This window comes from Shewanella sp. ENK2 (genome assembly GCF_043568515.1).
Lineage (GTDB): Bacteria > Pseudomonadota > Gammaproteobacteria > Enterobacterales > Shewanellaceae > Shewanella > Shewanella japonica.
The window spans coordinates 4,605,970-4,663,640 of the sequence record NZ_CP171406.1; the positions used below are offsets into that span (position 1 = coordinate 4,605,970).

At 39.4% G+C, this 57,671-nt stretch carries 51 protein-coding genes and 4 pseudogenes (1 of these 55 running past the window's edge); 34 read left to right on the forward strand and 21 right to left on the reverse strand.

Features of this window, described 5'->3' with window-relative positions:
• The 4 genes from ACGEDC_RS20085 to ACGEDC_RS20100 all read left to right on the forward strand — a co-directional run.
• Nucleotides 1-1,048, forward strand: the 3' portion of a protein-coding gene (locus tag ACGEDC_RS20085) for an iron-containing alcohol dehydrogenase (protein WP_394495353.1). It extends 110 nt beyond the left edge of the window; 1,048 of the gene's 1,158 nt are visible here — the last part of the coding sequence; its start codon lies beyond the left edge, outside the window; it ends in the stop codon at nucleotides 1,046-1,048.
• Nucleotides 1,049-1,329: 281 nt separating this feature from the next.
• A complete protein-coding gene (locus tag ACGEDC_RS20090; RefSeq protein ID WP_394495355.1) occupies nucleotides 1,330-1,956 on the forward strand; it encodes a TetR family transcriptional regulator in 627 nt (208 codons plus the stop codon).
• Nucleotides 1,953-3,293 carry an efflux RND transporter periplasmic adaptor subunit gene (locus ACGEDC_RS20095; protein ID WP_394495358.1) on the forward strand — a complete coding sequence of 447 codons (1,341 nt, stop codon included), beginning with the start codon at nucleotides 1,953-1,955 and terminating at the stop codon, nucleotides 3,291-3,293. The genes ACGEDC_RS20090 and ACGEDC_RS20095 overlap by 4 nt, the downstream gene beginning before the upstream one ends.
• Complete coding sequence (locus ACGEDC_RS20100; protein ID WP_394495360.1) at nucleotides 3,290-6,397, forward strand: efflux RND transporter permease subunit; 3,108 nt, start codon at nucleotides 3,290-3,292, stop codon at nucleotides 6,395-6,397. Before ACGEDC_RS20095 ends, ACGEDC_RS20100 begins: the two co-directional genes overlap by 4 nt.
• Nucleotides 6,398-6,519: 122 nt before the next feature.
• On the opposite strand, the gene ACGEDC_RS20105 is transcribed toward ACGEDC_RS20100, so the two are convergent.
• From ACGEDC_RS20105 to ACGEDC_RS20130, 6 genes and pseudogenes are all read right to left on the reverse strand, one after another.
• Nucleotides 6,520-6,930 (reverse strand): MarR family winged helix-turn-helix transcriptional regulator, encoded by a 411-nt coding sequence (locus ACGEDC_RS20105; RefSeq protein WP_055023233.1) that lies wholly within the window; start codon nucleotides 6,928-6,930, stop codon nucleotides 6,520-6,522.
• A gap of 154 nt (nucleotides 6,931-7,084) precedes the next feature.
• On the reverse strand, nucleotides 7,085-7,543 hold the full coding sequence (locus ACGEDC_RS20110) for a DUF1285 domain-containing protein (protein ID WP_394495363.1): 459 nt from the start codon (nucleotides 7,541-7,543) through the stop codon (nucleotides 7,085-7,087).
• Entirely contained in the window at nucleotides 7,536-10,613 is a 3,078-nt protein-coding gene (gene ydiJ, locus ACGEDC_RS20115; protein ID WP_394495365.1) for a D-2-hydroxyglutarate dehydrogenase YdiJ, read from the reverse strand. Before ydiJ ends, ACGEDC_RS20110 begins: the two co-directional genes overlap by 8 nt.
• 347 nt (nucleotides 10,614-10,960) lie before the next feature.
• Nucleotides 10,961-11,440, reverse strand: coding sequence for a cupin domain-containing protein (locus ACGEDC_RS20120; protein WP_394495367.1), 480 nt, complete (start codon nucleotides 11,438-11,440; stop codon nucleotides 10,961-10,963).
• Between the two features lie 397 nt (nucleotides 11,441-11,837).
• The gene (gene galK, locus ACGEDC_RS20125; RefSeq protein WP_372036816.1) at nucleotides 11,838-12,995 is read right to left on the reverse strand and encodes a galactokinase; all 1,158 of its coding nucleotides are present in this window, start codon (nucleotides 12,993-12,995) and stop codon (nucleotides 11,838-11,840) included.
• 100 nt (nucleotides 12,996-13,095) lie between these two features.
• A pseudogene (locus ACGEDC_RS20130) lies at nucleotides 13,096-14,141 on the reverse strand (UDP-glucose--hexose-1-phosphate uridylyltransferase).
• Between the two features lie 188 nt (nucleotides 14,142-14,329).
• Here ACGEDC_RS20130 and ACGEDC_RS20135 point away from each other — a divergent pair.
• From ACGEDC_RS20135 to ACGEDC_RS20165, 7 genes are all read left to right on the forward strand, one after another.
• On the forward strand, nucleotides 14,330-15,328 hold the full coding sequence (locus tag ACGEDC_RS20135; RefSeq protein ID WP_394495370.1) for a LacI family DNA-binding transcriptional regulator: 999 nt from the start codon (nucleotides 14,330-14,332) through the stop codon (nucleotides 15,326-15,328).
• Between the two features lie 112 nt (nucleotides 15,329-15,440).
• Nucleotides 15,441-16,106 (forward strand): tRNA (adenine(22)-N(1))-methyltransferase, encoded by a 666-nt coding sequence (locus ACGEDC_RS20140; RefSeq protein WP_055023239.1) that lies wholly within the window; start codon nucleotides 15,441-15,443, stop codon nucleotides 16,104-16,106.
• A 168-nt stretch (nucleotides 16,107-16,274) separates the two neighbouring features.
• Entirely contained in the window at nucleotides 16,275-16,811 is a 537-nt protein-coding gene (locus tag ACGEDC_RS20145; RefSeq protein ID WP_055023240.1) for a GNAT family N-acetyltransferase, read from the forward strand.
• Nucleotides 16,812-17,275: 464 nt separating this feature from the next.
• A complete protein-coding gene (locus ACGEDC_RS20150; protein WP_055023241.1) occupies nucleotides 17,276-17,653 on the forward strand; it encodes a hypothetical protein in 378 nt (125 codons plus the stop codon).
• Between the two features lie 375 nt (nucleotides 17,654-18,028).
• A complete protein-coding gene (locus ACGEDC_RS20155; protein ID WP_065107933.1) occupies nucleotides 18,029-18,325 on the forward strand; it encodes a hypothetical protein in 297 nt (98 codons plus the stop codon).
• A 10-nt stretch (nucleotides 18,326-18,335) separates the two neighbouring features.
• On the forward strand, nucleotides 18,336-19,961 hold the full coding sequence (locus ACGEDC_RS20160; RefSeq protein ID WP_394495374.1) for a PepSY-associated TM helix domain-containing protein: 1,626 nt from the start codon (nucleotides 18,336-18,338) through the stop codon (nucleotides 19,959-19,961).
• Between the two features lies 1 nt (nucleotide 19,962).
• Nucleotides 19,963-20,214 (forward strand): hypothetical protein, encoded by a 252-nt coding sequence (locus ACGEDC_RS20165; RefSeq protein WP_394495376.1) that lies wholly within the window; start codon nucleotides 19,963-19,965, stop codon nucleotides 20,212-20,214.
• An 84-nt stretch (nucleotides 20,215-20,298) separates the two neighbouring features.
• On the opposite strand, the gene ACGEDC_RS20170 is transcribed toward ACGEDC_RS20165, so the two are convergent.
• Nucleotides 20,299-20,994: an aspartate/glutamate racemase family protein gene (locus tag ACGEDC_RS20170; RefSeq protein ID WP_394495379.1), complete on the reverse strand. Its 696-nt coding sequence runs from the start codon at nucleotides 20,992-20,994 to the stop codon at nucleotides 20,299-20,301.
• A 220-nt stretch (nucleotides 20,995-21,214) separates the two neighbouring features.
• Between ACGEDC_RS20170 and ACGEDC_RS20175 the strand changes: the two genes are divergently transcribed.
• Nucleotides 21,215-22,141, forward strand: coding sequence for a LysR family transcriptional regulator (locus ACGEDC_RS20175; RefSeq protein WP_394495381.1), 927 nt, complete (start codon nucleotides 21,215-21,217; stop codon nucleotides 22,139-22,141).
• Between the two features lie 41 nt (nucleotides 22,142-22,182).
• Here ACGEDC_RS20175 and ACGEDC_RS20180 read toward each other — a convergent pair whose 3' ends face one another.
• The 4 genes from ACGEDC_RS20180 to ppsA all read right to left on the reverse strand — a co-directional run bounded on the left by ACGEDC_RS20180 (nucleotide 22,183) and on the right by ppsA (nucleotide 26,797).
• Nucleotides 22,183-22,923, reverse strand: a complete 741-nt coding sequence (locus ACGEDC_RS20180; RefSeq protein ID WP_394495383.1) for a sulfite exporter TauE/SafE family protein — start codon at nucleotides 22,921-22,923, stop codon at nucleotides 22,183-22,185.
• Nucleotides 22,924-22,967: 44 nt separating this feature from the next.
• Complete coding sequence (locus tag ACGEDC_RS20185; RefSeq protein ID WP_065107928.1) at nucleotides 22,968-23,258, reverse strand: putative quinol monooxygenase; 291 nt, start codon at nucleotides 23,256-23,258, stop codon at nucleotides 22,968-22,970.
• 168 nt (nucleotides 23,259-23,426) lie between these two features.
• Complete coding sequence (locus ACGEDC_RS20190; protein ID WP_394495386.1) at nucleotides 23,427-24,242, reverse strand: RecX family transcriptional regulator; 816 nt, start codon at nucleotides 24,240-24,242, stop codon at nucleotides 23,427-23,429.
• A gap of 185 nt (nucleotides 24,243-24,427) precedes the next feature.
• Nucleotides 24,428-26,797, reverse strand: coding sequence for a phosphoenolpyruvate synthase (ppsA, locus tag ACGEDC_RS20195; RefSeq protein WP_055023250.1), 2,370 nt, complete (start codon nucleotides 26,795-26,797; stop codon nucleotides 24,428-24,430).
• A gap of 124 nt (nucleotides 26,798-26,921) precedes the next feature.
• Here ppsA and ppsR point away from each other — a divergent pair, with 124 nt between their 5' ends.
• The gene (gene ppsR / locus ACGEDC_RS20200; protein WP_055023251.1) at nucleotides 26,922-27,734 is read left to right on the forward strand and encodes a posphoenolpyruvate synthetase regulatory kinase/phosphorylase PpsR; all 813 of its coding nucleotides are present in this window, start codon (nucleotides 26,922-26,924) and stop codon (nucleotides 27,732-27,734) included.
• Nucleotides 27,735-27,947: 213 nt separating this feature from the next.
• Nucleotides 27,948-29,012, forward strand: a complete 1,065-nt coding sequence (locus ACGEDC_RS20205; RefSeq protein WP_394495389.1) for a 3-deoxy-7-phosphoheptulonate synthase — start codon at nucleotides 27,948-27,950, stop codon at nucleotides 29,010-29,012.
• Between the two features lie 160 nt (nucleotides 29,013-29,172).
• On the opposite strand, the gene ACGEDC_RS20210 is transcribed toward ACGEDC_RS20205, so the two are convergent.
• Both ACGEDC_RS20210 and ACGEDC_RS20215 read right to left on the reverse strand, forming a co-directional pair.
• Entirely contained in the window at nucleotides 29,173-29,760 is a 588-nt protein-coding gene (locus tag ACGEDC_RS20210; protein ID WP_394498428.1) for an HD-GYP domain-containing protein, read from the reverse strand.
• 165 nt (nucleotides 29,761-29,925) lie between these two features.
• Nucleotides 29,926-30,523: pseudogene (locus ACGEDC_RS20215) on the reverse strand (hypothetical protein); the annotation flags it as partial.
• 108 nt (nucleotides 30,524-30,631) lie between these two features.
• On the opposite strand from ACGEDC_RS20215, the gene ACGEDC_RS20220 reads away from it, so the two are divergent.
• The 11 genes from ACGEDC_RS20220 to ACGEDC_RS20270 all read left to right on the forward strand — a co-directional run bounded on the left by ACGEDC_RS20220 (nucleotide 30,632) and on the right by ACGEDC_RS20270 (nucleotide 41,469).
• Nucleotides 30,632-31,711, forward strand: coding sequence for a TonB family protein (locus ACGEDC_RS20220; RefSeq protein WP_394495391.1), 1,080 nt, complete (start codon nucleotides 30,632-30,634; stop codon nucleotides 31,709-31,711).
• Nucleotides 31,712-32,021: 310 nt separating this feature from the next.
• Nucleotides 32,022-32,738, forward strand: coding sequence for an SIMPL domain-containing protein (locus ACGEDC_RS20225; protein ID WP_394498430.1), 717 nt, complete (start codon nucleotides 32,022-32,024; stop codon nucleotides 32,736-32,738).
• A gap of 25 nt (nucleotides 32,739-32,763) precedes the next feature.
• On the forward strand, nucleotides 32,764-33,342 hold the full coding sequence (locus ACGEDC_RS20230) for a SixA phosphatase family protein (RefSeq protein ID WP_394495393.1): 579 nt from the start codon (nucleotides 32,764-32,766) through the stop codon (nucleotides 33,340-33,342).
• Nucleotides 33,343-33,485: 143 nt separating this feature from the next.
• On the forward strand, nucleotides 33,486-33,935 hold the full coding sequence (locus tag ACGEDC_RS20235; protein ID WP_065107921.1) for an acyl-CoA thioesterase: 450 nt from the start codon (nucleotides 33,486-33,488) through the stop codon (nucleotides 33,933-33,935).
• A gap of 285 nt (nucleotides 33,936-34,220) precedes the next feature.
• A complete protein-coding gene (locus tag ACGEDC_RS20240) occupies nucleotides 34,221-34,883 on the forward strand; it encodes a response regulator (RefSeq protein ID WP_394495396.1) in 663 nt (220 codons plus the stop codon).
• Nucleotides 34,880-35,491, forward strand: a complete 612-nt coding sequence (locus tag ACGEDC_RS20245) for a DUF938 domain-containing protein (protein WP_394498432.1) — start codon at nucleotides 34,880-34,882, stop codon at nucleotides 35,489-35,491. The genes ACGEDC_RS20240 and ACGEDC_RS20245 overlap by 4 nt, the downstream gene beginning before the upstream one ends.
• Before the next feature lie 182 nt (nucleotides 35,492-35,673).
• Nucleotides 35,674-36,519, forward strand: coding sequence for a D-hexose-6-phosphate mutarotase (locus ACGEDC_RS20250; protein WP_394495398.1), 846 nt, complete (start codon nucleotides 35,674-35,676; stop codon nucleotides 36,517-36,519).
• 277 nt (nucleotides 36,520-36,796) lie between these two features.
• Entirely contained in the window at nucleotides 36,797-39,889 is a 3,093-nt protein-coding gene (locus ACGEDC_RS20255) for a YdbH domain-containing protein (RefSeq protein WP_394495400.1), read from the forward strand.
• Between the two features lie 36 nt (nucleotides 39,890-39,925).
• The gene (locus ACGEDC_RS20260) at nucleotides 39,926-40,099 is read left to right on the forward strand and encodes a YnbE family lipoprotein (protein ID WP_225442272.1); all 174 of its coding nucleotides are present in this window, start codon (nucleotides 39,926-39,928) and stop codon (nucleotides 40,097-40,099) included.
• A gap of 18 nt (nucleotides 40,100-40,117) precedes the next feature.
• Complete coding sequence (locus tag ACGEDC_RS20265; protein WP_055023263.1) at nucleotides 40,118-40,438, forward strand: YdbL family protein; 321 nt, start codon at nucleotides 40,118-40,120, stop codon at nucleotides 40,436-40,438.
• Between the two features lie 260 nt (nucleotides 40,439-40,698).
• Entirely contained in the window at nucleotides 40,699-41,469 is a 771-nt protein-coding gene (locus tag ACGEDC_RS20270) for a substrate-binding periplasmic protein (protein WP_394495402.1), read from the forward strand.
• Nucleotides 41,470-41,551: 82 nt separating this feature from the next.
• On the opposite strand, the gene ACGEDC_RS20275 is transcribed toward ACGEDC_RS20270, so the two are convergent.
• The 3 genes from ACGEDC_RS20275 to ACGEDC_RS20285 form a co-directional block, all read right to left on the reverse strand.
• Nucleotides 41,552-41,956, reverse strand: a complete 405-nt coding sequence (locus ACGEDC_RS20275) for a hypothetical protein (RefSeq protein ID WP_055023265.1) — start codon at nucleotides 41,954-41,956, stop codon at nucleotides 41,552-41,554.
• Nucleotides 41,957-42,041: 85 nt separating this feature from the next.
• Entirely contained in the window at nucleotides 42,042-42,680 is a 639-nt protein-coding gene (locus ACGEDC_RS20280) for a GNAT family N-acetyltransferase (RefSeq protein ID WP_080915900.1), read from the reverse strand.
• A 255-nt stretch (nucleotides 42,681-42,935) separates the two neighbouring features.
• Nucleotides 42,936-44,834 carry a choice-of-anchor I family protein gene (locus tag ACGEDC_RS20285; RefSeq protein WP_394495405.1) on the reverse strand — a complete coding sequence of 633 codons (1,899 nt, stop codon included), beginning with the start codon at nucleotides 44,832-44,834 and terminating at the stop codon, nucleotides 42,936-42,938.
• 299 nt (nucleotides 44,835-45,133) lie between these two features.
• Between ACGEDC_RS20285 and ACGEDC_RS20290 the strand changes: the two are divergent.
• A pseudogene (locus tag ACGEDC_RS20290) lies at nucleotides 45,134-46,293 on the forward strand (multidrug effflux MFS transporter).
• A 435-nt stretch (nucleotides 46,294-46,728) separates the two neighbouring features.
• Here ACGEDC_RS20290 and ACGEDC_RS20295 read toward each other — a convergent pair.
• On the reverse strand, nucleotides 46,729-46,866 hold the full coding sequence (locus ACGEDC_RS20295) for a hypothetical protein (RefSeq protein WP_156669076.1): 138 nt from the start codon (nucleotides 46,864-46,866) through the stop codon (nucleotides 46,729-46,731).
• Nucleotides 46,867-46,891: 25 nt separating this feature from the next.
• On the opposite strand from ACGEDC_RS20295, the gene ACGEDC_RS20300 reads away from it, so the two are divergent.
• From ACGEDC_RS20300 to ACGEDC_RS20330, 7 genes are all read left to right on the forward strand, one after another.
• Entirely contained in the window at nucleotides 46,892-47,869 is a 978-nt protein-coding gene (locus tag ACGEDC_RS20300; protein WP_394495408.1) for a cytochrome-c peroxidase, read from the forward strand.
• Nucleotides 47,860-48,432 carry a hypothetical protein gene (locus tag ACGEDC_RS20305; protein WP_394495410.1) on the forward strand — a complete coding sequence of 191 codons (573 nt, stop codon included), beginning with the start codon at nucleotides 47,860-47,862 and terminating at the stop codon, nucleotides 48,430-48,432. The genes ACGEDC_RS20300 and ACGEDC_RS20305 overlap by 10 nt, the downstream gene beginning before the upstream one ends.
• An 83-nt stretch (nucleotides 48,433-48,515) precedes the next feature.
• Nucleotides 48,516-49,115 carry a cytochrome P460 family protein gene (locus tag ACGEDC_RS20310; protein ID WP_394495412.1) on the forward strand — a complete coding sequence of 200 codons (600 nt, stop codon included), beginning with the start codon at nucleotides 48,516-48,518 and terminating at the stop codon, nucleotides 49,113-49,115.
• Between the two features lie 3 nt (nucleotides 49,116-49,118).
• Complete coding sequence (locus tag ACGEDC_RS20315; protein WP_394495414.1) at nucleotides 49,119-50,756, forward strand: diguanylate cyclase domain-containing protein; 1,638 nt, start codon at nucleotides 49,119-49,121, stop codon at nucleotides 50,754-50,756.
• A 409-nt stretch (nucleotides 50,757-51,165) separates the two neighbouring features.
• Entirely contained in the window at nucleotides 51,166-52,884 is a 1,719-nt protein-coding gene (locus ACGEDC_RS20320) for an acetolactate synthase 3 large subunit (RefSeq protein ID WP_394495416.1), read from the forward strand.
• Nucleotides 52,884-53,378, forward strand: coding sequence for an acetolactate synthase small subunit (gene ilvN, locus ACGEDC_RS20325; protein ID WP_055023273.1), 495 nt, complete (start codon nucleotides 52,884-52,886; stop codon nucleotides 53,376-53,378). The genes ACGEDC_RS20320 and ilvN overlap by 1 nt, the downstream gene beginning before the upstream one ends.
• A 187-nt stretch (nucleotides 53,379-53,565) precedes the next feature.
• Nucleotides 53,566-55,005, forward strand: coding sequence for a DEAD/DEAH box helicase (locus tag ACGEDC_RS20330; RefSeq protein ID WP_394495419.1), 1,440 nt, complete (start codon nucleotides 53,566-53,568; stop codon nucleotides 55,003-55,005).
• Nucleotides 55,006-55,095: 90 nt separating this feature from the next.
• Here ACGEDC_RS20330 and ACGEDC_RS20335 read toward each other — a convergent pair whose 3' ends face one another.
• From ACGEDC_RS20335 to ACGEDC_RS20345, 3 genes are all read right to left on the reverse strand, one after another.
• A complete protein-coding gene (locus ACGEDC_RS20335; RefSeq protein ID WP_394495421.1) occupies nucleotides 55,096-55,491 on the reverse strand; it encodes a VOC family protein in 396 nt (131 codons plus the stop codon).
• 20 nt (nucleotides 55,492-55,511) lie between these two features.
• Nucleotides 55,512-55,925, reverse strand: coding sequence for a VOC family protein (locus ACGEDC_RS20340; RefSeq protein ID WP_394495423.1), 414 nt, complete (start codon nucleotides 55,923-55,925; stop codon nucleotides 55,512-55,514).
• A gap of 66 nt (nucleotides 55,926-55,991) precedes the next feature.
• Nucleotides 55,992-56,183, reverse strand: coding sequence for a hypothetical protein (locus tag ACGEDC_RS20345; protein ID WP_055023277.1), 192 nt, complete (start codon nucleotides 56,181-56,183; stop codon nucleotides 55,992-55,994).
• 210 nt (nucleotides 56,184-56,393) lie between these two features.
• On the opposite strand from ACGEDC_RS20345, the pseudogene soxR reads away from it, so the two are divergent.
• A pseudogene (gene soxR, locus ACGEDC_RS20350) lies at nucleotides 56,394-56,848 on the forward strand (redox-sensitive transcriptional activator SoxR).
• 140 nt (nucleotides 56,849-56,988) lie between these two features.
• On the opposite strand, the gene ACGEDC_RS20355 reads toward soxR, so the two are convergent.
• Nucleotides 56,989-57,447 carry an Hsp20 family protein gene (locus ACGEDC_RS20355; RefSeq protein WP_055023279.1) on the reverse strand — a complete coding sequence of 153 codons (459 nt, stop codon included), beginning with the start codon at nucleotides 57,445-57,447 and terminating at the stop codon, nucleotides 56,989-56,991.
• Between the last annotated feature and the right edge of the window lie 224 nt (nucleotides 57,448-57,671).

Below are 57,671 nucleotides of genomic sequence, written 5' to 3' on the forward strand. Positions count from 1 at the left end.
CGGCGGGTCGATTAAGTCAAATGGCGTATACCAACAAGTCACCGAAGCACTTAAAGACCATACTTGGTTTGAGTTCTCTGGTGTTGAGCCTAACCCGCAATACGATACGTTAATGAAAGCGCAAGCCATCATTGAAGCGGAAAATATTGATTACCTCCTAGCAGTAGGCGGTGGTTCAGTCGTTGATGGCGTTAAATTTATAGCCGCTGCTGCAAAATTTGAAGGCCAAGATCCTTGGGATATCGTTGCAAAAGGTGCAAGTGTTAAACAAGCACTGCCAATCGGTGCAGTCTTAACACTGCCAGCGACAGGTTCAGAGTCTAATGGCGGCTCCGTTATTACTCGTGATGGTAATAAATTGCCATTTGGTAGCCCATTAGTCAGACCATTATTTGCTGTACTCGATCCTTCTGTGACGCTATCACTGTCAGATCGACAAATTAGTAATGGGGTTATTGATGCTTACATTCATATTATGGAGCAATACTTAACTTACAGCGTCAACGGTAAAGTACAAGACAGATTCAGTGAAGGTTTACTGCAAACCTTAATTGAAGAAGGCCCTAAAGCTCTCGCTGCCGATACAAAACAAGATCTAGAAGTCAGAGCTAATATCATGTGGTCAGCCACCATGGCACTTAATGGCTTAATTGGTGCCGGCGTACCACAAGATTGGTCGACTCACATGATTGGTCATGAATTAACAGCCAGCCACGGTATTGATCATGCACGAACTTTATCAATCGTGTTACCTGCAGTAATGAAAGTGCGCCGAGTACAAAAACATGACAAGCTAGTTCAATATGCTGAACGTGTATTTGGCATCACTACAGGCACTGATGAGCAAAAAATTGATCAAGCGATTCTTGCAACAGAAGCGTTCTTTAAACGAATGCAAGTGCCAATTCGTTTAGGAGATATTGATTTAGGTACAGAACAAGTCGATGTAATGGTTAATGCCCTTGAAAAACACGGTATGACAAAACTAGGTGAACATGGTGATATTGATTTAACTGTCAGCCGAGAAATACTAACGACAGCGTTATAAATGATTTAACTTAATTGAACACAGATTTTTACTCTGTTGTGACTAAAAGCTAGCATCTTGCTAGCTTTTGTTTTTTATACTGTTTTAATATTTAAATCGCCACTGAAAGAAGTGTGATCTAGTGTTGAAATTTTCAATTAATTCATCAAATGTGGAATATTGATGAATTTAAATAGTAAACGAAAGACTCAGGTTGGCTTACTATATTCTACACTTGAAGAATTATTCATACATTAGTGCTTACCGATGCCCATTCTTAAAAAACTGCTGGTAGACCGTTAATGCAGGTCGATAATCGCAATGCATTAATCGAAGCTGCTCGCGTACTCTTTGTTGAAAGCGATTACGACAAAGTATCTGTACGTGCGATTGCACAGCAAGCGAATGTTGACGCCAGTCTGATCCGTTATTATTTTCAATCCAAATTGGGCTTATTCAGTGAAATGCTAAAAGAAACATTAGCACCACTGACGCAAAAAATATCTCAAACTAACAAAGCAATGATCCACAACTCACCAGAAGAAATACTTAGCACTTATTACAGTATGATGAGTCAAAACCCAGATTTTCCGAAGCTCATTTATCGCACTGCAAGTTTGCCTGACTCACCGCAAAATCGTGAACTACAAGCAAGGCTATTAACCTTAATGCCATCACCTAAATTCGCCATCATAGACAAAATTAAAGATGCCAATATTTTAAAAGCGGATGTTGATGTAATGTGCGCCAAAATGAGTTTTATTAGCTTACTGATTTTCCCTTTTTTGATGCCTGAGCTATTTAAAAAAGCCGTAGGCATTGAAACCTCACCTGAATTTATGCAAAAGCTTGCGAAGCACAATGCATCACTTTTACGTCATGGGCTTTTTGCCGATGACAACCAACCAAGCCAGGACTGCAAAAAATGACCAGCTTAAAAAGACGTTATGTTTTCCCGGGGATTGCTGCCGGATTTATTATTTTATTTATCGCAATTGCAATGCGCTCATCGCCTGAACTGGAAGCAGGTCATGATAAATCTCGTTTAGTTGAAGTCATTAATCTCGACAAACAACAAAGTATGCCAGTGATTAAAGCGTATGGCAGAGTCGCGCCAAAGCACAGTTGGCAAGGTATTGCTGAGGTTGGTGGTAAGATTATTTATCGTCACCCAGAACTTGAAACTGGCCGATTAATTAAAGCTGGCACCTTAGTATTAGCTATTGATCCACTCGAATACGAACTTAAATTAGCGCAAGCTGAAGCTAATGTGAATGCCGCAGAGGCGCAGTTAATTCAATTAAACCAAAAAGAAGTTAACCTTGAAACCAGTTTGCAAATTGAAAAGCAAAAACTCACGTTAGTGGATCAAGAGTACCAGCGTAAACAAGCGCTTAATGTTAAAAATCTTATATCTAAATCAGAACTCGAAACCCAAAAGCAAGCATTACTTGCCCAGCGTAACCTAGTTCAAGACTTAAACAGCAGCTTGAGTTTACTGCCCGATGATAGAAAAGTGACCCAAGCTCAAGTCAAAGTTAATCAAGCCTTACTGAATGATGCACAGCGACAACTCAACAATACCCGCTTTACCCTGCCCTTTGACGCCCGTATTGCTGAGGTGAACATAGAGCGAGCTCAAGCGGTGACGAATGGTTCGGTGTTGTTTGAAGCCCACCAGCTCGGCGCTGTAGAAATCAAAGCCGAGCTCTCGTTGCAAGATGCTGAAACACTGATTAGCAGCATCTCTGGGATCCCACGTGACACAGCATCATTGCCATCAATCGAAAAAGTCAACTTTGATGCTTATGTTGAAATCAACATGGGACAAAAACATCACCAGTGGCAAGCAAAACTCACTCGAATAGCCGATACCATTAATCCGGATCAAGCAACCATAGGCTTTTACCTTGAAGTTGAACAAGACTTTAATGATATGGATCTGGTAAAACGCCCACCATTAACCAATGGCATGTTTGTTACAGCTTATATCCATGGCTACCCGTCAGAGCAATTTGTTATCCCTGAAAAAGCCCTCCATGGCGACCAAATCTATGTCATGGATCTTGAAGGAAAACTACAGATTATTGAGGTTAAAGTGGTATATCGCACTGATAAGGGCGTCGCAATCGAAAGCCAGTCAACAACTGCACCATTAACTCAAAACATGCAAATCGTTACTAACGATCTTATTCCTGCCATTGCAGGCATGAGTTTAAAAGTGGCACAACAAAACAGTCAAAGTGATGAGGAGTTAAACCAGTGATTAACTTTTTCACTCGACATCCAACCATCGCAAACTTAATGATGCTGGCGTTTTTTGTTGTCGGCCTAAGTAGTATTGGCAAAATTAAGCGAGAAACATTCCCAGAGTTTAGCCCGCCTTACATTATTGCCAGTGTCGTTTATCCTGGCGCCTCTCCTGCAGAGGTTGAAGAAAGCTTATGTTTGAGAATGGAAGATGCCATTGATGGCCTAAGCGACATTGAAGAAACTAAATGTGATGCACAAGAAGGCTTTGCCTCTCTTACCGTTAAGCTCACAGGTGATGCCGATATGGGCCGCAGTTTAGTCGATATTCAGACTGAAATTAACGCCATTAAAGACTTCCCATCACAAATTGACCCACCGACCGTCAAAGAGCTTGATTGGGCAGAACCTGTCGTCGATATTGCTATTGCAGCCGATGCCAGTTTGCCTCACTTAAAGTCTTACGCTGAAGATTTAAAACGACGGTTAAAGATTGATGCAGGGGTAAATTTAGTCACGGTATCAGGCTTTTCAGATCATCAAATCCGAGTCGAGCTAAACGAGGCTGACATAAGACGTTTAGGGCTTACCGTGGCAGAAGTCGCCGATAAAGTTGGCCGTCAGAACGTTCAAATGCCAGCAGGCAGCGTAGAGTTATCAGATAAAAACTTATTGATCCGTTTTGATGAGCGGCAAATTACCCCTGAAAATTTGGGTAAAATAATCATATCGTCAAACCCTGAAGGCGGTGTGGTTCGCTTACGTGATATCGCTAAAATTGAAGACTTATTTGAACTAGAAGAAGAGCACACCATATTTAATGGTAAAGCTGCAGCGGTATTAAAAGTTCAAAAAAATAAAGCTGATGATGCTTTGCGCATTAAAGAGCGAGTCACCGAGTTTGTTGCCCAAGAGCAACTCGTCGCCCCTGATGGCGTTACGCTCACGCTCACAAATGATATGTCATCATTGCTACAAGACAGATTATCCATGCTGCTTAAAAATGGCTGGCAAGGGATCATCTTAGTGTTCTTTTCAATGTGGCTGTTTTTCTCGTTACGTTATTCTTTTTGGGTGTCCGCAGGTCTGCCAGTCGCCTTCATGGGCGGGTTATTTTTAATGTGGGTGTTTGGCGTATCCATTAACATCATGAGCCTAGTCGGTTTGTTAATGGCCATTGGTATCATGATGGATGATGCCATTGTGATCGCAGAGTCAGTTGCTGCCCATGTAGAAAAAGGCTTACCCATTAATGATGCTGTCACTCAAGGAGTTAAAAAGGTCGCACCTGGGGTATTCTCATCCTTTTTAACGACAGTGTTTATTTTTGGCAGTTTGTTGTGGCTCGACGGCCAAATGGGCGATGTACTATCCGTTGTACCACTCGTCTTAATTATGGTGCTCAGCGTCAGTTTGATTGAAGCTTTTTTGATTTTACCGAACCATTTAAGCCACTCATTAAAATCAAATAAACAAGAAAAACCACCGCTTAAATTTAAGCGTGTCTTTTTAGAAAAATTTGAGCATTTCCGTAATAACAATTTAGTTGAAGCTGTCACCTTTGTGGTTAAGTGGCGTTATGCAAGCCTTGGGGCAACCTTAGGTTTACTCTTTGTCTCTATTGCCCTAGTTGCCGGCGGCGCTGTGAAATTTGTTGGCTTCCCTGAACTTGATGGTGATATCGCTGAAGCGCGCATTATATTGCCGCCAGGATCAACACTGGATCAAACCAAACAAGTGGTCGAAAAGTTAGTCGCAAGCGCGAATAAAGTGGGTGACCGTTATACCAAAGAGAATCAAGAAGACTCAAATTTGATTCGCTATATCACCGAACAATACAACATGAACGCCGATGCCGGTGAATCAGGTCCCCACGTTGCAACAGTCAGGTTAGATTTATTGTCAGCGGAGACTCGTGAAAGCTTAATCGATGACTTTATTCGAGATTGGCGTCTAGAAAGTGGAGACATTGCTGAGCCATTATCGCTCGTCTTTAAGCAACCAAGTATGGGGCCAGCTGGGCGTGATGTGGAAGTCAGACTTCAACATGATGACTTAGAATTACTCAAAATGGCCTCAGTCGATCTGCAATCTTATTTAAGCCAGTTCTCAGGCGTAAATGGTATTTTGGATGACATGCGCCCTGGTAAAGAAGAAGTGCTCGTTAAACTGCGTGACGGCGCAGAAAATTTCGGTGTCGATGGCGAGATGATCGCATCACAACTGCGCGCAGCTTATTTTGGGCAAACTGCCGATGACGTGCAAGCAGGACCCGAAAACATTGAAATTCAAGTACGCCTAAATAAGCAACAAGCAGGGAATTTACAGGCATTAGCCAACTTCCCTATTATGCTTAGTGATGGGAGTCAGCTACCACTTAATGCTGTCGCTACATTGAATTATGAGCGCTCTTACGTACGTATACAGCGAATTGAAAGTCAGCGTACCGTAACCGTAATGGCTGATATTGATAATGCTAAAGCTAATGGTAGTGAGATTGTCAGCAAAGTACGTAATGAATATGCCAATGAATTACGGGAAAAATACCCAGGTTTACGAGTGGACTATGAAGGTGCGGCTAAAGAAACCGCTAAAACCGGTGCCTCGTTCATGCAAGGTTTCATCATTGGCTTATTTGGCTTGTTCGCCATTTTAAGTTTTCAATTCAGAAGTTACTTAGAACCATTTGTGGTGATGTTAGCCATCCCACTTGCCTTAATTGGGGTATTCTGGGGACACTTATTAACAGGTCACAGCCTATCAATGCCATCAATTTTAGGCTTTGTTTCATTAGCTGGTATTGTCGTCAACGACTCCATCTTATTGGTGCAATACATAAGGCACCACGTTGATATAGGTGATGACATTCAAGAAGCAGTAGTCAAAGCGAGCCGAGATAGATTTAGAGCGGTATTTTTAACATCGCTTACTACAGCTGCTGGGTTACTGCCATTACTGATGGAAACCTCATTACAGGCACAAGTCGTAAAACCGATTGTAATCTCTATTGTGTTCGGTATTTTCACCTCTACCTTATTGGTATTATTTATTATACCAAGTGCATATGCCGTATTAGCTGACTTTAACCTCGTGCATAAGCATGAAGAATTGTCAGCCTAAACAAACCATAAGCTCAAACTGACAAGAAACAAAAGGCCGTTAATGACAACATTAACGGCCTTTTAATTGGTAGTTCAATATAACTGAAACTGTAAATAGACTCCCTCTTGCTCATGTTCAGGCTATTTATTTATTTTATTCAACAATTGCAATAAAGTTTGCTGTTCTTGCTCATCGAGAGCTTCCAGACACTTCTCATTGACCCACTGCGCTTCATGGATCAAGTCTTGCTCTAGCGCTTTGCCCGCGTCAGTTAAGAAAATTTGGAATGCACGGCGATTGTCTGACTCTTGGTGGCGAGTGATATAGCCTTGTACTTGTAATTGGTCTAGCAGACGCGTCATGGTGTAGTTAGCCACATCACATAGCTTTGATAGTTCAGTTTGGCTTATGCCCTCTTCTTGCCATAAAGAAAACAGCACTGGCCAAAGCTTAACGTCTAATTCATAACGTTTTAAGCGTTCATCAAGCTCATTTTGTAGCGTGATGTTGAGGTGAGAGATTTGATAATAAAGACTTTCGTACCGCTTCATAAAACCCTCCTACATGCTCAGCAATCCTTAGCTACTAGGTAAATTAACGAATCAAGCCAAGAATGCAGATTTCTGAGTTGTATTTTAGATTACCATCATATACTCAGGTTAACACCTTAAGCTAGGTAAGATACGTATAAGACCGCTATTTTAGTCAGTCTGTTACAAATTGATTAATATAGCGGTAGTAACAAGCACGCCCTAACCCTGCAATGACGCCTCTTTCTACTGGAAATTCAATAGCATCTTCTAACAATCTCACCAATGAAGGGTTGTTGATTATATGCTCAGTACCAATACTGCTAATTAGGGATAAGCTGTTATCATCATTTTCAATATAATCAACAATCACGAAAGCGTGACGTTCAACTGTCACCTGCACCTTTTCCACTGGCGTAATCAATAAATACTTCCCATCAATACCATTGAGTACACTAGCAAATAACTTAGCAAACTTTTTCGGCAGTGGACTGCCCAAATACGTCCACTCGCCTTGCATATTAATATTAAATAGTGGTTCATCACTGCATAACGGTGTAGACGATTGTTGGCTTTCGTCATTATTGGGGCTTAATTGCCCCAATTGTTCGGCAATGTTAATGGGTTCAGCCATTATCTTGTTTCGCTTGAACTAACAATTGCAATAAGGCTTCAATTGGATGTTTTGGTTTGAAGCCTGCAAAACGTTTAACTTGGCTTCGACATGAATAGCCTGACACTAAAATTTGCGTTTTATCGTCAATCTTATCTAAGGTCGGCTGCCAAGACATAGCAAACAATTTAGTGGAACGACCTAAATTATCTTGTTCGTGACCGTAGGTGCCAGCCATACCGCAGCAACCAACGTTTATCACATCGAATTCAGCCCCAAAGTGACTAAATATGGTTTTCCATTCTACTGGCGTGGCAGGTTTTGCCGTTGATTCAGTACAATGGCTGAACCAGCTAAATTTTTGCTGCGTTTTATTCAGTTTTGGTATTGAATTGATGGCATCCGTTAGCCATTCATTTGCTAATAACACTTCAAAGTTACCACGCCTATTGCCTAATACTTGCTGATATTCATCTCGGTAACATAAGACTAAGGCTGGGTCTAACCCCACCATTGGCATATTAAGCGCATACACTTGATTCAAAAAGTCAGCACTGGATTGCGCTGTTTTTGCAAACTTATCTAAAAAACCTTTTATGTGGGTAGGCTTACCATTAGGTTTAAATGGCAATAATACCGGCTTTATGCCCATTTCTTTTATTAGCTGAATAAAGCGATACACCAGCTCCGCATCATAAAAGCTGTTAAAAGGATCTTGAACCACTAACACATATTGAGCACGCTCTGATTCAGGAATACCCTGTAGCGCTTCTAAATCATAGCCACGACTTTCATGTCCATCTAAGCGTTGTTTGAGTGTCGGCACCGATAATGCTGGCGCATCGACATAACCAATCGATTTTTTAATCACCCATTGGCTGAGTTTATTTTGCGATGCAAAGTTAGTCACCTTTGGCATTGCAGCCATCATAGGTAACATATCTTCAATACCTGCGACCAAATAGTCTTTTGCTGGGCGCATATAACGCTTGTAATAGATATTAAAAAATTGCGCTCTGAATTTAGGCACATCTACTTTAACTGGGCATTGTCCAGAGCATGCTTTACAGGCTAAACATCCTTTCAAAGACTCCATCACTTCATGGGAGTAATCGTAGTCACGCTCTGCGTTATAGCTATTCTGAGCACGTTGTAAAAAACTTAATGGTTTTGACTTAGCTAGGGCATCAACATCAACACCTTCAGCTTCTAGTAAACGGAGCCATTCTCTCATTAAGCCACTGCGTCCTTTTGGCGAATGGATACGGTCGCCCGTTGCTTTAAATGACGGACACATAAAAGAATAACTGCTGTAATTAAAGCAAAGGCCATTACCATTGCAGTTCATCACATCAGGAAACGCATCACGTACTTGGATTGGGATTTGACGGTCGAATGTGCCACGTTTAACACTGTCGACGTTAAATATCATAGGGCCACTGTCTTTTGGAGCAACCAATTTACCTGGGTTTAAACGGTTTTGCGGATCGAATAAACCTTTAATTTCTTCGAGCTCACCATACAGTTCATCGCCAAATACCGCTGGACCGTATTCTCCGCGAACACCTTTACCATGTTCACCCCACATCAAGCCGCCATATTTAAGCGTTAACTCTGCCACTTGATCTGAAATGGTTTTCAATAACTTTTCATCTGCTTCATCACACATATCTAGTGCAGGACGAACATGTAACACACCAGCATCAACATGACCAAACATGCCATATTGCAGCTTATGCCCGTCTAATAAATGACGAAACTCCATAATAAAGTCAGCTAAGTTTTCAGGCGGCACTGCGGTGTCTTCGGCAAATGCGAGTGGCTTACGGCGACCTTTTGTTGCCCCAAGTAATCCCACAGCTTTTTTACGCATCGCATAAATTTTATTGATACTTGGTTTATCTGAAGTGATTTGATAACCCACAACACCAGCTTCTTCATTGGCAAGTTGGCTTGCCAACACAGATTCCAGTTTGCTAATACGTGCTTTGACATCCTCTTCATCACCCGCAAACTCAACCATGTTAAGCCCCTCGATGACTTTATCAGGTACAGCTTCAATCAGGTGTGAAACTGAATGCCAGATGATATCTTCGCGGGCAAGGTTAAGCACTTTTGAATCGATCGTTTCAACCACTGTGGCACTCGCTGCAACCAAAGAAGGTGCATGCCGTAATGCTGACTCAAACGAATCATATTTGATATTAAGCATCATTCGCGTGTTAGGAAGCGGTGTAATATTAAGTTTAGCTTCGGTTAAGACCGCTAGCGTGCCTTCAGAGCCTGCTAATATCCGCGATAAATCAAATTGAGTCAGATCATCATTCCAGACATGGCGTAAATCATACCCCGTTAAAAAACGATTTAACGCAGGGAATTGCTTAACAATCAAGTCTCGCTTTTCATGACAACGACTCGCAATATGACTGACAATATGTTGAGCAAAGGAATTTTGATTAACTTGTTGGTGTAAATCACCTTGTTTACCCAGTGCAATATCACCTTGCATTGGTGAAGTTGCAAGTACACTGCCATCAACCAGCACGCTGGTTAGTCCTAATACATGATCTGAGGTTTTACCATAGACAAGAGAGCCCGCACCTGAAGCATCAGTATTAATCATCCCGCCAACAGTGGCACGGTTAGAGGTTGATAAGTCAGGACTAAAAAAGTATCCATGTGGCCGCAGTGCATCGTTCAATGCATCTTTAACGACACCGGCTTGTACTCTGACCCAACCTTCTTCAGCGTTGACTTCAAGCACTTGATTCATATGCCTTGAAACATCAAGAATAAAGCCATGAGTTAAAGACTGACCGTTAGTACCTGTACCACCGCCACGGGCACTAAAAGTGACTTGCTTATATTGAGGATCTGAAGCCAGTGTTAACACCAGTTCAACATCAGTTTGATTTAGCGGATAAATTACAGCTTGAGGTAAAAACTGGTAAACAGAATTATCGGTCGCTTGGATTAGCCTTGCGCTGTAACGTTTATCTATTTCACCTGCAAACGAAGAGGCTTCAAGCGCTTCTAAAAAGCGTAAATAGATAGGTTCTAATGTTTGATGATGGGATAGCAGCGGCAGCATAGTCGACTTCTGTTATAGTAATTTTGTCATCATTATAAACAAAAAAATAACAGCTAAGTAGTTGAGTTAGTAAAATTCATTAAATTTTGATATCGATTGAATATTCTACAAAATCATGGCCGCATATTTCATCAATTGATAAATATCTGTCTCATCCTAATGAATATGATGACTTATCATTGAGCATCATTGGCACAATTGTAATGTCTGTAATTAATTGGTAGACAATAATTGGCAAAAATTAATTGGCAAAATTGATAACCGAGCCTAACAATAAACGACCTGTTAATACCTACAGAGTAAGTTCATATCGGTTATAGAGTAATGTTCAAAATTTAAATAGCGCTTTATTTCTGCTTGATTGTTAACGGTTTACCTTCTATTCCTGCATAAAAAACAATTATCTCGACTGGTTCTACTCCTGAGTTAGTACCGTAATGCCACTTATCAACGACTTCAGCTATTGCATCACCCGCTTTCATAACGAGTTGTTTACCGGCTTTTGTCGTTACAGTTAAATGTCCTTTCGTTAATATGCCAGCATTAATGACCGGATGCTGGTGATATGGCAAGGTCGCACCGGGGGCAATGGTTATTTTTAAAATAGTGACTTCTGGTTGACCTTTTGGATAACTAGGTAGTGTACGACCATCCCAACTTTTGGTTGTTTTAAGGAGTTGCTCAACTGCAATATCATCGGTTGGCTCTATGGCGACAGCTGTACTCAAAAAACGAGAAACGAAAGTCAGGCTTAGACCTAAAAACATGACTGAACGTAAAGCGCTTGCTAGGCACGGTATCTTCTTAGCTGTGAAGTGGTAAATCATGTTATTTCCTTATAGTCGATGATTTTAAATCAGAGATGAATATTAAAGCAGAGTCAAAATCCGTTTTATACAAATCTATCTGGAGCACTAATTTGAGATGCTAAATCCGAAGTTTTTAATCAGAAGTTCTTAATCCAAAGTACTTAATCAGAAGCGCTAACTAGCAATAGCTGGATTGCTCTCTGTTTTAATCAGATTCTTATTATATACAGCTTATACCAAGCTTATGAAAAACCAGTGAAAGGATATCAATAAAAAACACCTATCGAGTCATCATGCAAACTAGATAGGTGATAAAGTGTGTTGATCAGAATACTAAATTACATGTGTCGTGTAACACAATAGACGGTATTACAGACGATATGGCTTATTAAGAAAAAATAACAATAAATAACACTTACTCATCTACCGCAGTCGCTCCCTCTTCCGCACTGCATATGAAGATACTTGGAGCCAGGCCTGTTTGCTGCTCGTATTGTGCATTAACCGCTTTAATCACTTGCTCAACCATTTCATCAGGTACGAGTGAAACCACACAACCTCCAAAGCCTCCACCGGTCATTCTTACTCCACCAGCCTCTCCTATCTCAGCTTTAATGATCTCCACTAAAATATCGATTTCCGATACCGTTATTTCAAAATCATCTCGCATAGATGCATGCGATTCTGCCATAAGTCGTTGTAATGTTTTGATGTCATTATTTCTCATTGCCTCAGCAGCATCTATAGTACGTTGATTTTCGGTGATAATATGCCTTGCTCGCTTGGCGATAACTGATGAAAGTTCACTTTGTTGATCATTAAATCTTGCGATATCAACATCACGCAGTGCCTGAACATTAAAATAAGCTGCTGCATCTTCACATTGCTGCCTGCGAGTATTGTACTCACTGTCGACTAAACCACGTTTTTTATTGGAGTTTACAATTAATACGCTGAAACCATCAGGCAGTTTTACTGGCTGAGTTTTTAATGAGCGGCAATCAATTAATAACGCATGGCCTTTTTTGGCCTGCGCCGAAATAAGCTGATCCATAATGCCGCAATTACACCCAACAAACTTATTCTCAGCTTCTTGGCCATTTAGGGCAATTTCTTGTTGCGATATAGCTAAGTCATATAAGGTTTTAAAGGTTTGACCTATTACCACTTCTAATGCCGCAGATGAGCTTAACCCCGCGCCTTGTGGGACATTTCCACTAATAACGATATCGGCGCCATTAAAATGATAACCACGTAATAATAAGTGCTTTACCACACCACGAATGTAATTAGCCCAATCATGCTCTGCATGAGTTATTTCTTCACTTACACTAAACTCATCAACAGCTAAGCCATAATCTAAAGAAATAACTCGTACGACATTGTCATCACGACGACTTGCAGCGACTGCTGCGTTGTAATTAATGGCACATGGCAACACAAAACCATCATTATAATCAGTGTGCTCGCCAATTAAGTTGACTCTGCCTGGCGCCGTAACAACATGACTGGAGGCATAACCAAATTGCGCTTCGAAAGCGTGTTTTACATTCTTTATCAATTGCTCACTCATTATTCAATCCGTTATCTGTGTTATCTCTTTAAATAAAGCGCTTCGATGAGCCAGCTACTGGCTATATTTCGTAGTCCTTAATACTTGCCCAAATGGCCGCTTATTCTGATTTATAATGCACATCACTTTGCTGACGAAGCATTGTGGCTGCTTGTTCTGGGGTGAGATCCCGTTGAGATTCGGCCATCATTTCATATCCCACCATAAACTTTCGTACACTGGCAGAACGTAAAAGTGGTGGTAAAAAGCTGGCATGTAATGTCCATTCAGGGTGGGTTTCGCCATCAAATGGTGCACCATGCCACCCCATTGAATACGGGAAAGAACAATTAAAAAGGTTGTCGTATTTAATGGTAATTTTTTTAATAATATCGGCGAGTGTCGACTGTTGTGCACAGCTGAGTTCTGTCATGCGAGTTACACTAAAACGCGGTAAGACTAATGTTTCAAATGGCCAAGCCGCCCAATAAGGCACCACAACGACCCAATCTTCATTAGCCACTACAATGCGTTCTGCATTGTCCAACTCTCTGCCAACGTAGTCATTTAAAAGGCTTGATTGATGGGCCTCATAATACGAAGACAATGCCAGTTGTTTTTTTGCACTAACGTTGGTAAATGATTTTGCGCCCAAACTTGGCCATGTGGATGAGGGTTTGAGCAGCCCATAACCGCCCCTTTATTCTCAAATACTTGTACCCACTGATACTGCTCGCTTAATTCTCGAGTTTGCTCTTGCCAACATGCCACGACTTTTGTGATGGCAGCAACAGATAGCTGCGGCAAGCTTTTACTGTGATCAGGCGAAAAACAAATGACACGACTTTCACCTTGCTCTGATTCTATTTTAAATAAAGGATCGTTTTCACTGTGTTTAGGGGTGTCTGGTTTTAATGCAGCAAAATCATTTTGAAATACAAAAGTATCTTGATACTCAGGGTTCACTTCTCCATTAATTCGCGTATTACCTGAGCACAAAAAGCATGACTCGTCATAACTAGGCTTAACGTCATTATCAATGCTTTCAACTTGGCCTTGCCAAGGCCGCTTTGCTCGATGTGGCGAAACAAGTATCCACTCATTTATCAATGGATTAAATCGGCGATGAGGATGCTCAGTAGGATCAAACGTCATGATGCTTTCCATTTCAATTTTATAAACAATAATGCTAATAACTCGATGTCACACGTGCTGTTTAAAAACAATACAATGACAAAAGGGTAAACGTTTACCCTCTTTTGTGCAATAGCTATTTTTAATTGGACTATTTGTTTGCTAAACCCGAGTTAGAAAGGTAATTTACTGCTACTAATAACTTTCATTCAGGATATGTTGTGTCAAAAGCAACCATTAAAGATATCGCCAGAGCCGCCAATGTATCTGTGGCTACTGTATCGCGTGTCGTTAATAATGGACCCAAAGTGGGCGCTAAAACCCGAGAACGTATTCAACACCTAATTAGCACTATGGGGTATCAGCCCAATATTAATGCCCGTTCATTGGTCATGAAAAAAGCAGCTACCATTGGTGTGGTTATTCCTGATGTTGCTGACCCATTTTTTGCAGCACTCGCCAATGGAATCGACCAAATTGCGCGAGAAAATAAAGTGCAGCTACTTATCAGTACAGGCCAAGTGAGTGCTGAATCAGAAATGAAAGCGATAACGTCTTTGATGCAACAGCGCTGTGAATCAATCGTGATTCATAGCAAAAAAATACCAGATGAAACATTAATCGCTTTGTTTAACGATAACCCAAAGTTTGTATTAATTGATCGCTATATTGAAGCAATCAGTCACCGCTGTATTTGGCTTGATAACCACATTGGTGGTCAAAAAGCGGCTGACTATTTCTCCGAGTTAAATCATAGCAATATTGCGTGTGTGAACAGTAATCTGGATATTGATGATCCAAAAGAACGTTTGGCAGGATTTCAACGTGGTTTAGCAAGTCATGGCTTAACACTCAATGATAAATTAATCACCTATGGATCACCTAGCCTGCAAGGTGGAGAACAAGCGGCTCAAGATTTACTTAAACAAAATACTCCCTTCAGTGCCATATTTGTATATAACGACGCTATGGCAATTGGCGTTATTTCTACCCTTGAAGATAAAGGCTTGTCAGTACCTAATGATGTTTCCGTCATCGGCTTTGATGACGTGTTATTATCACGTTATTCAAGACCTAAGCTAACAACCTTACGTTACCCTATTGATTCTATGGCTAAAAATGCGGCCTTATTAGCCCTGTCAGCTAATATTAATCCAACAGCACAATCATCATCTTATTCACCAGAGTTAGTGATAAGAGAGTCTACTCAAGCCTTATAAATTATCGACCATTTTCATTGTAAAAAATTGAAGTACGTTCTGTAAATATTGCAGCAAAAAGCATTAAAACCGACTAAAATAGCGCCTTTTTAGGATCTGGCTAGATAAACTAATGAAACTCAGTAAACGCTTATTACAAATATGTCATATGGTAGAACCAGGGTTTGATCATATTTGGGATTGTTGCTGCGATCATGGTTACCTCGGCGCTGCACTATTAAAACAACAATCTGCTAAGGTCCATTTTGTTGATATTGTGCCAGAATTGATGTCAAATTTAAGCCACAAATTGAACCATTTCTTTGCTGATACCAACACTTGGCAAACCCACTGTATCGATGTTTCCTTATTACCGTTAACTCAATACCAAGGCCATCACTTGGTAATCATTGCAGGCATTGGCGGCGACTTAATGAGTGATTTAGTCACTAACATACTTCATGCTCATCCTGATCAAGTAATAGATATACTCCTGTGTCCAGTTCATCACCAATTTGAACTGCGCCAAAATCTTTCAAATCTACATTTATCGTTAAAAGCGGAAGTATTGATTGAAGAAAATGGCCGCTACTATGAAGTCATTCATGTCACCAATAACGCTGACAAGATGAAACCAATTAGTTTAACTGGTGAGCTTTTTTGGCAAACAGATTGCGAAGAGCAAAAATTGATAAATCAGCAATACCTGCATAAAACGTTAGCGCATTATCAGCGAATTCAAAAAGGACAACCCTTGCTGGTCAAAAACGTCATTAACGCTTATGAACAGTTACTATAAGCTTATGATCGTAAGTACATAAAAGCACAAATTATTGGCATAATTATCTTTGTACGTTCAATTTTATTCAGCCCCTATTAAGCAAATTTGGCTACACTGTTAATCGACATGTAATCAGTTTAATTCTAACGATGTTATTACGTTCTCATTTAAGTAAAAAAGGCACCCATGAAAATCGCACAGTACCAAGCAAGTCAAGCAGAAACCGTTATAGAGCTTTTTGCTAATGTATTTTCCGACTCAGAGGGAGCTGATGAAGGGCAAGTTATTGCAAGGCTTGTCGATGATTTAATCACAACAACTGACTCAAAGGATCTTATTGGTTTTGTTGCCACTGAAAACGAGTTTGTTATTGGTTGCATCTTCTTCAGTCGACTTGTTACTGCGAATAACGCAAACGCATTTATCTTGTCTCCTGTTGCGATTAATACCGAGAACCAAGGTCAGGGAATCGGGCAGAAACTGATTCTTGAAGGTTTGTCTTATCTTAAAGCAACTGGTGTTGAACGTGTGTTTAGTTATGGCGACCCTAACTACTACAATAAGGTTGGCTTTAAGCAGATTAACGATGCCATTATTACTGCCCCCTTCACATTAACGTATCCAGAAGGCTGGATTGCACAAACGCTTAATGAGGTAGAGATTAGCAAACAAGACAGCGTTATAAGCTGTGTTGATGCACTGAACAAACAAAAATATTGGTAATTTATTGTAAATAATTTCAATTACCCGTTCTTTGAATAAACGCTGATATATGAAATTTAATAAGGATTTAATTGTCCGATTAAGCCTGCTTGCAAGAACTTATGACTTAATTACATAACCTACCCCTGCAAGCTGGCACGACTTCCCTCATGTTTTCATTTCTATTGTAACTTTTCTGCGAATTGTTATGAGTACACAACCACATAATTGCTCAATGTTAACTGAAATCAATTCTGGTTAGACAGAAAATATACTTATGCTAATATTAATTAATCAATGTTAATTTAGTTTTAGCTTTTATTATTACCAAGTAATAATACAAGTTACTGAATTATTTATTGATTTAACCAAGGAAAGGATGCAATAGCTCAAGGAAGGAGTGCAATACTACCCCTTTATGCTTCTGAGCAAATGTTTGATTGTATTACCTTTATCTAGACATTAACTATTTTGGGATGTTAAACATGAAAACATATAAATCGATATTAACGACTTTAGGAATCCTATTGAGTTTTAGCGCAGTTGCAAGTGATGACATATCAGCTCCAAACCATAAAGACTACGTTGCAAACGAATTATTAAAAGACCTTTCTGACTGCTATGTAAAATATGATTTTATTGGTAAAGATACTAGTGCTATTGAAAGTGTGCTCAGTCTATATGATCAAGAACAAGTTCGTGTATCAATTAATAAATACAATAGCCGATTTTACCAAGCCATGGCTTTAGGGGTTAATAGTGTTGAGCGAACACAACTAGCTCGTGGATGTGGAAGAATTAATCAAAGAGCAATCTCAATTAACGAGTATGTTGACAATAAAGTAAGTAAAACTGCTGAATAATTTTGTTTATCAGTATATTATAAGTGTGAGAATCGCTTGTAATATACTGTTTTAATTCTTATTTTTTTAAAAATAATATTCGATACATATAGTATAAGTCGACAAGAAATCAAAGTTGTGTGACTGAAAAAGCTACCACTGTTTTAATATGCCTAGTTAACTTCAATCCTGTAAACTCGTTATACTTTTACTTGCCAACGAATAATTACCTCACAAGAAAACTCAATCTGCTCCCTGACCTTACTCGAATCACAACATCTGATTAAAACCAAATCCGAAATAGATAGGAAGTTCACTTTACACGAGTAACGATAACAATTATCATTAACATTAGGATTTAGATTAAGTTAACTTCGGATTAGACAAATTACTTTTATGGATAAAACTGATAGTTACCAAGGTAATGCCACATTCACACATTTAAAAGCCCGTAGCTTTGCCGCTATTGTGCTGGCATTAATAACAGCAACTGTCATGATCCCAGGGATGACAACTTACCTTCCTTTTCATCAAAATGATGCTATTGGTATCCCGATTTTACTGTTTTCTTTTATTTGGACAGCTCTTTTCATCTACAGCTATATGGCGACCTCAGTAAAGTACGTGTATTTAATTATGTTGACGCTGATTATTTCTCACTCTCTTCTAGCCTATTTCTCATTAGTCGGTTAACGGTAAAGTAATGAAAAGTCTAACAATAAAAAAACTATATAAACTCCATTCCTGGGTTGGCATCATTACTGGAATATTACTGTTCATTATTGCCTTTACAGGTGCCGTTGCTGTTTTTGCAAAACCAGAATTAACTGTATGGGCAAATAACGCAATTCGAGGTCCAATTGAAAGTACCTCTGCACAATTAGCAGAAAAAGTGCATCAGCATGCCGCTGAAGTTGGTCCTGAATATTTAGAAGAAGTTCATATCCAACTACCTGACGCTAAAAACTCGGCCACGGTTCGGCTTATTTATGAAGGTCACTTTATTGATGAAAATGGCAAGGAAGAGCACAAAGGCGTAGTTTATGAGTTAGATCCCAATACACTTAAGATCACTAATAAAACCGATATGGAGAGCTTTTTTAGTCATATTAAACTCAATATGGCCACGTTCGTTGCTCATTTTCATGCAGACTTACATTTAGGGCGACCTATTGGGTTAATTCTCACCGGATTATTAGGCTTAACACTAATGGTGTCGATCGCCACAGGGATAGTTATTCATAGAAAAATTTTGGCTCAATTATTTACTTTTAGACTCAGTAAAAGTTTTTCACTTGCATTAAATGATGGCCATAAAGTAATGAGTGTTTGGGCTGTGCTTTTCCACTCTATGATTGCATTTACAGGTGCTTTTTTAGGCTTAGCAACTGTCATTTTAGTGCCTGCAGCAGCTTACGTCAGCTTTAATGGCGACCAAGAAAAATTAATTGAAACCTTTACCGCAATAAAGCCACCAATCATGGCCAAGGTCACAGCACCAACAAAAATTGCAACAATTTTACAAGCTAGCGAACAACAAAGACCAGACTTAACATTTAATCGTGTTGCAATAATGGGCTATGGCGATAAAAATGCTTTAGTCTACTTATTCGGAACCGGTGGTGAACAGCTCGGCGGTGAGACCTTAATTTATCAAGGTAGCAATGCTGAGTATATTAACACCCAAGCAAATTTCGGTCGGCTTGAAGGCATAACAGGAAAAATCCTAGACGCGATGTTTCCATTACATTTCGGAAATTTTGGCGGCGTTTTCATTAAAGCGATTTGGGCGATATTAGGCCTGAGTACTGCACTGATACCAATATCAGGCATTATGTTATGGATAGAAAGAGGTATGAATGCCAAGCACCCTGCACATAGTCGAGAAACATATATTAGATTCAATAAATTACTTATAGGTAGTTGTGCAGGACTAGTTTTAGCTACCGTAGTGTTGTTCCCAACTCAATTGATTGTCAATAAATGGTATCCAGGTATTGATGCCACCAGCTTATTATTTTATGTGTTCTTCATAACTTGGTTTCTGGCTTGCTGTCTGCCTTTTGTTATGAGTGCCAAAAAGGCCATGCAATGCCTCACCCTTACCACATCTTGGTTATTGATTCTCATCATGCCAATGGACGCCATCTTAACCAACAGTCACCTTCTTAATGTCTTTGTTACAGGTCATTACGTCTCTGTTGGCGTCGATTTAGTATTATGCATCTTGGGTATTGCTTTATTACTAATGTATCAAAAATTAAATAGCACTTTATCGTTGAATGAAACGTATCAAACTTCAACACTGCAACTTAAAGAAGGAATCTAGCATGACATTATTATTCGCGTTAATGACGGCATATTTTGCGACATTATTATTAAATGCGGCAGGTACATTTACTAATAACAACATCCGTAAAGGTTTTTCGGCATTATTGAATATTACTTCTGTGGTGATGTTTATTACCGTATACGGTACCGCGCGTGGAATTTTTGTATACCTTGCTGTTGTCGCACTATTCGGGATTATATTGAGTTTTTTCAATCGTAATACAACAATTTCAGCCAACGATATAAGCTAACTTGTTAGCATCAATAGTGAATGAGGCATTGAGTTAACTGTTAATTAATAGCAGTTATTGATAGGTGAGGAATAAGCTAGCCGCTTACTTATGCAAGGCAAATTTCACCGCACTCGCTGCGTGAATCTGTGTCGTATCATAAAGTGGCACCTGAGTATCTTGTTGCTGTACCAATAAGGCAATTTCAGTACAACCCAAGATGACCGCTTGAGCCCCCTGTTGGTAAAGATCATCGATTATTTCAAGATATTGGTGACGAGATGACTCCTTAATCTCACCAAGACATAACTCTGAATAAATAATGTGATGAATCATCTTTTGTTGTGTTTCGTTCGGGACAATGACATCAATATCATGATGTTCGGTTAACCTTCCCTTATAAAAATCTTGTGACATGGTAAATTGAGTGCCAAGTAAACCCACGGTACGAACACCATCTAGAAGCAAAGTGCTAGCTGTAGCATCGGCTATATGCAGCAAGGGAATAGAGATAGCTCGCTGTACTTCTTCTGCCACTTTATGCATGGTGTTAGTGCAAATAAGTAAACAATCAGCACCACCCGCTTCAACCGATTTAGCCGCGTTTGATAAAATTTCAGCAGTTTGTTGCCAATCTCCTTGGTGCTGTAGTGACTCAATCTCAGCAAAGTTAACACTAAACAAACATATTTTGGCTGAATGTAAGCCACCTAGTGACGCCTTGATTCCTTGATTGATTGCCTTGTAATAGTTGCTGGTTGACTCCCAGCTCATTCCGCCTAACAAGCCTATTGTTTTCATTGTGTCATCCCATCTTACATGCGAAAAAAATGATTCATCCAATTCAATTTATTGTTCATACTGCCATTAATACGCCACTCTTTCATACAGTCATTCAATATGCTCATAATCCTATCTTATATTGCTCAAATTGTTATCGAGCTTCTTTTACAATTGCCTCAATATTTCATCATTAACAACACTATAATGTGTAAAAGGTTTTCAAAATTTAGTTGATATTATGCTGATTCAAGATTTACAAGTGATATTAAAAGTAGCAGAGTTTCGCAGTATAACTGCTGCAGCAAACAGCCTTGATATGCGAGTTGCGACAGCCAGTGCCGCAGTCAAACGCGTCGAGACACATTTAGGGGTTGAACTATTCATAAGAACCACACGACAGCTGAGGTTATCACCAGCGGGAGAGCGTTACCTTCCACACTGTCAACAAGCCGTTCAATTACTCGACAACGCCCAACAAAACGTACGAGATGACTCTGATGTACTGCAAGGAGAAATCCGAATAGCACTATCATCAGATCTAGGTCGAAATGTTGTCATCCCTTGGATTGATGAATTCCTTATTTCTAATCCTGACGTTAGCGTACGTAGCAATATCAGCGATAGTAATATCGATTTTTATCGTGACTCAGTTGATATGGCGCTAAGGTATGGCTCACCCACTGATGCTAGTACTTATGGGTTTAAAATCTGCGATATTCCACGTGTAATATGCGCAGCTCCCGAATACCTTAAAAAGCAAGGTAAACCGCAGCATCCGCACGAGTTAAAAAATCACAATGCACTTTTGTATCAACTGCGTGAGGTCGTTCAAGATGAGTGGACATTTACCCAACAGCAGGACACGATTAAAACTAAACTTGTCGGTAACCGAAGTTCCAATGATGGCGATTTAGTGAGACGTTGGTGTGTTTCGGGGCAAGGTATAGCGATAAAATCATGCTTAGATATGGCTGATGATTTACTCAATGAACGCGTCACGCCACTGTTATTAGATTATCAAGCTACCCCGACAGAGCTGTGGTTAATTTGTCCAAGCCGCCAGTCAATCACCCCTACAGTGAGACGATTACGTGATTTGTTTAGGGATAAAGTCGCAGGGCTGAAAACTCAACTGGTAAATAAAGGCATAATTGCCAATGATTAAAATCAAGTGTTCACGGACGTGCCCTAACCTTTGTTTTTAGTTTACCCACCAGTGACTCCTGAATAGATCATTTTTATGCCAACTAGAAATAATACCCAATAACTAAAGGTATAAATCAACTGCTGTGAAATGCGATTAACCAGCCAAACACCTGTTCTTACACCTAAAAAAGCTATTGGCACTAACAATAATGAGGTATTCAGGTTTGCTGCATCAAACTGCCCCATATAGGTATATGGAATAAGCTTTATAAAGTTAATCAGGGCAAAAAACACCACACTTGTACCAATTAATTGCGCTTTAGGTAAATTTTTAGGTAATAACGCCATACTCACTGGTGGACCACCAGCGTGGGCAATCGTGCTGGCAAAACCTGACGTCAGCATTAACAGGTGATTATTAACTTTTGAAGGAGTCTGGCTTTTTTTACATAGAAATTTTTGCGCTAGAAAAGCCATTGCTAAGCCACCAATTATAAACTCCACGATATGTGCAGGCATACTTCCCATAAAATAAGCAGCAACAATAATACCTATGATGGCAAAAGGCAGCATTTGCTTTAACTCATGGTAGTTACAATTTTTTCGATGGTAATAAAGGGCAATCAAGTCCATAACGCATAACAGAGGTAATAATATTGCTGCGGCTTGTATAGGCGAAACAGTTAATGCCATCAGCGGTACTGACAGCATTCCCAAAATACCTCCTACGCCCCCTTTGCCCATGCCATAAAAAAACACTGCGGGTATAGCGGCAAGATAAAAGTTAAAATCTGAAATCATAAAACGCCAAAAAAGCCTTGTTCAAAAAGGCTTTTATCAATTAATTAACCGATATGAGTCATTTCATTCAATACAAACGAGTCGACAGCGCCTTCTGTCGCAGCCATGTAGTCAGCTAAATGTGTATTGTTCATATGTGTTTGCCATAACTCACGTGACTGCCAGTTTTCATAAAATAAAAAATGAGCAGGATTTTCATTATCTTGATGTAAGTCATAATTAATACAACCTTCTTCAGCTCGAGTTACATCAATCAATTTTACTAGCTCTGCTTTAACCAATTCGACTTTGTCTGCTTTTGCAATAATGTTGGCAACAATCGTTAATTTACTCATAATTTAGCCCTTAATAATGTATTTGGATCTTTGTGAACCGTGTTGATGAATACATAATATCGCTATTTTTAAACAACAAAAACACGCTAATTATTGAAACATTTTCAATTTTTAATTGATAACCAACATCACAAATAGAGATGTTTGCTAAACACAAATAGTTGTTTTTTATTCGGAGTCGACAGCTGCAGAGAAGGCTTCTTTAATTTCGTCGCTATTAAAGCCTTTTCGCATTAAGTAGGCATAAGCTTTGGATTTTTCGTTGTAATCACTAAGAACATATCTCTTTTTAGCAAGTTGCTTTTGACAGCTCTCATAAAAATCAACCTCTTGAGACAAGGTTAACTGATAAACCACATTCTCAAAGTCACTGACATCAATTAAACGCTGTGTTAGTTCTTGTAAAATGACTTTCTTACCTTTGCCTTTGTTATATAGTTTTATGATTTCTATCTTTAAATCAGCTTTCTCAGCTTTAATAGAGAGCTTTGAGCGTAAAGTGTCTTTTTGTGGGTGAATTGATAAAGCGTAATCGATTTGCGCACGCGTAAAGCCTTTGGTGGTCATTTGGCTATACACTTTTTCTTTAGTGGTACTTAAAAAGTTATCATACTTATTACTCAACCTAGCTGAAGCAAGAATATTAAGATCAATATTTTGCTCAAACATAACATGCTCAATTGCACGTTCAATATCGGTTAGTTCAACTCCACGTTGTTGTAATCTACCTTTAATCGCTCCATTACCTTGTTCGTTACTATAGGCAAGCTCGCAAAAGCGTACAGCAAACTCGTAATTTGTTTTTAGGTAACCCCTTTCGATTAGGTGAGCCAACACTTTATCAATCCATTCAATCTTGTCTGTTTTTCGCAGCAGCTTTTGACGAATTTCTTCAATAGTGAAATCTTGTTGGCTAAGATGCCAATATGCACTATTGAACACATTATCAATTGTTTTCGCTTGCTTTAACGGAGTCCGATTCATAGTTGAATTTCTTTAATAACCAAAAACCTACTGAGTCTAGCAGATATACGTTATTCAGATGAATAGATTGTCGAGTGAGCACTCAAGTCATTTGTAAATTTAGCGCTAATACTGATCTTAAAGGCAAAAAAAGCCGCTATTAAGCGGCTTTTTTGTAACGTCATTAAGACGTTTCAAGCAATCGATTATGCATGATCTTCTGCTAGGTATAACCAAGTGTCGATTACGGTATCAGGGTTAAGTGATACAGTATCGATACCTTGTTCAACTAACCATTGAGCAAAGTCGGCATGGTCAGATGGGCCTTGCCCACAAATTCCAACATATGCACCTTTCGCTTTAGCCGCTTTAATCGCTAACGATAATAATGCTTTAACTGCATCATTACGCTCATCAAATAGATGGCTGATGATGCCAGAGTCACGGTCTAGACCTAACGTTAACTGAGTTAAATCATTTGAACCGATTGAGAAGCCATCAAAGTGCTCTAAGAACTGGTCTGCAAGCAATGCATTTGAAGGTAACTCACACATCATGATAACGCGTAAACCGTCTTTACCACGCTCTAGGCCTTGCTCTTTCAATAGTTCAATCACTTGCGCCGCTTCGTCAACTGTACGAACGAATGGGATCATGATTTCAACGTTTTTAAGGCCCATTTCATTGCGCACACGCTTAATTGCTTCACACTCTAGTGCAAAACAGTCACGGAATGACTCAGAAATGTAACGGCTAGCACCACGGAAACCCAACATTGGGTTTTCTTCTTCTGGCTCATAACGGTCACCACCAACAAGGTTAGCGTATTCGTTAGACTTAAAGTCTGACATACGTACGATAACTTTCTTAGGATAGAAAGCACTACCAATCGTTGCGATACCTTCAACTAAGCGAGCAACATAGTATTCAACTGGAGACTCATAACCTGCAATCATCTCATTGATTTCTTGCTGAAGCTCAGCGGGTTGTGAGTTGAATTCAAGTAATGCTTTAGGGTGAATACCAATCATACGGTTGATGATGAATTCTAGACGCGCTAAACCAACACCTTCATTTGGTAAACGGGCAAAATCGAATGCACGATCTGGGTTACCCACGTTCATCATGATCTTCATTGGTAATTCAGGTAATGAATCAACACGATTGGTCACAACTTCAAATTCTTGCTTACCATCGTAAATGAAACCAGTGTCACCTTCAGCACAAGAAACCGTCACTGTTTGACCGTTCTTGATATGGTCAGTCACATCACCACAACCTACAACAGCTGGAACACCTAGTTCACGCGCAATAATTGCTGCGTGACAAGTACGGCCACCACGGTTAGTAACAATCGCACTAGCACGCTTCATGATTGGTTCCCAATCTGGGTCAGTCATGTCGGTAACTAATACATCACCAGGCTCGATTTGATCCATATCGTCGATAGAAGCAAGCACTTTAGCCACACCTGTACCGATTTTATGACCGATTGCACGACCTTCAGAAACTACGTCACCTTTAGTTTTAAGGTGGTAACGCTCAATCAGCTGCACATCTTCACGGCTGCGAACTGTTTCAGGGCGTGCTTGAACGATATAAAGTTTGCCGTCGTTACCATCTTTAGCCCACTCGATGTCCATTGGACGTCCGTAATGCTGCTCAATGATAACCGCTTGTTTCGCCAGCTCCATGACTTCTTCATCGTTAATTGAGAATACGCCACGTTGCTCAGCTGGGATATCTTCGATTTTAACTTGTTTGCCATGTGAAGCATCATCAGAGTAAACCATCTGAATTAACTTGCTGCCGATATTACGGCGCACAACGGCTTGATGCCCTTGCGCTAAAATTGGTTTGTGCACGTAGAATTCATCAGGGTTAACCGCGCCTTGTACAACCATTTCACCTAAACCAAATGATGAAGTGATAAAGACAACGTCGTTATTACCTGACTCAGTGTCCATAGTGAACATAACACCTGATGATGCTTTATCTGAACGTACCATTCGTTGTACGCCAGCAGATAATGCGACACCTTGATGCTCGTAACCTTGGTGGACACGATAAGAAATTGCACGGTCGTTAAATAGCGAAGCGTATACATGCTTAATCGCAAGTAATACAGCATCAAAGCCTTTAACGTTTAGGAAAGTTTCTTGTTGACCAGCAAATGAAGCATCTGGCATATCTTCAGCTGTTGCTGATGAACGCACTGCAAATGATGCTTCTTGGGTCTCGCTAGAAAGTTGCTCGTAAGCTTCACGAATCGCATCTTCTAGTTCTGGTTGAAATGGGGTATCGATTACCCATTGTCTGATCTGTGCACCAACTTTCGCTAATTCATTTACGTCATCAACATCCAATGTTGCTAGAATATCGAAAATTTTCTGGTTAACACCACTTTGCTCTAGAAACTCATTAAACGCATGAGAGGTTGTAGCAAATCCACCGGGGACTTGAACACCAGCGTTTGCTAGGTTACTGATCATTTCACCAAGTGACGCATTCTTACCGCCAACCTTGTTTACATCACCCATGCCTAGTTCTTGATACCAGAGTATGTATTGCTGCACAGTTATCTCTCCACAAGTTTATTTCAATGGCCCCTTCACACGAGGGCAGCGGCATTCTACACTCCCACACAAGTGACGTAAATCTATAATTTTATTTGTAATTTTATTACTACAAGAGGTCATAATGGCACCAAAAGTATTTTATATATCAGATGGCACAGCAATCACAGCAGAAGTCTTTGGTCATGCCGTACTCTCACAATTTCCTGTGGAATTTGAGACGTTTACAATTCCGTTTGTCGAAACGATTCAAAAAGCAGAGAAGGTTAAGCAACAAATAAATGATTGTTTTATTACAACAGGCGAAAGACCTATACTTTTCCACTCAATCGTTAAACCAGAAATTCGGGACATCATTTATTCCAGCGAAGGGTTGGATTATGATTTTTTAAACACTTTCGTTAGCCCGTTAGAAAAACAATTAGGTATCGAAGCCCAGCCGGTGATGAACCGTACCCATGGTAAAAGTAACTTGGGCTATGACTCTCGGATAGAAGCGATAAATTACACAATGGAGAACGATGATGGCCAAACCATGAAGCATATGGACAAAGCCGACATCATTTTATTGGGTGTTTCACGCTGTGGTAAAACCCCTTCAAGTTTATATTTATCGATGCAATTTGGTATTAAAGCTGCTAACTATCCGTTCACTGAAGATGATATGGATAACTTAAAGTTACCCGAGGCGTTAAAGCGTAATAAATCTAAACTGTTTGGTTTAACCATTGATCCCAACCGCCTGCATGAGATCCGTCAAGGCAGAATGGAAAATAGCCGCTACTCTTCTTTAAGGCAGTGTCGAATCGAAGTGAAAGAAGTCGAAATGTTGTATAAAAAAGAACGTATCCCGTTTGTAAACACCACCTTCCACTCTGTTGAAGAAATTTCAGCAAAAATTCTTGATGTCACAGGCTTAAAACGCCACATGTTTTAAGTTTTATTATGCTATTTAATGCCTTAAATCTAATTTAACGTATTATTCATGTTAGCGAAAATGCTGAACTAACAGCATTTTCAGCTAACTTAGGTCAAATTATCCACTTTTGTTCAATAACTTCGTCGATTTCAGCGTGTCTATCGCCTGCTAATTCGTTATAATCCCGAGCAATATGATGTTAATTCATCGCAAACATGCTCGGTAAAATGAATGACAATTAAAACTGACGAACTACGTACCTCTCTTTTATGTAAGGTAATTTCACCTGCGCAACTCGCATCTGAATACCCATTAACCCAAGATGCTGCTGACTACTTAGTTGAGCAACGTCGTGAAGTCGAAGCCATCATAGCAGGCGAAGATCAAAGACTTTTAGTCATTATTGGCCCTTGCTCCATTCACGATACGGAAGCTGCTTTAGATTACGCTCAACGTTTAGCGAAATTACATCACGAGTTAAAAGAAGACTTATGCATTGTTATGCGTGTCTATTTTGAGAAACCTCGTACTATTGTTGGTTGGAAAGGATTAATTTCAGATCCTGATCTAGACGGTAGTTTTAGCCCTAATAAAGGCTTGAGAATGGCTCGCCATTTATTACAGCAAATCACTGAACTTAAATTGCCAATTGCAACTGAATTCTTAGACATGGTCAATGGCCAATACATTGCTGATTTAATCACTTGGGGTGCGATCGGTGCCCGCACAACTGAAAGCCAAATTCACCGTGAAATGGCATCAGCATTATCATGCCCTGTCGGATTTAAAAATGGGACAGATGGCAATATCAACATTGCGGTTGATGCAGTACGTGCAGCACAAGTGCCACATATTTTTTATTCTCCAGATAAAGATGGAGCAATGGCTGTTTACCGTACCCACGGTAACCCATACGGCCATATCATTTTACGTGGTGGCAAAAAGCCGAACTACTCAGCCGAAGATATCGAATCAGTTCGATCGCAACTTGAAAAAGTGGATGTAACTCAGCGTATCGTTGTTGATTTCAGTCATGGCAATAGTGAAAAGAAACATAAAAATCAGCTCAACGTTGCCGATAGTATTATGGAACAAATGCGTAACGGTAGCACTGCTGTTGCCGGTATTATGGCAGAGAGTTTTATGGTTGAAGGTAATCAGAAAGTCGTTGACGGCCAGCCATTAACCTATGGTCAAAGCATCACCGATGCCTGTCTGCACTGGGAAGATTCTGAAAAATTACTTAGAAACCTAGCGCAAGCATCAAAAGATCGCCGTGCTCTACTAGCAAAATAACAATAATATTGGGTAATGCTAAATAGACTATTTACTGCAATGTGGTAGTAATAGTAATGGCTTAAACAATAACATGAGTTATATTTCAAAATACCAATCATATGATTGGTATTTTTGTTTCTAAAGCCAAATAACTGAGCCTTTTATGAAGTCCGATTAACTAGCTGGGCAGAAATGTAACACTAAGCGGGCTCGTATCTTCATCCAGAGATTGTAAAGATAACTTTTCAAACAATGTATGAATAGCCATAAAACTCTCCACGAGTTTAGGATCAAAGTGCTTTCCTTTACCTTCTAAAATTAGTGAAACCGCTTGTTGATGGGTAAAAGGCTTTTTATAACAGCGTGGTGAAGTGAGTGCATCGTAAACATCCACTAAGGCTACAATTCTTGCAGATAAAGGGATCTCAATCCCAGATAGGCCTTTTGGGTAGCCACTGCCATCCCACTTTTCATGATGACCACCGGCAATATCTCGACCCATTTTAATATAGCCACACTCAGGTGCAAATTGAGTGATGCTTTCAAGCACTTGGGCTCCAATGACAGGATGCGCTTTAATATGTTCAAACTCATCAGCCGTTAACTTGCCTGGCTTTAATAAAATCGCATCGGCAATGCCAACTTTACCGATATCGTGCAGTACCGAGGATAAGGCTATCTCAGTAATAAACGCTTTAGTCAGCTCTTCTGGTGCATCATGATCTACATAACGTTGTTTGGCTAACATGGATGCATACTGTTGCATTCTAAGTAAATGAGCGCCAGTTTCGTTGTCTCTATACTCTGCCAATTTAGCTAACCCAATGACGGTTGCTCGCCTTGATGTTGAAGTGCTTTCTAGTGAACTTGATAACTTACCTAACAAATAAGCGGTTGAAATGGTAACAATGGCATTGGTCACAATAAAATTGACAACCACAACGGCCCAAATCACCCAATTATAGCCATCAATACTAGGCCATATATGTAAATCAAAATGATATGTAAAACCAAGAATGACCAGTGATACTGCATTGATTACCTGTGCAAGGTTACTGGCTTTTTTCCCAACAAAATACATGTTAATGGTGGAAAAATGAATAACCAAAAAAACCTGCCCCACTTGGTCCTATCGCCACTAAAAAACCAAAACCTATGCTAAAAGCTAATAAGCTGCCGATAGAAAAACGAGTCCTATCACTGAGGTTTTTATCGTAAATGATGAACAGTAAAATAGCGTAAACTATGGTATCGAACACAGCCATTGAAAGTAGGTCAGCTTGAATACAAAGATAAACACTAGTGAAATAGACAGGTACACAGGCAATAGCTAACAAGGTAAAAATACGATAAAAGATAACTCGGCGCCAAAATGTAAGCGAATCCCCTTCTGCCGTTTTTTCAATGAGTACGTTATCTGCTAATGACATATTTCTTCCCTGAAGTGGCATGAGTATTTCGATTACCCCGCTTTCCTTCAAGTAATTATTGTCGAGTTTTTCAATAACGCAACAGACAGCATCTATCATCAGCACATCAATTACTTTGATGAGTAAATTATATTGTTATGAAATAAGGCAAAGGCTACAATCCTCTAATACAACATGGAATGATGAGTAATATTCAAAGGAATTGGAATGAGTCGTAGTACAAATAATGTCAGTTTTACCAGCATACTTTTAAGCACCTTATTACTTTCTTCGCAAGTAAATGCAACTCCGGAAGAATTCAAACAAGCTTACGATGCTTATAATGTCGCATTTAAAGCAGGGAATACCCAACAAGCTGCTCAAGCGGCCCAACAAGCTTATGACTTAGGTCAACATATCTACGGTGAAACCAGTATCGATACGACCAATCTAGGTTTTAATTTAGCCATAGCGCTTAGCAATAATAAGCAACATGAAGACGCTGCACCATATTATGAACAAACATTAGAGCAGTATAAAAAACATTACGGCGAAGATAGTGTCCAATTGGTTGATCCTCTCTTAACCTATGCTGATAAAACTAAGGATTTGAAACTTGCTAAAGGTTTACTTTCTAAAGCTCGAAAAATTGCTTCAGATAGCGAACAGCCAATATTATATGCTCACACCCTTTCAGCATCTTATAGCAAGCTTGTACAAACGAAATATGATAAAAAGCAAGTACGTAAATATATACTGCAAGCGAAAGAAATATACAGCGAACTCCTGCCAATGGACTCAACTGTTTTAGTTAACTCAAGATTTGAAAGTTCAGCGGTATATCTTGCTAATAAAAAATATGACCAAGCAGAAATAGAATTACTGGAAGTAATCAAACAATATCAAATGTTGGATTATTCTCACCCATATGAACTAGCAGCCCATGCGAGATTAGTAACACTTTATAGTCAAAAAAATAAAGCTGAACAAGCTACCGAACATTGCCTTGCCATAGGTAGCATGAAACCTTGGAGCCAAGAGCAACAACAAACTCCAATTTACCGTGTCAATCCAAACTACCCAATAAGTAAAGCAAGAAGTGGCGTTGAGGGAATGGTGGTACTAAGCTTTACAGTTAATGAGCAAGGCTTTGTATCTGAACCTGAAATAGTCAACTCAACAGGTGGTAAAGCATTTGAAGATGAAAGCATTAAAGTTCTTGAACAATGGCGCTATGCCCCTAAGTTTGAAGATGGCAAACCCGTTAAGGCTGAAACACGGGTTAGGCTCGATTTCACATTAGGCTAACAACCCTGATAAATATTTGTTTCTAAAAGCCTTGATGATACGCTACTCAAGGCTTTTTTGTATCCATATAATTAGCTAAGCCATCCACTGTTTATCACCAGAATAACAAAGTATTGTATTCGATCCTTTCCACCCTACCTCTTCTTTTACAGGTCAATTATCAACGACGCTAAGTTAAAAAGTTGACGAGCACGTCAACTTACGGCTAAGGTCTTAAACAGATAATTGTTGCAGTTCGGTTAATTCACTCTTTATTTGCACTGTAACTTTACATTTTAAACCAATACCGACTGCTAAGGAGAACCGCTTGATGACACAATCTAAAACCAGTGCCAGCATTCTTGGCCTTTTATTATTCATCGGTATGGCAGTGCTCGGTGTATTACTAAAACAAGCCATAATTGAATACAAGCTACTAGATAGGAGCGTCACGGTTAAAGGTCTAGCAGAGAACGAATATTCTGCAGATGTCGTCATTTGGCCGATACAATTTACCGCAGCCAGTAATCAGCTAGAAGATTTATATGTTGAAGTTGAAAAGCAGAACAAACTTATCAATGATTTTTTAATTTCACACTCAATCAAAACAGACGAAATTACAATATCGGCTCCCATGATTACCGACAAACTTGCTCAGCAGTATGGTGGCAATCAAGCAGTTGAGTTTCGCTATACCGCGTTACAAACAATGACTGTGTACTCTTCAGAGATTGACACCGTTCGACAAGTCATGCCAGAAATATCGCAGCTCGGTAAACAAGGGATTGTATTTTCGCAGAATAACTATGATGCGCAAATCGAGTACATTTTCACTCGATTGAATGATGTGAAACCACAAATGATTGAGCAATCAACCAACAATGCACGTTTAGTTGCTGAAAAATTTGCGACCGACTCACAAAGCCAACTTGGAAAAATCAAACGTGCATCTCAAGGGCAGTTCAGTATTACAAATAGAGACAAAAATAACCCTCACATAAAACGGGTTCGAGTTGTATCAACAATAGAATATTACTTAGCTGACTAATAAAAATAAAAAAGGAAGGCAGATAATGGATAATAACTATAAAAAAGAGCTGAATCGAAGGTATATAACTGGTTTACTCATGACCTTTGGCTTATTGGTCATTTTAACATTAATGGTATTTTCAAGCGGTTTAATTGCAGCTGAAACCACGGTAAATGAGTCAAAAACCAAAACATTGATATTAGTTAGACACGCTGAAAAATTATCAGGTAAAGATCCTCAGTTATCAAAAGCAGGTCAACAACGAGCCCAGCAATTGGCCCATTTACTATCCTCTGTTTCTTTATCCGCAATTTACAGCACAAATTACAAACGTACTCAGCTCACAGCAAAACCAACTGCTGATAGTCAAAAATTACCTATTACTTCTTATGATCCGAAAGAGCTTGCTTCGTTTTCACAATTACTCACATCATCACACGATAATCATATTTTAATCGTCGGCCACAGTAACACCACGCCTGCGTTAGTCGATTTACTTGGAGGGGAATCAGGTAAAGATATTGATGAAGCGACAGAGTATGATCGTGTTTATATTCTTACTATTGAAAGTCAAAACAACACACATTCAACGAATGTGTCGACATTAGTTCTTCGCTACTAAATCTTTCAGCGACTCAAAATGACTCACTTTTTGCATCACTCTCGTTAAATATTGTTATTGCTAACAAAACTACCTATTTAAATCACTTATCCGTATAATCCTGCCTCCAACTAGATGTACTAAGCAATTAATTAGGTAGTTGTATGCCCTTTACCCAAAAAGAACAAAACGAAGAAACACCACAGTACTCCGATGATATTTTAGCCAGAATCGAACAATCTGAAGCCAAAGTCATTAAAGCTATTTTCCCTTCAAATACCAATCATCATAATACGCTTTTTGGTGGCGATGCCCTTGCATGGATGGACGAAACGGCGTTTATTGCTGCTACCCGATTTTGCCGTAAAGCATTAGTCACGGTGAGTTCTGACCGAATTGACTTCAAAAAAGCCATTCCTGCTGGGAGCCTTGCTGAGCTCGTAGCTCGAGTCATTCATGTTGGGAATACATCTTTAAAAGTGGAAGTAAATATCTACGTTGAGGATATGTATCAAGATCTTCGAGAGCACGCTATTAGAGGTGTATTCACATTCGTGGCAGTCGATAATGAACGTCACCCAATTCCAGTTTGGCCAGTCCAACACCCTGCTTAGTCATTTCATTATCCCATAGCAATCATTGGCGAATGTATTCGTTTTCCCCAATGATTGCTTACACTGTTTATAATTTCGACTAATCAATTAGCTTAACTTTGACACTGCAACCACCTAAAAGTGGTAGCTTTTCTTACTCAAACACCCTGCTTATTAGACAAAGGTCTAAAGCCAGTTTTAAAATCATTGTTTTCGATATACTGTTTCACTTTATCGTGGATCGATTGCCCAATTATCTGTTACATTAAAATTACCTTCACGTGCAACCAAGACAACTAAAAAGCCATGAAGCTTCAAAACTTAAATATTATTATCGCCGATGACCATCCCTTATTTCGTAATGCCTTACGACAAGCATTAAATAATGCTTTTCAAGGTACTAATTGGTTTGAAGCTGACAGTGCCGATGCCTTACAGCAAGTGCTTGATGACAAAGCAGCAGATCTAGACTTAATCTTACTCGATTTGCAGATGCCTGGCTCACATGGCTACTCGACCCTTATCCATCTTCGAGGTCATTACCCTGACATCCCAGTTGTCGTCATTTCAGCCCATGAAGACGTGCAAACAATCAGCCGTGCTATTCATTATGGTAGCTCAGGGTTTATTCCCAAATCTGCATCTATGGATACACTAAAAGAAGCATTAGATGCTGTGTTATTTGGTGATATTTGGCTACCTGAAGGCACGGAAATCCTTGAAGTTGATGACGATCCGACTAGCCAAATGGCAAGCAAGTTATCTGATTTAACGCCGCAGCAATACCGCGTATTACAAATGTTTGCTGAAGGTTTACTTAATAAACAAATTGCCTATGACTTTGGTGTATCTGAAGCCACGATTAAAGCCCATGCTACGGCCATTTTCCGTAAACTCGGTGTCAGAAATCGCACTCAAGCGGTAATAGCACTTCAACAATTAGAAATGGAAAAGGTAGATCTATCATAACCTCACTCTCTCAATTACCGTTTTCACAAGCCTGTGAGAACAACAAGCATGCAATCATTAAAGAGTTACAACAGATTTTAGCCACTCGCCAACAGGTTTTAGAAATTGGCAGTGGCACTGGGCAACATTGCGTATTCTTTTCTTCTCAATTACCACACTTACAATGGCGAGCGAGCGATCAACCTAACTACCTGACTGATTTAAATCGCCGTATTACGCTCGAAGGGTCAGTTAATCTAATACCTGCAATCGCTCTAGATGTCATGCAATCGTGGCCTCAGGCGCTGAATGAGAGTGAGATTGATGCAGTCTTTACGGCCAATACATTACATATTATGAGCAAAGCTATGGTTAACGCCTTTTTTAACCAAATTGGGAAGCATATCTCACAAGATGCAGCGCTGATTATCTATGGCCCTTTTAATTATAAAGGCCGCTACACCAGTGAAAGTAATGAGTCATTCGATCAATGGTTAAAAGAAAATAATCCTGAGAGTTGTATTCGCGATATAGAATGGATTGAAACCCTGGCCACTGAACAAGGGTTTCAGCTTCAACATGACTTCGCTATGCCCGCAAATAATCGCTTACTGCATTTCAGCCGGTAAATTCAAAACCAAGTAATTGAGTTACAAACTCAGTTGAAATGGATATTAGAGTTAAGTTAAACGCTAAAAACTTAATCCGTAAAAACAATTAGTGAAATGCTTTTTTTATCGTAAAAACTTTGTAAGCTAACCATTAGGATTTTGAAATTAAATGATTCTCACCAATACAAGGACAGCGCATTATGGGTTCGGTTACCACTAAAAAACACCCTAACGGTTTAGATTATGTCGAAATAAATACCGATTTGTGCCAAGCCAGCATTTTTCTTCAAGGCGCACAAATTGATTTCTTCAAGCCAAAAGACAAAGCACCTCTTCTTTGGGTATCTGACGCTGATGATTATCAACCTGGTAATGGCATACGCGGCGGGATCCCTGTTTGCTGGCCTTGGTTTGGCGCAAGTGACATCCCCGGATTCCCACAACATGGCTTTGCTAGAACCAGTCTTTGGTCACTCGCCTCTGTAAAAATGCGTAATCAAGTTGTCGATTTAGTTTTTACCTTGGCTATCACAGAAGACAATAAACAATACTGGCCTCATGATACGGAAGTTAGCGTATTATTTACCTTAGCTGAAACCCTTTCAGTCAGCATTGTTAACAAAAATAACTGTGACTACGATGTCAATCTAACTCAAGCATTACACACTTATTTTCCTATCGGTGATATTCATCAGCTTAAAGCTACTGGTTTTACTGGGGCTAAATACATCGAATTTGCAAAAGGCCCTTACCCGCAAGAAGGCGATGAAGTTAACTTTACTCGTGAAACCGATCGTGTCTATACCGATTTAGCCCCTGTTCAACATTTACACACACCAGAAGGGACAATTGAAGTAGCAAGAGAGAACAGCCAGTCTGCAGTGCTATGGAACCCATGGATTGACAAGTCTCAGCGATTATCTCGCTTTAACGATGAAGATTACCTCACTATGGTGTGCCATGAAGCGGCTAACGTACTTGAAGACCAAGTTAGGCTAGCACCGGGAGCAAGCCATACATTAACAACTCATATCCGCTGGGTTTAACATTACTATCAGTCTTCACGAAGCTACGTTTAGATTTTTGCTTAAAGCTAAAACCAAGCTTTATTAGTCGCTAATACTTGGCCAACATAGATTTATGCGCTGTGATTGGCCATGTTTTCTTCTCACAAAAGACAACACTGTCAAATAGACAAGACACGAAAAATCAGATTAGCCTTTTTATGTTGCTGATGTATATGACTAACTACAGCCATCAATTTTTAGCTATGCTATTCTTTACCGCACTTCATAAATCAATACCTTAAGACAGAACTTTGACATGACAGTTCGAATTTTCACTGTTAAACGACTTCTCATTGTGTGTCTCACATTGGCCACAATATTTGCTGTGTTCATCCAACAAAATTTTCGGACGATTGCACTGAATATCGTGAACTCGTTAGCAGAGCCATACAGTGTAAGAGTTTTGGATGCCAAGGTTAGTATTGATAGTGCTAATCAATGGCATTTTCCTTTCATATTAGTTCGTTATCAAGATAGTGAAATCGCCCTTCATGAAGTTAAAATCCAACTCGATAATGGGTATAATGTCTTAAAAAATATGAAGTTATCACTAGAAGATATTAGTGATTTCAGTGTGAATAAAATTGATGTTAACTTGGGAGATAGTTTTTTTCAGCCCCAACAGCAAACAGATAACGCTGGGAGTATAGGATTAAGTTTATCGCACATTCCCGAAATAAAATTAGCAGCAATAAATATCTATTTACCATTTCAAAATAATGATCGTGCAATTATTCAAGCTAAGCACCTTAATTTGCTGACACCTAAACTCAGTCAAGCACAACCAAGTCCTTCTATACGTAAAACGTTAAGCGGTGAATTTTTACTCATGCAACAGGCTGTTGCAAACCTGTCTCTAACACTCAATTCCACTCAATGGCAGCTTACTCACTACACAGAACTTAACTCACTCCGTGAAGGGTTGGAACAGCTGAGCCTCACCCTAAACGAATATGCCTTACATACTCAGAAAGACAGTTTACAGGATAAGGAGCGAGCCAGTTCTTATTTAGAACAATCCTCTTTTTTATCAACATTAGACTCATTACAAAGTGCCATAAGCACGCATATGCTGACAATTAAAGGGCTTTGGAATAGTACAACTTCAATAGATTTAATCACTGGGGCAATCCAAAGCAAGCAAATAATTAATGAGTTAACTATCAGCTCATCAGCAGTTAAAAACGTTGCTTTTAATCCTGTATCGCCAATTCAGCTAGAAATAAACTACAAGCCTGAAGAAGATACGGTTACGCCAAACCTAAACGTTAAACTTGCCCCAATAAGCTGGCAACAAAGTACAGACAAACGCCAGTTGGAACAATTGATCCAACTACTGCAGCCTTCAATAGTGTTGCCAACAGAGAAACATGAATTAATAAAACAGCTTGAGCACCCTATTCTTTGGCAACTTGCTCTTACCAAACCTCTGACTATACAAACAAGATTGGATGACCAAGCAACTATTACAGCGAATTATGATGCCGCTATTGACATTTCTCATCCTGTTTTGTCAGCTGATATCACTCTAAGAAATAATCATATCGTAAAAGATAATTCAGATATCAGCTTTGACGCAGAAGTATTAAGCCACCTTAAGCAGAAACAACACATCAACCTAACCGCTATGGATTTTATCCCCCATGAGATCAGTTTCGAAAATAGTGAACTAACAACGGAAATTTCAATCAAGGCAACAAATAATACTGCCGAGATGGTTATTAATAGCGCGTCAATATATTCAGATAAACTCGATGCCACCATTAATTATAAAAACCTAAATACAGAAAATGTATATTGGCAGCTAACAGAGCCGTCAAGTCTTGCAGTATCTCAAACGCCTTCTTTAACATCTTCTAATGCTGCTTTGCAGCCATCTAACCTTAATCCCTCGAACTCACCTGAGCCATTGCGTTCAGTAATTAAGTTTAACGTAAATGGTTTTGCATTAGGCTTCGATTCCTTTTCATTTACTCAGCCAACACCCTTAGCATTTAATAAGCCAAGTTATGAGGCTCAATTAGGCAAGTTTCGAATTGAAGCTAAACAAAACATTGAATTAACATTGAACGAAACCACGCCTAGCATTGACCTACTATCGCAAGCCTTATCCCAAACCAATCAGTCAACTCTTAGCTGGCAACTGAATAATATTAAGCTTGATAAGCTTATCCCGAGTAAGTCGAGAACACGCCGGTATAAGGCATTAAGATTCGATCAAATAAATTTAGATCAAACACTATCATTAAAACAACAGTTACTAACGGGAACTGAACAATGGCAACTTGACGCCCTTTCACTATCAAGCTATCACTTATTAAATTTGCCCCAGAAGCACCAGCCAGCCTCACTCGCCGGACAATGGTCATTTGACACTGAACTAGCTGATATTCTTTCGACATTTGAACATACCCAGATGCTGCCTGATAACATGAAAATAGATGGCCGCAGTAAATTAAACGCTGGCTTTGCATTAATCGAGGCCCAAGGTGTATCACTTTTTGAAATGAAGTTCGAGCAACAGCTGACCAATATCGACGCAAAATACCACGAAAATGTGATGTATGATGCGACAGCTCAGGCTAATTGCCAGTTTAATTGGCAACAAGCACATAGCACACCTGAACGACCCGAAACATTCAGCCAAAGTCGATTGCTATGCCAACAAGCACAAATAGATATTCCCGAGGCATACGCAGGGATAAACCTAGACAACATTAACTTATCAGCCAATTTATCCTTAGGTAAAAACGAACAACTACCTGCCAAAAATTGGTTACAAGAAATCAGCGGCCTTAGTGATACTGACGTCAATTTAACTGCCAGCGGCGACTTACTTGATGGTGAGTTTCTAATTCCTGAGTTTTATTTAAGGTTACACGATATCTCAGAGGGCTACTTTGTCCTTAATGGGATCAGTCTAGAAGACTTATTAGCAGCGCAGCCCCAAGTCGGTGTTTATGCAAATGGGATTTTTGATGGTGTACTTCCCGCTACGTTAGTGGATGGCAAAGTCACCATAGCGGGCGGTCATCTTGCCGCGAGAAAACCTGGCGGGTTAATTCAAGTATCTAATAACCCAGCACTTGAACAAATAAGAGCTTCACAACCCCACCTTGATTTTGTGGTGCAAGCACTAGAACATCTCGAATATAGCCAACTAAGCAGTACATTCGATATGAAAAATAACGGTGATGCGAGTTTGAAAGTGCAAGTAAAAGGTAAAAGCCAAGACATTGAAAGGCCAATACATTTGAACTATTCTCATGAAGAGAATTTATTTCAACTGTATAAAAGTACCCAGATTGGCAATCAACTGCAAAATGACATCGAACGTTCCGTGAAGTAAAAGGACCACTCAGTGAAAACACCTTACGTTGTTAATATTATTTTTATCAGTTTCTGTTGCTTAGCTGCTGTGGCATGCTCGCCTACGGTAAAAATAGCGCCACCAGATAAACCCATCGAAATTAATCTAAACGTGAAAATCGAGCACGAAATTATTATCAAAATAGATAAAGAGCTCGATGTATTGCTCGAAGATGACGAATTATTTTAGTTATAGGGAGCAATACCAATGAAAGTTCAATTAATTGCTTTACTAACCGGACTATTGTTTTCAAGTTCTGCACTTGCATTGACCTTACAGCAGGCTAAGAGTCAGGGCTTACTTGGCGAACAAACTAACGGATACTTAGGGTTAGTCGTCAACAATGAGCAAGCCAAAAAAGTCATGAATGATGTCAATGCAAAACGGAAACTACACTACCAAAAAATAGCTAAAAAGAATAAGTTATCGACTGATGATGTAGCCATGCTCGCAGCAAAAAAAGCCATTGCTGCTGCAAAAAAGGATCATTATATTCAAACGGTTTCTGGTAAGTGGCAACAAAAATAATGCCAGTTAACTCATCTTTGCTTGGTTACTGATCAAGCAAAGATTTCAGCAATAGACTTATTTAGTCTTTAATTAACGTTCTTGCTAGCCCTTAACCCCACCATAAGCGCAACCTGTCATTTCCTCTCTGGTATTTTACAAAGTAAAGCTTAAACCATACATTTTTTAATGGTATTTTTCTAGTTCAAAAGTGTTACATTTGTAACATGTCAATTTTTTGTCTGGTGCCAAATAACCACACATCCAACCGCTAAAATTATATGAATAAGACACTCACTATAATAATTACAATTTGTCTTTTCGTGGCAACCCCACTGCAAGCAAAACCTGTAGTAAACGTCGGGGGCTATTTGTTTGCTCCTTATGTTGATGTATCCGAAGACGGCTTATTTCAAGGTTTTACTATTGATCTCATTGCTGCCTTTAATCAACTACAAACTGAAGTTGAGTTTCAATTTGTTAATACAAGTATTGAGAATCGCTACCAAGCCTATGATATAAGACGGTTTGATATGATGTTTTTTGAAAGTCCTATTTGGGGCTGGAAAAGCTTCATTGCCGAATTTATTCCTCTAGACATTGTTGATGGCGAAGTGTTTATAACACTTAGAGATGGGGTGAAAGATCAGCAGTACTTTGATAGTTTTGGAAATAAATCACTCAGTTTAGTCAGCGGTTATCATTATCAGTTTGCCCAGTGGAATAACAATGAACAAGATCTAATGAGCGATTTTGATATTCAATTTGTTCATACTAACCGAGCATCGATTGAAAGCGTATTAAAAGGCAGAGCTGACATTGCCCCTGTCACCTTATCTTACCTGCAGCATTACATTAAAATGTATCCAAAAATCAGAGATAACCTGCTAATTTCAGAGAAATTAGATCAAACATATTCTCATAGTATTTTGTTAAACCCCAAAGCTGTAATTTCTAAAGCGAAATTGCAAAAATGGTTATCAGATTTGCAGGAATCTGGTCGGCTCAATCGAATAGCAAAAAAATATGATTTAGCGATAAAACCTAGATAAAAAATAACCCCATTAATTGTTCAATTAATGGGGTTAATGATTAAAAAAACCAAACGTATTTCGTTCGACTTTATATTTGATATTACATAGTAACCATAGCCCAATATTCTAGGCGTGATTGCGGGTCTAAGACGACTTTTTTACATAGCTCTTTATATTTTCCCATTAAAGGGCCTAAACCACTTGAGCCACCTAAACTTGCAATCTGTTGCTCTTTGGCTTCAGCAACTGCGGTAGTCACAGCATCTGCAGCCATATATTGACCAGCTAATTTTTCAGCTTCTTCACCTGAGGTTTTTAATCGAGAACCCACAGCTTGCATCTGCGGCGCATCCATTCCCATGATCACCCCAGAGGCAATTTCATAATAAGCTGCACATTGAACTAACTCATTACTAAACGCCGCTTCAGCCTTATCTTGCGCACTTGCCTGAAAACTTGCTGTCATCAACACAGCGGCAGATAACATATATCCTTTTTTGCCCATGAAATTTCCTTTACATATTTTATTTCTACAAGACAATCATTACGTTAGATTCACAAGGCTAACGATATTTAATGACTTGTTTTAGTTAGTAGTTTATTTCTGTATTAAGCATCGCATTAGCATATTGCTGACGATAATAATCTAAACGGTGCTTTAAATGCTTTTGAACCGTTGTCCACTCAGTATCAATAATGGAATACACAACCGTATCTCTTACTGTGCCATCTTTAAGAATTTTATGGTTTCTCAGCACACCGTCTTGTTTAGCACCTAAGCGCATAATGGCTTGTCTTGATGCTTGGTTATGCCAGTGTGTTCTAAACTCTACTGCCATGACATCTAACGTATTAAAAGCATAATCCAATAACAATAACTTGGTTTCGGTATTGGCTGACGTTCGTTGGGCACGTTTAGCATACCAAGTGTAGCCAATCTCTAGACGACGATTAGGCTGATCCCAATGACAAATTCGAGTACAGCCAATAATTTCACCTGAAGTTTTATCCCTGACCACAAACGCTAATGACTCACCTTGTTTTTCTTGTTGTAGCGCTTTCTCTACATAAGCTTTCATTTCGTCTGGGTGTGGAACCGAGGTAAACCATAACTCCCAAAGGTTGCCATCTGCACTTGCTAAACTAAGAGCAGCAACATGATCGATACTTAGCGGTTCTAAAATGACATGGTCGCCGGTTAGCACACTATGACTGTCTATGTTTGCCATTCTTACTCCCTTACCAAATAGTTAACTTAGTCACACAATGACAGAATACATGATCTTAATCAGAAAAAATCATCTTTATCAGTAGAGAAACATAATTATTGTTTTCGATTAGTGTGTTAGCGACCTAAAAGGACAAGATTTACTAAGTTGAAACGTAAAAAGGCCAATAAATCAATACTGGCCTTTGAGTAACCTAATGGACGCCTCAATTACGGCATAGTCGTTAACGACTTTAATATCAATGCTTTTAGATACTTATTGCGCAAAAGATAGTTGATAAACACTCGTCGTTCCGCTCACTTCATTGCCAACTATCAATAATGGCAAACCATTTGGACTGTTTTCTGGGCTAACAAATTTCATTCCTTCTGGGCCAAGATCGCCTGCTAATTCTGGTTGACCAGAAATGTCGCTGCCGTCTATTTCAAATTCAATATCAAAATCACGATTAACAACATAATCGACAAATCGAACATCAAAAGGGTTACTGATATCGTAAATCATAAAACCAGACGTACGCTCAAGGCCGATAAATGCATATTGTTTACCTGCAATTTGACCAATAGCTAATGCTTCTGGCTCAGGTCCTTTATCATCGCTTCGACTGTCACCTTTACTTTCTTCATTATGATTATTGAAGTTGTCAGCTAAAATTGCAGCGGTAATACGCTCAAATTGACTACCACTATCAAAGACTAATTGACCATCATGAGTCCAAATAGAAAATGAACGAGCACCATAAGAAACGATTCTATCCATATCTCCATCGCCATCATCATCCCCCATTGTCGTTGTCACCTTTAGTCGGCCCAATTGCGTTTTATCTTGAGCTGCAGCGACTTGAGGATGATTAGCATCTAAGAGTAAATCTTCCGCTCGTGCCTCTTCAGAAAAGCCATCATAATCACGGGCATCTCCTTCATTAGCACTGACCACAAATGTTTGTTCATTCCATTGATAAGAAGCGATCGTATCTGGTTGATACATACCATAAACACCTTCATAAGTTTGAATGTTAATAGCATCATCTTTATCACTTGCATCAATTTCATTTCCTACATCACCATAATGCTTAAGGCCTAGGGCATTAATCTGCTCAACAGTATTATCAGTCAAATTAATCACCGCAATGGCATTATTTTCCTGCAAGCTAACATAGGCATATTTATTATCTAATGAAACAGCAATATATTCAGGCTCAAGATCTTGTGATACCGAAGCGCCTGGACCATTTAACTTAATCATTTCGCTCATTTCATCATGGCGCGTACCACCAGCATCAAAGTCGTTAAAATCAATGATTGTCGCACTATCAGCAGGACTATTATCAGCAATTGTAATCACGGCAACTGAACCTTGTGGATCAACACTATAATCACTATTGGGCTCACCTTCGTTCGCTACGATGACAAGAGCGCCGTCATGACTAAATACAAGGTTGTCTGGCAAAGCACCAACGGTAACCGCTTTAATATAACTGGCTTCACCTGCTGCTGATAATCGATAAAACGCTATAACGCCATTACCTTGAGTCGCATTTCCCAACTCATCGGCCCTTTCAACTGCAACAGCTAACAAGTCGTCATATATACTGATGCTATTTACATTACCTAAGCCTGTTATTTCGGCATCGGTTGCCACATCTATGCTAAACACCTTAGTTAGATTATCTAAATTAGTCGCTGCTATATCATTAGCTGTCATTACAGTGTTATCACCTTCTGTATATAGCACTGAAATATCTAACGCATCAACCTGACCGCTATGCGCATTAACCACAAAAACTAGTCTACTTTGTGTATGGTAATCAACAATTTCAGCAGCACTTTGTCCAAAAATACCAGACTGATAACGTCCAACTAATTCTGCTGATAAGGCACCTTGTTGCTCCTGACACATGATTTGGGTTTGTGAAGAATCAATTTCGTCAATGTCCAGTATCCCATTACCGTTGACATCCAAGCCAGTCTCAATTTGTTGTCCGCCAAAAGGACATTGTGCATGTCCAGTCAGTAGCTCACTTGCAAGTAACAATGAACTTTGACCATTGATTCCATTACTGCCGTCCTGTCCATTACTGCCATCATCGCCATCACACCCTGATAAAGTCATTACAGACATCATTGCGACTAAAGGTAAAACTGCTGTTTTCATGTTTGTTCCTGTTGCGTACTTGTTATAAAAATTTCAAGTAAGCTACGCAAACTCAATGACAATCAAACGACGAGACTGTTAAGGTATTGTGACAAAAAACTGGGATTAACCAGTAAATAAATTGATACAAGTTCATAAAAATTATTTCGCTCTATTAGCAAGTTCTCATGATAAAATTTAAACACTTAATTCTTCATCTACTTCATATTTCCCTATTCTTTCAATAAACTGAGGTTAGAGTGAGCCAGTCTTTAAACACGCATCACAATACAACTCCGCCAAATGTGCCGAATTTAGCAATGCTAATTCCAATGCTTGCTGCCATTGTGGCCATTACGCCACTCGCTATCGACATGTATCTACCTGCCATGTCGAATATCGCTCAAACGTACTCAACGCACGTAACCACTGTGCAGCAGTCATTGAGTATCTATCTTGCTGGCTATGCATTAGGTATGCTTACATTCGGCCCGCTTGCAGATCGTTTTGGCCGCAGACCGCTAGTCATTTTTGGTCTCAGCGGATTTACCGTAATCAGTTTCTTTATTTCAATATGTAGCTCAATCGAAGTGTTTTTAGCATTGCGTTTTGTGCAAGCATTTATTGGCGCAGCTGCCACAGTGGTGGTTCCGGGTTATATCAAAGAGGTATATGGTGATAACACCGCTAAAGGGATGTCATACGTCAGCTTAATCATGATGCTCGCACCATTATTAGCTCCCTCTTTAGGTAGCTTGATACTGGAGCTGGGTGAATGGCCGTTAATTTTCTCAGTCAAAGTTGCTATGCAATTGCCTTGCTACTGATTGTCTTGTTCAAGCTAAAAATGCCCAGTGATAAAGCGGCTGATACACGAAGTAAGCAATCTTTCTTTGCTGCCTATAAAACCGTATTAACTCGCCAAGGCGTCAAAGTAAACATCACGTGTGGTGTATTAACCTCATTTGCGTTTTTTTGTTATTTAACTGCTTCACCATTTATTTATATGGAAGTATTCGGACTCGATAAAACCTTATTTGCTGTTTTATTTAGTACCAACGTCGGTGCACTCATGCTGGCAAATATAATCAATTCTAGAATCGTAACTCGATACGGTTCAAGCCGTATGTTATTTGTGGCAACAGTTTTTGGCTCTTTAGCTGCCACAGGATTATTAATCGTCAATATTGTCGATTTAAGTTATCACTACACTGTTGCAATGCTGATCCCTTTAATGGGCTGTTTAGGTATCATGTCTGTCAATGCTGATGCCATTGTATTGATGAAGTTTAAAAAAGAAACGGGTACCGCCACTGCGGTTATTGGAACATTACGTTTTGGGTTTGGCTCTTTAGCTGGTCCTTTACTTGCGTTATTTTATACTGGCACCGCTGTTCCATTCTCTGCATTGATGCTGATTTCAGTGGTGATGGTCATGGCCTGTTTGCTATATCAACGCACGCAACCTTATAACCCATAAACGACTTGCGAAAACGACAGTTAATAAGCTAACGACCTAGAATAAAACGTTAGCTCATACTGAGACTCGCTAAACAATCATACGCTTCAATTAACTTCCTCTACTTTCATTGGAACTGTAGAGGAAGTCATTTCCGTAATTAGCCTTACAAAGCCATCATGTTTTACCCCGTCATTTGCCTGTCACCTGCCATGTACCCGTCATTCTAATCGAGCCTAACGCACTCAAATATCGAGATTTGTCTTGAAGTAAAAAAACTATCATATCTTTAGCTAATTCACAGAACTCTACTAGACTGACTATTGATATGTTAATGAATGAACAAGAAACGGCAGTGAATTGCACACCATAGAATGGATCACGCTTTTGTCAAAATGACAGTCATTTCATAGTGACATTGAAGTGCTAACGCTAGCGCAGAGCTGCTAATAACATTTAAGGATGACACAAAGTAAGCACGTCAGCCCATGATGACATTAACGGAGTAATAACCATCATACATTCGGTACTAAAACGGCTATTAACTGATAAGCTTGAAAGACGTTTGTCAGCTTCAACAATTTGTTTAATCACACTGTCCATGCTGACGAGTGTTAGCGTGATCGCTGAGCCTTTATCAACACCAGATATTGATGATATTGAATACCCAGTCGATATGCCTCCAAGTGCTGAAGAGATCATGCTTGGCAAGTACCTTTTCTTTGACCCACAGTTATCGGGAAACCACACCATTTCATGTGCAACTTGCCATAACCCTGATAACGGATTTGGTGACGGATTAAAATTAAGTGCAGGTCATGACGGCAAACCATTAACGCGACACACCCCTCCCTTATACAATTTAGCTTGGTCAAGCAGCCTATTTTGGGATGGACGAGCATCATCACTTGAACATCAAGTGCTTATGCCAATTTATAACCCTTCAGAAATGAATTTATCAGAGAAAGTTTTATTAAAAAGAATCGCTAAGAGCCAATTCTATCAATCAAAATTTAAACAGGTTTACCAGCAAACTGACATCACTCCTCATTTAATTAGCCAAGCTTTAGCGGCGTTTATGCGCGACATCATTACCAACAACTCTCCATTTGATGAATACCTCGCGGGAGCAGAAAACGCACTAAGTCCTCAAGCAAAAAACGGATTAGCTTTATTTGAAGGAAAAGCGAAATGTATTGAGTGTCATGACGGTGCAAATTTTACCGACGACAGTTTTCATAGTTTAGGTATTGCATTTGAGGACAAAGGCAGAGCCAATGTCATTAAAGATAACTCTCTGGCATACCGATTTAAAACACCGACTCTTCGCAATATCACCTTAACCGCGCCATATATGCATGATGGATCGTTGCCTGATTTAGAGTCCGTAATGACTTTTTATAATGATGGCGGCGGCTCTGGTCCAAATAAAGACAAGCTAATGGAACCATTAAACCTGTCTCAATCAGAAATTCGTGACTTAATTGCTTTTTTATCAGCCTTAACAGATCCAGTTCTTATAGGGCGTCCGCCAAGCATGACACAGGCTCAGATATCACCCAATGAGATGCATAAGGGAGAAAACATATGGAAATGAACCCTTCAAAAACGGCAAAGACGAAATACTTGCTAACTATTCTACTCGCCAATATGCTTGCATTGCCAGCCGCTTTCGCGACTGAAATTACTGGCACAATATCATTTATAAAAAAGCCGCCAATGGTTGGAATTGTGTATGTGCCATCAAGCCAATCAGACCAATATGCGCCGGTTATCGATCAAGTTGATAAACAATTCACTAGCAAAATGGCTGTTGTTAATGCGGGTAACCTAGTGACCTTTAAAAATTCAGATGATGTTGAACACAACGTATTTGCCAATGACACAAGTCAATCCGCAAAATTTGATGTTGGATTAATGTCGCCTGGAGGAGAAAAGAAAATAAAAGTCGATTGGGATAAAAACAGTATCGTAAGAGTTGGCTGTAAAATTCACCCTAAAATGAGAACTTACCTAGCAGCAATAGATACGCCCTTTCATCAAATTCTTGAATTTCAAAAAGGGACACAAGAATATACCTTTAGCATCAAAAATGTGCCAGCAGACTCAAAAAAGTCGTCTTTAGTATTCCCAAATATGACTTACTTACCGTCGAGTTAACATCAGGTTCTATCTGGACAGCTGAGATTACCAAAAAAGGTAAAGTCCGTGGTCTTCTTACCATTAATCAAAAGTAGGCCACCATGAAATCATATCAATTTATAAAGGTTTCCCTAATATTGTTGGCGCTTACCGCTTCGACTCGGCTCGCTTCACAAACTGAAATAGCCAACACTCAAGCTTATCAAGTCGATATATTTAACTTCGATCACCAACTCATTCCTGATTCAGAAAATTATCAACAGCAATGGCGGAGACTGACAGGTTTTGAACACTCAGGTTTGCATTGGGAACAGTTCGTAGTGATTTACACTAATCATGGAGAACGTGCTTATCGCAATAACTTTCTAGAATTCAGTGCCTGGTTTGACGACCCAGAAGATGAAGATAACCAGCCTGAGTATTTCACTTATCCAGTTGGCACCATTTTTATTAAAGAAAATTATCAAATGCTTAATGGCAAACCTGCGGATCCCAAATCCATAACAGTGATGGTTAAGCACCCCCAAGGATACGACGCTGAAGGGGGAAACTGGGAGTACATACAATTTTCAGTCAATGGGCAACAAATGATCAAGGGAAGCCGTAAAGATAAAACGGTGAAGCAACAATGTGCTGGTTGTCACCAAAACGTTGCAGATAGAGACTTTATATTTTCAAATTTTTACAGTGGCACAAACTAACCCATGATGAATATGTTAACTCGATTTAGTCTCAAACAAAAAGCCATAGCAGCCACAATTGTTCTTGTCTTAGTGCTACTTTCTATCACGTTAGTTTCACTTGTGAGTTTTTCTTCAACCCAAGAAAGACTCACCAAGGTCACATCGCAATATCAACCTAAAATGCTCAGCGCAATGCAATTAACCTCGCATTTTTACCATAGCTTGAGTGTATTAGGGAATTACCTCATTGAGAAAGATGATTACAACATGAACCTATATAGGGAAAAGGTAAATGACATCAATTCCACATTAACTGAACTGGTTAACTTAACAAACTTAAATCCCGAACTGGATGATTCTGAACAACTATTACGAATTAGGCAGTTAGTAGACAAAATCATAACTCATAATATATCAATGCTAGAGTTAGCTCAAAATAACAATAAAAATATGCCTGCAATTGGGATTGCATCGTCAAAACTTGAGCCTATTGCCATCAATATGAATCAGATCGTTAATGACTTATTACTGGCAACTGCAATTAATGAACAGCAAAGCATCTTACCTTTGATTGAAGACCTTAGGTATAACTGGATAATGCTCGTCAGTGAAGTCAGAAACTACCTTGCCTTTAGGCAATTACCAACCATAGATGAAATTGCGCTATTTAAAACAGGCGTTAATCAGTCATTTGAAGCATTAGAAAAACGTCGCTATGAAATGGATGACGATCAACTCGACCTATTGGATGAATTCGAAGCAAATACCGCGGCGTATCAGGCTGCGCTTGTTAAAGCAATTAATATTCATGCAGGCAATAATTGGCGAGCTGATCGTCAATTAATGAAGCAGAACATCACACCAACACTCAAAGAGCTCACAAAAGAATTAGAGGTTCTCGTCACCAAGCAACAACGTCGAATACATGAAAGTAACCTCGCCTTGTCGAAGCAAATTAGTGAAGCGGAAAATACTATTCGTTTCTCAATACAAGTCGCGTTAGCGATTGCACTTTTGGTGATATTCTTATCTTTTAAAAATAAACGCTTATTGAGTGATATCTTAATTCATAAAGAAAGCGAGCGTAAACTGTTCCATAAAGCGCACCATGATACTTTAACAAAACTGGCCAATCGGGCATTTTTTGATGATCGATTATTTAAAATGTTTTTAGATCAAGAAACCCGTTCTAAACGCCGCTCAAAAAGAGAAAATAACCTTGAAATAAACAGTCACTTTTTTGGTTTACTGTATATCGACCTTGATGGTTTTAAAGCCGTAAACGACAATGTTGGCCATGATGCGGGTGACTTTATTTTAATTGAAGTTGCAAAAAGAATGAAAAATGTGGTGCGTAATTCAGACATTGTTTGTCGTCTTGGTGGTGATGAATTCGCAGTGTTACTTAATGACATTAATCATATTAATAGTATTGAGAAAATCTCTGAAAACTTATGCAAAACAATTAGTCAACCTTACCACTATAAAGAACAAGTATTACAAGTCAGTGCCAGTATTGGTTTTTCATATTCTAGACATCCGCAACTGCCATTACACAAGAAAGTTAAATTTAGGATGGAAGCAATCATTAAACAAGCTGATACCGCCATGTACCACGCTAAAGAGAATGGCAAAAACCAATACGCACAATTTAAATAAAGCCTGATCTTATGATGTTAAGCTTCAACCAACAAATTTGCTTACGTCAACGGTTCTAGTCGAGGTTACTTCTTCTGGCACTATTCAATAAAATGTAATTTATTAAGGTTATACCTCGTTAATATGACTAAAAAATCAATTTTATTAAATAATCATGAATTTCACTCAAGTTTAGCAAACTATTTTTAAAATCCTCTTGTATCAACGCCAAAAATAAATATGATGAAATTATCTTATTTCATTGAATCTTAGAAAAGTTTCAAACTTAAATAAGTCCATTATCTAATGTGGTTATTGACCACTGAGATAAACGAGTTTGAATTACCGTTCAAACTTCACTTTTAGAACGATTACCGTCGTTGTAACAAGATACTGTTTACCCACAACGGTAACTTAAGAGGATTTAGCAATGGAAAAATTATCCGGCGCAAGTATGATTGTGCGCTCGTTAATCGATGAAGGCGTAAAACACATCTTTGGCTACCCAGGTGGCTCAGTTCTCGATATCTACGATGCACTGCATGAAATTGCAGGTGTCGAACACATCCTTGTAAGACACGAACAAGCCGCTGTACACATGGCTGATGGTTATGCCCGTGCCACGGGTGATGTTGGTGTTGTTCTTGTAACATCTGGTCCGGGGGCAACTAATGCTATTACCGGAATCGCTACCGCCTATATGGACTCAATTCCAATGGTGGTATTATCTGGTCAAGTTCATAGTAACTTGATTGGCAATGATGCATTCCAAGAATGTGACATGATTGGTATCTCACGCCCAATCGTTAAACACAGCTTTTTAGTGAAAGATCCTCAGGAAATCCCTGAGATCATTAAAAAAGCCTTTTATATAGCCTCAACAGGTCGACCAGGTCCTGTGGTGGTCGATTTACCAAAAGACTGCTTAAATCCTGAAATTTTACATGACTATGTTTATCCAGAAAGCATAAACATGCGCTCTTACAGCCCAACAACCGCAGGGCATAAAGGCCAGATCCGCCGAGGCCTACACGCCCTTCTCGCGGCTAAAAAACCCGTATTATATGTTGGCGGCGGCGCAATTATCTCTGAGTGCGACAAGCAAATTCTACAACTTGCTGAACGCCTCAATATTCCTGTTATTAATACCTTAATGGGATTAGGCGCATTTCCTGGGACTCACTCACAATGTTTAGGCATGTTAGGGATGCATGGTCGCTATGAAGCAAACATGGCGATGCATAATAGTGACTTAATATTTGGCATTGGGGTTCGTTTTGATGATCGGACAACCAATAACGTTGAAAAGTATTGCCCTAACGCAAAAATCTTACATATTGATATCGATCCATCATCGATTTCTAAAACAGTGCGTGTCGATATCCCCATTGTTGGTTCTGCTGAAAACATTCTCGACAGTATGCTCAACCTACTTGATGAAACACAAAAATCTAATGACCCAGAAGCCATTAACCAATGGTGGGAAGAAATCAATCAGTGGCGTCAACGAGATAGTTTAGCTTATGACAAGTCATCCGATAGAATTAAGCCTCAACAGGTCATTGAAACATTACATAAATTAACTGATGGCGATGCTTACGTCACATCAGATGTCGGCCAGCATCAAATGTTTGCTGCACTCTACTATCCATTTGATAAACCACGTCGTTGGATTAACTCAGGTGGTCTAGGCACCATGGGCTTTGGTTTACCTGCAGCGATGGGCGTTAAAATGGCGATGCCAGATGAAACCGTAGTTTGTGTCACTGGTGATGGCTCAATCCAAATGAACATTCAAGAGCTTTCAACAGCACTTCAATACGATACACCCGTAAAAATCATCAACCTAAATAACCGCTTTTTAGGTATGGTGAAGCAATGGCAAGATATGATTTATTCAGGCCGTCATTCACATTCATACATGGACTCAGTGCCTAACTTCGCCAAGATTGCAGAAGCCTATGGTCATGTAGGTATGACTATTAGCGATCCAAATGAGCTTGAATCAAAATTAGCTGAAGCACTCGCAATGAAAGACAAACTTGTGTTTGTTGATATCAGTGTCGACGAAACAGAGCACGTTTACCCAATGCTAATTCGTGGTGAATCAATGAAAGATATGTGGTTAAGCAAAACGGAGAGAAGCTAATGCGTCGTATTATTTCTGTATTACTTGAAAACCAACCAGGTGCATTGTCTCGTGTGGTTGGCTTATTCTCTCAACGTGGCTACAACATTGAAAGTTTAACCGTGGCGCCGACAGAGGACACTACACTTTCTAGATTGAATATCACAGTCAATGCCGAAGCCAATGTTCATGAGCAAATTGAAAAACAACTGCATAAGCTCATTGATATATTAAAAGTATCCAACATTACTGAAAATGCGCATATTGAGCGTGAGTTAGCATTAGTCAAAGTCAAAGCACAAGGTGAGCTGCGTGAAGAAGTGAAACGCACAGCTGATATCTTCCGCGGACAAATTGTTGATGTAACTTCAAGCTTATATACCATTCAAATGGCGGGTACCAGTGAGAAAATTGATGCTTTTATCAGTGCACTTGCCGAAGTCACTAAAGTCATTGAAGTTTCACGCTCAGGCGTTGTGGGTCTAGCACGCGGTGATAAGGCCATGAAAGCTTAATTGGCATTAGCCCAAAAACCAAAGGAGCCTAGTGCTCCTTTTTTATTACTCCTAATTTTTTGCACTAACCTCACTTCACTAGCCTAAGTTTTTCGCACTCTGGTATACTTACCGTCTATTCTTTAGTGCAGCAGTCATAAAGTCACTGTTGCGACAGTTAACTGTTGAAAATTACCCGAGAAAATACATGCCATTTGCAAAACTGGGATTAAGCGATCCAATCACTAGTGCGTTGAATAAATTAGGCTATACCGAGCCTAGTCCTATTCAAGCTAAAGCCATTCCTGTTGCTCTATCGGGTAAAAATATCATTGCTGCAGCGCAAACAGGTACAGGTAAAACCGCTAGTTTTATTTTACCCATTTTAGAGCGCTTTAAAGCGGGTCAAAAAGTACGAGGGAAACGAGTTAAAGCTTTGGTACTGGCTCCAACGCGTGAACTTGTTGTGCAAGTTGAGCAAAATATAAAACTGTACAGTCAAAATTTATCCATCAATTCGATGGTGATGTATGGTGGCGTAGACAGTAAACAACAAAAGCAGCGTTTAATTGAAGGCATCGATATCTTAGTCGCCACTCCTGGCCGTTTACTTGATATGTATACCCAACGTGCTGTTAATTTTGATGAGTTAGAAGTTTTAGTCCTAGATGAAGCCGACAGAATGCTTGATATGGGCTTTATTGAAGACATTAACCGCATTATCGAACTTTTACCTGATGACCGCCAAAATATGTTGTTTTCGGCAACGCTTTCTAATCAAGTACGCGCTTTAGCGAAATCAGCGATGAAAAAACCAGTGCAAATATCAGTCGAAGCTGACACAGATGCACAGCCAAAAATCGAGCAATGGTTAACCACGGTTGATAAAGATAAAAAATCAGCATTGTTAAGCCATTTAATTAAAGAAAATGATTGGCAACAAGCCTTAATTTTTATCGAAACTAAACATGGTGCAGCAAAGCTTGTCACTCAACTCGAAAAGCGCGGCATTATTGCTGAATCATTCCATAGCGGGCGTAGCCAGCCAATCCGAGAACAAATTTTAGCGGACTTTAAAGCTGGCAAAGTTAGCTATTTAATCGCAACGGGGGTGGCTTCTCGAGGCATTGATATTGATGAACTACCGTTAGTGATTAACTACGACCTGCCATTTCCTGCTGACGACTATGTTCATCGCATTGGTCGTACGGGACGTGCTGGCGCAAAAGGCTTGGCTGTTTCTTTAGTCTCAAAGGATGACTTTAAAAATTTATGCGCTATTGAACGTCGTTTAGGCCATATCATCGAGCGTAAAGAAATAGCCGGCTTTGCACCTCGTAAAGAAGTGCCTATTTCAATTTTAGATTTTGTCCCTAAAAACCCTAAAATGCCAAACTCTTCCAAACCTAAGTCAGCAAACGCTGGGGCAAAAACAGAGGATGACAAACCACGCTTGTCACGGGGTAAATCTGATAAGCCAAAGAGCAATCATTACAATAAAAATAAAGCAAAGAAATTTAACCAAGAAGACAATAAAAAAACCTACGAGAATTCAAAAAGTAATGCTCGTAAACAGACAAGATCTGACTCAGCACCTACATCTTCAGTCCCAAATGGCACTGGCGCAGTTAACCCTTGGAAGCAATAAGCGATTCGTTTGTATAGTGGTGTCAATACGATAAAGCCTGCGTTATATTTCGCAGGCTTTTTAGTTGTTGCGATTAAAGCAGCACTCGGACTACTTTTTTATATTAACTCGCCATGGCGGGTTAAGACGATTTTCTCCAGCCCAGTACAATTTAATTTTATTACCAGATGGGTCAAATAAAATCGCTTCGCGCCACAAATAGCCGGCATCCACAGGTAGCTGATAAAACTCAACCCCTTTCGTCAATAAATCATTAACCCATTCATCTAACACTTCATGCTCAAAGTAAATGACACTGGAATTTACCGCATCATCCACTAACTGTGGCTTATCTTGCTTAAAAAGCGAAAATGTTGCGTCGCCGTCTGGACACATAAAACGAGCATAATGATTGCTACTAACGATTTGAATAAAGCCCAGCGTCAGATAAAAATCGCAAGCAAGCGACAAATCATTCACTGGTAAAGTGACTTGGTTTAATCGCATAATGCCTCCATTTATTCAGCTTAGTATTGGTTTCTTTCACTCGGAATATCTGTTGTATATTGAACAAACTCAACTTCATAACCGTTGGGATCGTTATAATAAACACTGTCGTAGTTAGCATCTTTTCCACCAACGATAGCGATTTCAAATCCTGCTTTTTCCATTCTGTTTCGTAAACCGTCGAGATCTGACACCTCATAAGCAAAATGAGCGAGGCCGAGATCGTACCCTTCGATTGGCCTCATTGTTCCTTTACCGTTATCGTTAAGTGACAAATAGTTATTATCATCGCCAAAATGAATCCATTTACGCTGCACTCCATGCCATTCGCCCTCACCGCTACCACGAACAGTCCAATGAGGAAAAGCAGCTTGATAAAAAGCCAGCGTCTCAGTTAAATCATTCACCACTAAATTTAAATGTTCTAATCGCATAGTTTATTCCTTTAATGTTATTAATTAGTTTGTGTAAATTGCTTATTTCACATCGTTCTACTTGGCTTATTTCAGTGCCATTGTGTTGTGAAACAAAACGCGACTTTTGGCTATCACATTAGCAATGTCTCGTTGATTGGCTTTTAATGCTGCAGAGCTATCACCTCTATCCAGCACCTGATTGTTATTAGCTCTTTTATTGGCTTTATTTTTTACAACTTGATCCATCATTTGTTGATTGATTATCACCTGAATCATGCTTGCCTCCTTGTCTTGATATAAGGGCTAACTTGCTTGCTATATAAGATGAAGCTACTATAAAACCTCAACCTAAGTTGAGGTAAAGCGATATTTTGAGTTTTCGAAATATATTTTTGAAACCCACTTTTAATACCTTAAATTTCAGAACCTTAAACATAATAATGAAATTAGTAGCGAAGAGTTTGTAAAAGATATAAGGGATAACAGATGCTCAATGAAATGGATTTAAGTGTTGGTCAAGTAGCTAAGCGTTGTGGTGTTAGGGTATCTAGCCTTCACTTTTACGAAAAAAAGGTTTGATTAAAAGCCTACGTAATCAAGGAAACCAGCGCCGATACCATCGAGACGTGATTAGAAGGATATCAGTGATTAAAGCAGCACAAAAAATGGGGGTGAGTTTACAAGAAATTAAACATGCATTTAGTTATTTACCCAATGAACGGACACCGAATAAAGATGATTGGGCTAAATTGTCTGAGTCATGGCACAAGCAGTTAACTCAACGGATTCATTATTTGACCGATTTAAGGGACTCTCTAAATGCTTGTATCGGTTGTGGTTGTCTATCTATGAAGTCTTGCCCTATTTACAACCCTGAAGACAATTTGGGTATTGACGGTGTTGGCTCAGTCATTCTTGATAAAGCCTTTAATGATGATTAACAGTCTGTAAATTTAAAACTCGACCTATAACGTAAAAAGCCCAACAAGGAAATAAATTCTTGTTGGGCAAAATAATCAGGGAAGATGAAACTTGCGCATAAGTGCAATAGGGGAAAACTTATGCGCTAGGTTGTTGTAATTTACTCACTATCAATAGTATTGTTTGCTGTGTTGATTTTAATCTTACGCGCTTTTAACGCTTCAGGTATTTCTCTTACTAAATCAATATTCAACAAACCATTTTCTAAATCTGCACCAACAACATTTACATGATCTGCAAGCTGGAAAGTGCGCTCAAAGCCACGCTCTGCAATACCTTGGTGTAAATATTTTCGTTCGTCATTGACGTTAGCAACCTTGTTGCCCTTAACCAATAACTTGTCACCTTCACTTGTAATATCAAGCTCTTGCATACTAAAGCCAGCAACAGCCATCGTGATACGGTAACGGTTTTCACCGAGCAATTCGATGTTGTAAGGAGGGTAACCAGTGTTACCATTTTGCACTGCAGCGTGCTCAGCCATTTTAGCTAAACGATCAAAACCAATCGCACTGCGGTATAGAGGAGTTAAATCGGGAGTTACATTAAATTTACGCATGTTCATATCCTTGTCTAAAGCAATATGTGAATAAAATATGCCATTATTGGCGTTTATCATTACCCTTGCGGCGTAATGGCAGTTAGTACCTCTATTGAGCGTGCCTAACTTATAACTAGATATGAGAACGTTATTTTTGTTTTCAAGTAAACTTGATAAATTAATTTCATTTTTATTTTATAAATAAATTTTAATCAATAAGATTCAACAACTTAAAAATTAAT

Coding starts and splice junctions, on each gene's coding strand:
- ACGEDC_RS20185 (WP_065107928.1), bottom strand. CDS start 23,258: ATGAGTAAATTAACGATTGTTGCCAACATTATTGCAAAAGCAGACAAA.
- ACGEDC_RS20230 (WP_394495393.1), top strand. CDS start 32,764: ATGGATAATAACTATAAAAAAGAGCTGAATCGAAGGTATATAACTGGT.
- ACGEDC_RS20335 (WP_394495421.1), bottom strand. CDS start 55,491: ATGCGATTAAACCAAGTCACTTTACCAGTGAATGATTTGTCGCTTGCT.
- ACGEDC_RS20270 (WP_394495402.1), top strand. CDS start 40,699: ATGAATAAGACACTCACTATAATAATTACAATTTGTCTTTTCGTGGCA.
- ACGEDC_RS20105 (WP_055023233.1), bottom strand. CDS start 6,930: ATGAAGCGGTACGAAAGTCTTTATTATCAAATCTCTCACCTCAACATC.
- ACGEDC_RS20305 (WP_394495410.1), top strand. CDS start 47,860: ATGGAAATGAACCCTTCAAAAACGGCAAAGACGAAATACTTGCTAACT.
- ilvN (WP_055023273.1), top strand. CDS start 52,884: ATGCGTCGTATTATTTCTGTATTACTTGAAAACCAACCAGGTGCATTG.
- ACGEDC_RS20220 (WP_394495391.1), top strand. CDS start 30,632: ATGAGTCGTAGTACAAATAATGTCAGTTTTACCAGCATACTTTTAAGC.
- ACGEDC_RS20345 (WP_055023277.1), bottom strand. CDS start 56,183: ATGATTCAGGTGATAATCAATCAACAAATGATGGATCAAGTTGTAAAA.
- ACGEDC_RS20140 (WP_055023239.1), top strand. CDS start 15,441: ATGAAACTCAGTAAACGCTTATTACAAATATGTCATATGGTAGAACCA.
- ACGEDC_RS20265 (WP_055023263.1), top strand. CDS start 40,118: ATGAAAGTTCAATTAATTGCTTTACTAACCGGACTATTGTTTTCAAGT.
- ACGEDC_RS20090 (WP_394495355.1), top strand. CDS start 1,330: ATGCAGGTCGATAATCGCAATGCATTAATCGAAGCTGCTCGCGTACTC.
- ACGEDC_RS20180 (WP_394495383.1), bottom strand. CDS start 22,923: ATGATTTCAGATTTTAACTTTTATCTTGCCGCTATACCCGCAGTGTTT.
- ACGEDC_RS20250 (WP_394495398.1), top strand. CDS start 35,674: ATGGGTTCGGTTACCACTAAAAAACACCCTAACGGTTTAGATTATGTC.
- ACGEDC_RS20160 (WP_394495374.1), top strand. CDS start 18,336: ATGAAAAGTCTAACAATAAAAAAACTATATAAACTCCATTCCTGGGTT.
- ACGEDC_RS20095 (WP_394495358.1), top strand. CDS start 1,953: ATGACCAGCTTAAAAAGACGTTATGTTTTCCCGGGGATTGCTGCCGGA.
- ACGEDC_RS20310 (WP_394495412.1), top strand. CDS start 48,516: ATGAAATCATATCAATTTATAAAGGTTTCCCTAATATTGTTGGCGCTT.
- ACGEDC_RS20175 (WP_394495381.1), top strand. CDS start 21,215: ATGCTGATTCAAGATTTACAAGTGATATTAAAAGTAGCAGAGTTTCGC.
- ACGEDC_RS20315 (WP_394495414.1), top strand. CDS start 49,119: ATGATGAATATGTTAACTCGATTTAGTCTCAAACAAAAAGCCATAGCA.
- ACGEDC_RS20145 (WP_055023240.1), top strand. CDS start 16,275: ATGAAAATCGCACAGTACCAAGCAAGTCAAGCAGAAACCGTTATAGAG.
- ACGEDC_RS20330 (WP_394495419.1), top strand. CDS start 53,566: ATGCCATTTGCAAAACTGGGATTAAGCGATCCAATCACTAGTGCGTTG.
- ppsR (WP_055023251.1), top strand. CDS start 26,922: ATGGCACCAAAAGTATTTTATATATCAGATGGCACAGCAATCACAGCA.
- ACGEDC_RS20355 (WP_055023279.1), bottom strand. CDS start 57,447: ATGCGTAAATTTAATGTAACTCCCGATTTAACTCCTCTATACCGCAGT.
- ACGEDC_RS20280 (WP_080915900.1), bottom strand. CDS start 42,680: ATGGCAAACATAGACAGTCATAGTGTGCTAACCGGCGACCATGTCATT.
- ACGEDC_RS20120 (WP_394495367.1), bottom strand. CDS start 11,440: ATGATTTACCACTTCACAGCTAAGAAGATACCGTGCCTAGCAAGCGCT.
- ACGEDC_RS20155 (WP_065107933.1), top strand. CDS start 18,029: ATGGATAAAACTGATAGTTACCAAGGTAATGCCACATTCACACATTTA.
- ACGEDC_RS20165 (WP_394495376.1), top strand. CDS start 19,963: ATGACATTATTATTCGCGTTAATGACGGCATATTTTGCGACATTATTA.
- ydiJ (WP_394495365.1), bottom strand. CDS start 10,613: ATGCTGCCGCTGCTATCCCATCATCAAACATTAGAACCTATCTATTTA.
- ACGEDC_RS20235 (WP_065107921.1), top strand. CDS start 33,486: ATGCCCTTTACCCAAAAAGAACAAAACGAAGAAACACCACAGTACTCC.
- ACGEDC_RS20255 (WP_394495400.1), top strand. CDS start 36,797: ATGACAGTTCGAATTTTCACTGTTAAACGACTTCTCATTGTGTGTCTC.
- ACGEDC_RS20190 (WP_394495386.1), bottom strand. CDS start 24,242: ATGAATCGGACTCCGTTAAAGCAAGCGAAAACAATTGATAATGTGTTC.
- ACGEDC_RS20240 (WP_394495396.1), top strand. CDS start 34,221: ATGAAGCTTCAAAACTTAAATATTATTATCGCCGATGACCATCCCTTA.
- ACGEDC_RS20210 (WP_394498428.1), bottom strand. CDS start 29,760: ATGCAACAGTATGCATCCATGTTAGCCAAACAACGTTATGTAGATCAT.
- ACGEDC_RS20110 (WP_394495363.1), bottom strand. CDS start 7,543: ATGGCTGAACCCATTAACATTGCCGAACAATTGGGGCAATTAAGCCCC.
- ACGEDC_RS20320 (WP_394495416.1), top strand. CDS start 51,166: ATGGAAAAATTATCCGGCGCAAGTATGATTGTGCGCTCGTTAATCGAT.
- ACGEDC_RS20170 (WP_394495379.1), bottom strand. CDS start 20,994: ATGAAAACAATAGGCTTGTTAGGCGGAATGAGCTGGGAGTCAACCAGC.
- ACGEDC_RS20285 (WP_394495405.1), bottom strand. CDS start 44,834: ATGAAAACAGCAGTTTTACCTTTAGTCGCAATGATGTCTGTAATGACT.
- ACGEDC_RS20205 (WP_394495389.1), top strand. CDS start 27,948: ATGACAATTAAAACTGACGAACTACGTACCTCTCTTTTATGTAAGGTA.
- galK (WP_372036816.1), bottom strand. CDS start 12,995: ATGAGTGAGCAATTGATAAAGAATGTAAAACACGCTTTCGAAGCGCAA.
- ACGEDC_RS20225 (WP_394498430.1), top strand. CDS start 32,022: ATGACACAATCTAAAACCAGTGCCAGCATTCTTGGCCTTTTATTATTC.
- ACGEDC_RS20150 (WP_055023241.1), top strand. CDS start 17,276: ATGAAAACATATAAATCGATATTAACGACTTTAGGAATCCTATTGAGT.
- ACGEDC_RS20340 (WP_394495423.1), bottom strand. CDS start 55,925: ATGCGATTAGAACATTTAAATTTAGTGGTGAATGATTTAACTGAGACG.
- ACGEDC_RS20275 (WP_055023265.1), bottom strand. CDS start 41,956: ATGGGCAAAAAAGGATATATGTTATCTGCCGCTGTGTTGATGACAGCA.